The 57,671-nt window shown below is 37.4% G+C and carries 60 protein-coding genes, 1 pseudogene and 1 other annotated feature (1 of these 62 running past the window's edge); of the genes and pseudogenes, 15 read left to right on the top strand and 46 right to left on the bottom strand.

Annotated features, from left to right (window positions below):
* Positions 1 to 65: 65 nt before the first annotated feature.
* Entirely contained in the window at positions 66 to 485 is a 420-nt protein-coding gene (locus tag PQ479_RS14375; protein ID WP_273717058.1) for a hypothetical protein, read from the top strand.
* A 781-nt stretch (positions 486 to 1,266) separates the two neighbouring features.
* Here PQ479_RS14375 and PQ479_RS14380 read toward each other — a convergent pair.
* On the bottom strand, positions 1,267 to 3,999 hold the full coding sequence (locus PQ479_RS14380) for a dynamin family protein (RefSeq protein ID WP_053070375.1): 2,733 nt from the start codon (positions 3,997 to 3,999) through the stop codon (positions 1,267 to 1,269).
* Positions 4,000 to 4,278: 279 nt separating this feature from the next.
* Here PQ479_RS14380 and PQ479_RS14385 point away from each other — a divergent pair, with 279 nt between their 5' ends.
* From PQ479_RS14385 to PQ479_RS14395, 3 genes are read left to right on the top strand one after another with little or no spacing between them, the layout of a single operon-like run.
* The gene (locus PQ479_RS14385) at positions 4,279 to 4,479 is read left to right on the top strand and encodes a helix-turn-helix transcriptional regulator (protein ID WP_047989511.1); all 201 of its coding nucleotides are present in this window, start codon (positions 4,279 to 4,281) and stop codon (positions 4,477 to 4,479) included.
* Between the two features lie 31 nt (positions 4,480 to 4,510).
* Positions 4,511 to 4,888, top strand: coding sequence for a hypothetical protein (locus PQ479_RS14390; RefSeq protein WP_047988453.1), 378 nt, complete (start codon positions 4,511 to 4,513; stop codon positions 4,886 to 4,888).
* A 25-nt stretch (positions 4,889 to 4,913) separates the two neighbouring features.
* On the top strand, positions 4,914 to 5,093 hold the full coding sequence (locus tag PQ479_RS14395) for a DUF3976 domain-containing protein (protein WP_047988452.1): 180 nt from the start codon (positions 4,914 to 4,916) through the stop codon (positions 5,091 to 5,093).
* 137 nt (positions 5,094 to 5,230) lie between these two features.
* Here PQ479_RS14395 and glpK read toward each other — a convergent pair whose 3' ends face one another.
* Complete coding sequence (gene glpK / locus PQ479_RS14400; RefSeq protein ID WP_047988451.1) at positions 5,231 to 6,739, bottom strand: glycerol kinase GlpK; 1,509 nt, start codon at positions 6,737 to 6,739, stop codon at positions 5,231 to 5,233.
* 168 nt (positions 6,740 to 6,907) lie between these two features.
* Between glpK and PQ479_RS14405 the strand changes: the two genes are divergently transcribed.
* Positions 6,908 to 7,429: an RNA polymerase sigma factor gene (locus PQ479_RS14405; RefSeq protein WP_053070374.1), complete on the top strand. Its 522-nt coding sequence runs from the start codon at positions 6,908 to 6,910 to the stop codon at positions 7,427 to 7,429.
* Complete coding sequence (locus tag PQ479_RS14410; protein ID WP_047988449.1) at positions 7,426 to 9,018, top strand: DUF4179 domain-containing protein; 1,593 nt, start codon at positions 7,426 to 7,428, stop codon at positions 9,016 to 9,018. The genes PQ479_RS14405 and PQ479_RS14410 overlap by 4 nt, the downstream gene beginning before the upstream one ends.
* A 34-nt stretch (positions 9,019 to 9,052) precedes the next feature.
* Here PQ479_RS14410 and PQ479_RS14415 read toward each other — a convergent pair whose 3' ends face one another.
* From PQ479_RS14415 to PQ479_RS14425, 3 genes are all read right to left on the bottom strand, one after another.
* The gene (locus PQ479_RS14415; RefSeq protein ID WP_047988448.1) at positions 9,053 to 9,673 is read right to left on the bottom strand and encodes a transglutaminase-like domain-containing protein; all 621 of its coding nucleotides are present in this window, start codon (positions 9,671 to 9,673) and stop codon (positions 9,053 to 9,055) included.
* 20 nt (positions 9,674 to 9,693) lie between these two features.
* A complete protein-coding gene (locus tag PQ479_RS14420) occupies positions 9,694 to 10,515 on the bottom strand; it encodes a GNAT family N-acetyltransferase (RefSeq protein WP_047988447.1) in 822 nt (273 codons plus the stop codon).
* A 160-nt stretch (positions 10,516 to 10,675) separates the two neighbouring features.
* Positions 10,676 to 12,730: a catalase gene (locus PQ479_RS14425; RefSeq protein WP_047988446.1), complete on the bottom strand. Its 2,055-nt coding sequence runs from the start codon at positions 12,728 to 12,730 to the stop codon at positions 10,676 to 10,678.
* Between the two features lie 150 nt (positions 12,731 to 12,880).
* Here PQ479_RS14425 and PQ479_RS14430 point away from each other — a divergent pair, with 150 nt between their 5' ends.
* Positions 12,881 to 13,387 (top strand): hypothetical protein, encoded by a 507-nt coding sequence (locus PQ479_RS14430; RefSeq protein WP_273717059.1) that lies wholly within the window; start codon positions 12,881 to 12,883, stop codon positions 13,385 to 13,387.
* Between the two features lie 128 nt (positions 13,388 to 13,515).
* Entirely contained in the window at positions 13,516 to 15,309 is a 1,794-nt protein-coding gene (locus PQ479_RS14435; protein ID WP_083991220.1) for an ABC transporter ATP-binding protein, read from the top strand.
* 230 nt (positions 15,310 to 15,539) lie between these two features.
* Here the strand turns inward: PQ479_RS14435 and PQ479_RS14440 are convergent, their stop codons facing one another.
* The 21 genes and pseudogenes from PQ479_RS14440 to PQ479_RS14540 form a co-directional block, all read right to left on the bottom strand.
* Entirely contained in the window at positions 15,540 to 16,259 is a 720-nt protein-coding gene (locus PQ479_RS14440; protein WP_047988444.1) for a YebC/PmpR family DNA-binding transcriptional regulator, read from the bottom strand.
* 108 nt (positions 16,260 to 16,367) lie between these two features.
* On the bottom strand, positions 16,368 to 17,120 hold the full coding sequence (locus tag PQ479_RS14445) for a YwaF family protein (protein ID WP_053070373.1): 753 nt from the start codon (positions 17,118 to 17,120) through the stop codon (positions 16,368 to 16,370).
* A 30-nt stretch (positions 17,121 to 17,150) separates the two neighbouring features.
* Positions 17,151 to 17,876, bottom strand: coding sequence for a hypothetical protein (locus PQ479_RS14450; protein WP_047988443.1), 726 nt, complete (start codon positions 17,874 to 17,876; stop codon positions 17,151 to 17,153).
* A gap of 165 nt (positions 17,877 to 18,041) precedes the next feature.
* A complete protein-coding gene (locus PQ479_RS14455; RefSeq protein ID WP_273717060.1) occupies positions 18,042 to 18,167 on the bottom strand; it encodes a hypothetical protein in 126 nt (41 codons plus the stop codon).
* Between the two features lie 224 nt (positions 18,168 to 18,391).
* Entirely contained in the window at positions 18,392 to 19,408 is a 1,017-nt protein-coding gene (locus PQ479_RS14460; RefSeq protein ID WP_047988442.1) for an endo-1,4-beta-xylanase, read from the bottom strand.
* 12 nt (positions 19,409 to 19,420) lie between these two features.
* On the bottom strand, positions 19,421 to 20,347 hold the full coding sequence (locus tag PQ479_RS14465) for a carbohydrate ABC transporter permease (RefSeq protein ID WP_047988441.1): 927 nt from the start codon (positions 20,345 to 20,347) through the stop codon (positions 19,421 to 19,423).
* Positions 20,348 to 20,362: 15 nt separating this feature from the next.
* A complete protein-coding gene (locus PQ479_RS14470; protein WP_047989508.1) occupies positions 20,363 to 21,304 on the bottom strand; it encodes an ABC transporter permease in 942 nt (313 codons plus the stop codon).
* A gap of 150 nt (positions 21,305 to 21,454) precedes the next feature.
* Positions 21,455 to 23,140 (bottom strand): ABC transporter substrate-binding protein, encoded by a 1,686-nt coding sequence (locus PQ479_RS14475; RefSeq protein ID WP_047988440.1) that lies wholly within the window; start codon positions 23,138 to 23,140, stop codon positions 21,455 to 21,457.
* A 151-nt stretch (positions 23,141 to 23,291) separates the two neighbouring features.
* The gene (locus PQ479_RS14480; protein WP_047988439.1) at positions 23,292 to 25,037 is read right to left on the bottom strand and encodes a sensor histidine kinase; all 1,746 of its coding nucleotides are present in this window, start codon (positions 25,035 to 25,037) and stop codon (positions 23,292 to 23,294) included.
* Entirely contained in the window at positions 25,027 to 26,610 is a 1,584-nt protein-coding gene (locus PQ479_RS14485) for a response regulator transcription factor (RefSeq protein ID WP_047988438.1), read from the bottom strand. Before PQ479_RS14485 ends, PQ479_RS14480 begins: the two co-directional genes overlap by 11 nt.
* 42 nt (positions 26,611 to 26,652) lie before the next feature.
* Positions 26,653 to 27,303, bottom strand: a complete 651-nt coding sequence (locus tag PQ479_RS14490) for a YesL family protein (protein WP_047988437.1) — start codon at positions 27,301 to 27,303, stop codon at positions 26,653 to 26,655.
* A 285-nt stretch (positions 27,304 to 27,588) separates the two neighbouring features.
* Positions 27,589 to 27,744 carry a hypothetical protein gene (locus tag PQ479_RS14495; RefSeq protein ID WP_273717061.1) on the bottom strand — a complete coding sequence of 52 codons (156 nt, stop codon included), beginning with the start codon at positions 27,742 to 27,744 and terminating at the stop codon, positions 27,589 to 27,591.
* A gap of 257 nt (positions 27,745 to 28,001) precedes the next feature.
* Entirely contained in the window at positions 28,002 to 28,568 is a 567-nt protein-coding gene (locus PQ479_RS14500) for a class I SAM-dependent methyltransferase (RefSeq protein ID WP_047988436.1), read from the bottom strand.
* Positions 28,569 to 28,669: 101 nt separating this feature from the next.
* Positions 28,670 to 29,101, bottom strand: a complete 432-nt coding sequence (locus PQ479_RS14505) for an NUDIX hydrolase (protein WP_047988435.1) — start codon at positions 29,099 to 29,101, stop codon at positions 28,670 to 28,672.
* Between the two features lie 22 nt (positions 29,102 to 29,123).
* Positions 29,124 to 29,495 (bottom strand): YybH family protein, encoded by a 372-nt coding sequence (locus PQ479_RS14510; protein WP_047988434.1) that lies wholly within the window; start codon positions 29,493 to 29,495, stop codon positions 29,124 to 29,126.
* A gap of 15 nt (positions 29,496 to 29,510) precedes the next feature.
* Positions 29,511 to 30,050: a DUF4269 domain-containing protein gene (locus PQ479_RS14515; protein WP_047989507.1), complete on the bottom strand. Its 540-nt coding sequence runs from the start codon at positions 30,048 to 30,050 to the stop codon at positions 29,511 to 29,513.
* A gap of 129 nt (positions 30,051 to 30,179) precedes the next feature.
* The gene (locus tag PQ479_RS14520) at positions 30,180 to 30,932 is read right to left on the bottom strand and encodes an NUDIX domain-containing protein (protein WP_069187716.1); all 753 of its coding nucleotides are present in this window, start codon (positions 30,930 to 30,932) and stop codon (positions 30,180 to 30,182) included.
* Positions 30,933 to 31,002: 70 nt separating this feature from the next.
* A complete protein-coding gene (locus tag PQ479_RS14525; RefSeq protein WP_273717062.1) occupies positions 31,003 to 31,479 on the bottom strand; it encodes an NUDIX hydrolase in 477 nt (158 codons plus the stop codon).
* A 44-nt stretch (positions 31,480 to 31,523) separates the two neighbouring features.
* Complete coding sequence (locus PQ479_RS14530) at positions 31,524 to 32,099, bottom strand: histidine phosphatase family protein (protein WP_047988432.1); 576 nt, start codon at positions 32,097 to 32,099, stop codon at positions 31,524 to 31,526.
* Between the two features lie 71 nt (positions 32,100 to 32,170).
* Positions 32,171 to 32,530, bottom strand: a pseudogene (locus tag PQ479_RS14535) (isochorismatase family protein).
* A gap of 90 nt (positions 32,531 to 32,620) precedes the next feature.
* Positions 32,621 to 33,157, bottom strand: coding sequence for a GNAT family N-acetyltransferase (locus PQ479_RS14540; protein WP_047988431.1), 537 nt, complete (start codon positions 33,155 to 33,157; stop codon positions 32,621 to 32,623).
* Between the two features lie 129 nt (positions 33,158 to 33,286).
* On the opposite strand from PQ479_RS14540, the gene PQ479_RS14545 reads away from it, so the two are divergent.
* Both PQ479_RS14545 and PQ479_RS14550 read left to right on the top strand, forming a co-directional pair.
* The gene (locus PQ479_RS14545) at positions 33,287 to 33,916 is read left to right on the top strand and encodes an alpha/beta fold hydrolase (protein WP_047988430.1); all 630 of its coding nucleotides are present in this window, start codon (positions 33,287 to 33,289) and stop codon (positions 33,914 to 33,916) included.
* A gap of 57 nt (positions 33,917 to 33,973) precedes the next feature.
* Complete coding sequence (locus PQ479_RS14550) at positions 33,974 to 34,480, top strand: hypothetical protein (protein WP_273717063.1); 507 nt, start codon at positions 33,974 to 33,976, stop codon at positions 34,478 to 34,480.
* On the opposite strand, the gene PQ479_RS14555 is transcribed toward PQ479_RS14550, so the two are convergent.
* The 12 genes from PQ479_RS14555 to PQ479_RS14610 all read right to left on the bottom strand — a co-directional run bounded on the left by PQ479_RS14555 (position 34,432) and on the right by PQ479_RS14610 (position 43,297).
* A complete protein-coding gene (locus PQ479_RS14555; RefSeq protein ID WP_047988427.1) occupies positions 34,432 to 35,001 on the bottom strand; it encodes a GNAT family N-acetyltransferase in 570 nt (189 codons plus the stop codon). The two genes, PQ479_RS14550 and PQ479_RS14555, sit on opposite strands and share 49 nt — an antisense overlap.
* Before the next feature lie 60 nt (positions 35,002 to 35,061).
* Positions 35,062 to 35,286 (bottom strand) — a binding site (T-box leader).
* Between the two features lie 140 nt (positions 35,287 to 35,426).
* The gene (locus tag PQ479_RS14560; RefSeq protein WP_047988426.1) at positions 35,427 to 35,984 is read right to left on the bottom strand and encodes a GrpB family protein; all 558 of its coding nucleotides are present in this window, start codon (positions 35,982 to 35,984) and stop codon (positions 35,427 to 35,429) included.
* An 11-nt stretch (positions 35,985 to 35,995) separates the two neighbouring features.
* The gene (locus tag PQ479_RS14565; protein ID WP_337957109.1) at positions 35,996 to 36,340 is read right to left on the bottom strand and encodes a hypothetical protein; all 345 of its coding nucleotides are present in this window, start codon (positions 36,338 to 36,340) and stop codon (positions 35,996 to 35,998) included.
* A 28-nt stretch (positions 36,341 to 36,368) separates the two neighbouring features.
* Complete coding sequence (locus PQ479_RS14570) at positions 36,369 to 37,169, bottom strand: pentapeptide repeat-containing protein (RefSeq protein WP_047988425.1); 801 nt, start codon at positions 37,167 to 37,169, stop codon at positions 36,369 to 36,371.
* Between the two features lie 301 nt (positions 37,170 to 37,470).
* Complete coding sequence (locus PQ479_RS14575) at positions 37,471 to 37,710, bottom strand: hypothetical protein (RefSeq protein WP_047988424.1); 240 nt, start codon at positions 37,708 to 37,710, stop codon at positions 37,471 to 37,473.
* A 75-nt stretch (positions 37,711 to 37,785) separates the two neighbouring features.
* Positions 37,786 to 38,175 carry a hypothetical protein gene (locus PQ479_RS14580; protein ID WP_047988423.1) on the bottom strand — a complete coding sequence of 130 codons (390 nt, stop codon included), beginning with the start codon at positions 38,173 to 38,175 and terminating at the stop codon, positions 37,786 to 37,788.
* A 21-nt stretch (positions 38,176 to 38,196) separates the two neighbouring features.
* Entirely contained in the window at positions 38,197 to 38,400 is a 204-nt protein-coding gene (locus tag PQ479_RS14585) for a helix-turn-helix transcriptional regulator (RefSeq protein WP_047988422.1), read from the bottom strand.
* Positions 38,401 to 38,639: 239 nt separating this feature from the next.
* Positions 38,640 to 39,035, bottom strand: coding sequence for a hypothetical protein (locus PQ479_RS14590; protein ID WP_047988421.1), 396 nt, complete (start codon positions 39,033 to 39,035; stop codon positions 38,640 to 38,642).
* On the bottom strand, positions 39,032 to 39,250 hold the full coding sequence (locus PQ479_RS14595) for a helix-turn-helix transcriptional regulator (RefSeq protein ID WP_047988420.1): 219 nt from the start codon (positions 39,248 to 39,250) through the stop codon (positions 39,032 to 39,034). Before PQ479_RS14595 ends, PQ479_RS14590 begins: the two co-directional genes overlap by 4 nt.
* A 924-nt stretch (positions 39,251 to 40,174) precedes the next feature.
* Positions 40,175 to 40,735, bottom strand: a complete 561-nt coding sequence (locus PQ479_RS14600; RefSeq protein WP_047988419.1) for a hypothetical protein — start codon at positions 40,733 to 40,735, stop codon at positions 40,175 to 40,177.
* A gap of 257 nt (positions 40,736 to 40,992) precedes the next feature.
* Positions 40,993 to 41,781 (bottom strand): Cof-type HAD-IIB family hydrolase, encoded by a 789-nt coding sequence (locus PQ479_RS14605; RefSeq protein ID WP_047988418.1) that lies wholly within the window; start codon positions 41,779 to 41,781, stop codon positions 40,993 to 40,995.
* 286 nt (positions 41,782 to 42,067) lie between these two features.
* A complete protein-coding gene (locus PQ479_RS14610; RefSeq protein ID WP_047988417.1) occupies positions 42,068 to 43,297 on the bottom strand; it encodes an MFS transporter in 1,230 nt (409 codons plus the stop codon).
* Positions 43,298 to 43,415: 118 nt separating this feature from the next.
* On the opposite strand from PQ479_RS14610, the gene PQ479_RS14615 reads away from it, so the two are divergent.
* The 3 genes from PQ479_RS14615 (at position 43,416) to PQ479_RS14625 (ending at position 48,829) form a co-directional block, all read left to right on the top strand.
* Positions 43,416 to 45,161 carry an ABC transporter substrate-binding protein gene (locus PQ479_RS14615; protein WP_047988416.1) on the top strand — a complete coding sequence of 582 codons (1,746 nt, stop codon included), beginning with the start codon at positions 43,416 to 43,418 and terminating at the stop codon, positions 45,159 to 45,161.
* A gap of 122 nt (positions 45,162 to 45,283) precedes the next feature.
* On the top strand, positions 45,284 to 47,008 hold the full coding sequence (locus tag PQ479_RS14620; RefSeq protein WP_047988415.1) for a methyl-accepting chemotaxis protein: 1,725 nt from the start codon (positions 45,284 to 45,286) through the stop codon (positions 47,006 to 47,008).
* Between the two features lie 1,164 nt (positions 47,009 to 48,172).
* Entirely contained in the window at positions 48,173 to 48,829 is a 657-nt protein-coding gene (locus PQ479_RS14625; protein WP_047988414.1) for a hypothetical protein, read from the top strand.
* A gap of 58 nt (positions 48,830 to 48,887) precedes the next feature.
* On the opposite strand, the gene PQ479_RS14630 is transcribed toward PQ479_RS14625, so the two are convergent.
* From PQ479_RS14630 to PQ479_RS14660, 7 genes are read right to left on the bottom strand one after another with little or no spacing between them, the layout of a single operon-like run.
* Positions 48,888 to 49,322 carry a VOC family protein gene (locus PQ479_RS14630; RefSeq protein ID WP_053070371.1) on the bottom strand — a complete coding sequence of 145 codons (435 nt, stop codon included), beginning with the start codon at positions 49,320 to 49,322 and terminating at the stop codon, positions 48,888 to 48,890.
* A gap of 46 nt (positions 49,323 to 49,368) precedes the next feature.
* Entirely contained in the window at positions 49,369 to 50,067 is a 699-nt protein-coding gene (locus PQ479_RS14635) for a hypothetical protein (protein WP_047988413.1), read from the bottom strand.
* The gene (locus tag PQ479_RS14640) at positions 50,064 to 50,795 is read right to left on the bottom strand and encodes a hypothetical protein (protein WP_047988412.1); all 732 of its coding nucleotides are present in this window, start codon (positions 50,793 to 50,795) and stop codon (positions 50,064 to 50,066) included. The genes PQ479_RS14635 and PQ479_RS14640 overlap by 4 nt, the downstream gene beginning before the upstream one ends.
* A 12-nt stretch (positions 50,796 to 50,807) precedes the next feature.
* A complete protein-coding gene (locus PQ479_RS14645; protein WP_047988411.1) occupies positions 50,808 to 51,533 on the bottom strand; it encodes a hypothetical protein in 726 nt (241 codons plus the stop codon).
* Between the two features lie 3 nt (positions 51,534 to 51,536).
* Positions 51,537 to 52,274: a hypothetical protein gene (locus tag PQ479_RS14650; RefSeq protein WP_047988410.1), complete on the bottom strand. Its 738-nt coding sequence runs from the start codon at positions 52,272 to 52,274 to the stop codon at positions 51,537 to 51,539.
* Positions 52,252 to 53,154 (bottom strand): ATP-binding cassette domain-containing protein, encoded by a 903-nt coding sequence (locus PQ479_RS14655; RefSeq protein ID WP_047988409.1) that lies wholly within the window; start codon positions 53,152 to 53,154, stop codon positions 52,252 to 52,254. The genes PQ479_RS14650 and PQ479_RS14655 overlap by 23 nt, the downstream gene beginning before the upstream one ends.
* A complete protein-coding gene (locus tag PQ479_RS14660; protein ID WP_047988408.1) occupies positions 53,154 to 53,537 on the bottom strand; it encodes a GntR family transcriptional regulator in 384 nt (127 codons plus the stop codon). The genes PQ479_RS14655 and PQ479_RS14660 overlap by 1 nt, the downstream gene beginning before the upstream one ends.
* A 574-nt stretch (positions 53,538 to 54,111) precedes the next feature.
* Here PQ479_RS14660 and PQ479_RS14665 point away from each other — a divergent pair.
* Both PQ479_RS14665 and PQ479_RS14670 read left to right on the top strand, forming a co-directional pair.
* Positions 54,112 to 55,563 carry a carbon starvation CstA family protein gene (locus PQ479_RS14665; protein ID WP_047988407.1) on the top strand — a complete coding sequence of 484 codons (1,452 nt, stop codon included), beginning with the start codon at positions 54,112 to 54,114 and terminating at the stop codon, positions 55,561 to 55,563.
* A 263-nt stretch (positions 55,564 to 55,826) separates the two neighbouring features.
* The gene (locus PQ479_RS14670; protein WP_047988406.1) at positions 55,827 to 57,278 is read left to right on the top strand and encodes a carbon starvation CstA family protein; all 1,452 of its coding nucleotides are present in this window, start codon (positions 55,827 to 55,829) and stop codon (positions 57,276 to 57,278) included.
* Positions 57,279 to 57,576: 298 nt separating this feature from the next.
* Here PQ479_RS14670 and PQ479_RS14675 read toward each other — a convergent pair whose 3' ends face one another.
* On the bottom strand, positions 57,577 to 57,671 hold the 3' portion of the coding sequence (locus PQ479_RS14675) for an ABC transporter permease (protein WP_047988405.1). 1,147 nt of this gene lie beyond the right edge of the window; the window shows 95 of its 1,242 coding nt (coding positions 1,148-1,242); its start codon lies off the right edge, out of view; its stop codon occupies positions 57,577 to 57,579.

Here is a 57,671-nt window from a genome sequence, read left to right on the forward strand (position 1 = left end):
AGTTTTTCGTCGTTGAAACTATTGTAACAGGAGTTTAATGATGTCTTTTCTTTTTACACAATTATATGGACTTAATCTCTTTTTCTGCTCGCAACCCCGAGATTCCGCGTTTGCTCGGGCTTTCTTTCTCTTTTTCTGCATGCAACCCCGAGATTCCGCGTTTGCTCGGGCTTTCTTTCTCTTTTTCTGCTCGCAACCCCGAGATTCCTCGTTTGCTCGGGCTTTCTTCCTCTTTTTCTTCTCGCAACCCCGAGATTCCGCGTTTGCTCGGGCTTTCTTTCTCTTTTCCTCCTCGCAACCCCGAGATTCCGCGTTTGCTCGGGCTTTCTTTCTCTTTTTCTGCATGCAACCCCGAGATTCCTCGTTTGCTCGGGCTTTCTTCCTCTTTTCCTCCTCGCAACCCCGAGATTCCTCGTTTGCTCGGGCTTTCTTCCTCTTTTCCTCCTCGCAACCCCGAGATTCACCCTCTCCTCTTGAGTAACTGACATTTTTTTACTTTTTCGTGCTGTTACTGACCAGCTACCTTCGAGTAACTGACATGTTTGGACACTTTTGTGCAGACTCTTTGTTTCGTGTGCTTCCCATTCATAAACTAAATTGAATGAAGCCCCACCAGTTAAAGAGCCAAACTATACTTTCATGTTTGTTGGTGTTGGAGCGGTTTTTGGGCTCCGACATAGGCGTTTTGTATGAAAGTTCAATGGGTCATGCTCATTTTCAAGATAATTTTACCTTTCAGTCTTTGTTTTTGGATGCTTATCCTGATGGGTTACTACTCTCTCTTTTTTGTTTGTGGTTGCTGTTTGTGAGGCGTGCTGGAGCTTTTTGGAATGGCCCATGCGGGCAATATCCAAAAAGTAGTGGGCTACGGCTAAATGTAAGAATTCTCAAAACCATCTATGAATGAAATGTCAATAGTGATTTAACCGACCTTTCACTCCTTTTCATTATCCTCATCCTGCTTTGGCGACAACATAAACGACTCTTCACTCCTTTTCGTTGTCCTCATCTTTTCTCTCCGTCCTATTATTACTTTCCGTCCCCTCCTTCATACAACATAGCACCTCTTTTTTCCAGCTCCAAAGTGTACATTGTTATTTAATCTTTTTCGGATATTCGTAGATAAGCATTTATACAGTTAAAGAGTACAATCACGCTTTCACGTGTGTTGGTGCTCAGTGAGTCGGGCTATGGTTTGTGGCCTTTAGGTTTCTAAAACGCAAACAATCCGAGCTCATCTTGTAGATGAGCTCGGATTATAACAAATTATACTTTCAATTCAAACTCTTGCTCTTCTTTTGTCAGCCACTCATACTGACGGACGCGCACGTTAAAGAGAGTAAGTGGGTCACGATAAATTTCTGGCTGTGATTGTAAAGTATCGATGGCAGAATTATTATCTTCAATTGATCGTTCAGTATCTTGCTTCGCCTCTGCCATGACGTTAAATGAATGTTTGAAAAAGATCTGAACATCCCGTTCTAACCCACGCTCAAATAATTCAAATTGCATGAGGAATTGGTTGGCTATTCTTTGGGCTACTTGAGTAAAGTCTTCAGTTTGGAAAAACTTCACATACATTTTGTAGACCATCGCTTTGTTTGGTAAGGAAGCAAATAATCTTCCTGAGCCTTTTAACATTAATTGCGAAGGACTCATGCGATTGAATAAGTTCACAGGTTCGATGGCAACACCAGCACTCATACGTTCAACGTCACGATGCCAGTCATCTAGAATTCGGAAATCGCCATCCATATTAAAGCGTTCTTGCATGTAAAGCTTATTGAAACCTTGTGCCATCTCTTTTAAATAAGATTGACTTCGGATAAAAGCTACATTTGAAGTCTCAAGCCATCTTTGAAAGTCTGCTGTTACTTTAGGCATAACCTTTGTATTTAAATACTCTCTAATTCTCTCATTTACTTGCTCATTTAATACGACTGGTAATGTTCTAAAATCACTGTCTTCTTTCACCAATTCCTTACACTCTCGAATTAATTCAGGAATCTTCGTTTCTATTTCTTTTTTAATATTTGTACGGATTTGTTGATAGGAACCTATAATATTTTGCCCTTCTTCTTTTTGAAGGTCCTCAAGTTGGTGGACAGCTGCGTTAAGCTTTTCCTTCATCTGCTCATTCCAATGAACCGATTGGAAATGCTCTTTTTCCATCGATACTCGTTGTTCAAATAAATAAGAAATTGTTTCACGAATGAAATACAATACCTTCTCACTTCGTTGTTGCTCAATATGAACATTTGGATTTGAATTTCGAATAAATTCCGAAACGAGAGCAAGTGAGTCCTTTGGATTATAGGAGTGTATTTGCGCTTTAGGGAAATAATAATTGATCCTCGATCTTGTCTCCGTTAAAATTCTTTCTTCTTCATATTCACTATAGATCCCATCCATTTTGTTAAAAATAAAATGGAGAGGAATATCCGAATACTTATTTTTTACTTTAAGTAAAAACTCTCTTTCTTGATCCGTGAATGGATGATTGCCATTTAGAACAAAAATAATACTATCTGAAATCGGTAAATACTTAAACCAACTTTCTTGATTACTCTCATCTCGAGTAATAAGCGGCGTATCAACAAATGTTAGTTGATTTTGACCGAGAAATGGAGATGGAGAATGTACTTCAAGCACCGAAAAATCTTGATGATCAGTTACAGTCTCAGCCTCATTCGCAGGTAAGTCTTCATTCCCATCTAACTCGGTTTGCATGTGGTCAATCTCTGTTATTTGCTCTTCTCCATCTTTAAGAAAGATAAAGGATTGATGGTCATCAGTAAAGTTGACAGGACCAACGACACTTTCTAAGAAGTTATGTTTAGCAGCCTTTGAAGCTCCGATTACCGTCACTTGCTGCCTATCAAAATCTAATAACTGCTCAATAAACCATCGTAACCGACCACTAACGTCTAAACCATTCTTTTTCGCCCAGTTCGCAATCTCTTGGAAAAGCATTAAGCTATTTTCAAGCCAATCCTTATTTGATTGCCATTTGCGCATACTTTCTTTCGCTTCAAATACATCAGATTCATCAAGCTGATTAGCAAATATCTCATTCCATGCAACAATCGCGGTCACACTGAATACATCTTCACTTTTCTTCGTAAGACGCTGCCAGTTCTTTAAATGCAAAGGCATAATGGCCTCAATTTCTTTCAAGTAATACTGACCACTCACTAGTTCTAAATATGTTGTCTCATATCTTTTAGATAGCAATGGCCAGGCCATACCCTCTTGCCCGTGTGTATGACTGAAAATTTGATTAAACTCCAATAACCATTCAAAATAAAGCTCTTCGCCTTGATAACTTTCCCACATAATATCGACGATTTGTTCATATTTACGTCCATCTAATTCCGCTAGTTTATTAAGAAATTCGGTAAAATATGATGGATTGGTGGTTGTCGTTAATCCTTGTTTGATATAGTCTGCTACCTTATCAAACCAAGAAAGTTGCTCTGTACGAATCGCTTCACGAATGGCCAATTCAAGGGCAGAGCTATAATCACGATATTCCTCAAAGAAAGCCCGTGCAATTTCCGTAATGTTAGGGTAATCCGGATTTAATTCCACGGCATCTTTAATTGTTTTTGCCGCGTCATCAAGCTTACCTTCTTCCATTAAAATAGAAAAGAGTTGCAAAAATACCTCTGTTTTTAATGTAACATCGGAAGATTTTATTGATTGATACATTCTTCTAGCATCTTTTGTTAGACCTTGTGCATCATAAGCATCAGCGATATTCTTTTTTGCCCACGGTGCTTTTTCACCATTGACTTGCTCCCATTTAAAAATAGCCGTCTCAAAATCTTTTATTTGAAAGTAAAGCTCACCTTGTGCGTAACGAATATCATCCTCGCTATGGTTCTGCTCTTCTTTTGGTTGATTGAATAAGATCGCTAATTGCTCAAGCTCTGTTTGATTTGGCAATGTTTGCACTAGTTGTTTATATGAATGTTTGTTAATTAATAATGTATCCATGATTAATCATCCTTTCTCATTAAAGTCATATTTCGACACAATTTCCGTTTATCTATACAGACAAAAAAAGACAAATCGCTATTTTGTCTGCACCTTGATTGTCAACCTCGCGTTATGTAATTATGACTATGGTGCGATTGTAACAGATAATAATGTTTCGTTCTTTGCAGAAATATTTCATTTTATCTACAAATCACGACTTTTTTTAACATTGTAAAGGAAACTTGACGTAAAGGAAACTTTACTTTATGATAATTATTAACAAATGAGGTGATGATGTTGAAAAACCATATCGTTCAGTATCGGAAAAAATTCGGCTTCTCACAGGATGCCTTAGCGAAAAAGTTAGGTGTTTCAAGACAAACAATCATTTCAATTGAAAAAGGGAAGTATTCACCTTCTTTGCCCTTGGCCTTTGAATTAGCAATAACATTTGAAACGACTATTGAAAATTTGTTTATTTATGAAAAAGAGAGCTAACATCCACTTTCAAATTTAGGAGGTACCATACATGAATTATATGCCGAGACTATTTATTGTAGTCGGATCGATTAACTTATTCATCTTTAGTTTTGTTCTGTTTGCAGCTTGGATGGCTAGCAGTTTACCACCAGCAGGTACACTTATTTTCGTAGCCATGGCTGTCATGGGGTTTTGTTTAAGTTATTTACAGCCGCACTTTAAAGAAAATGATGAACGTATGAGGCTGATCCGCTACAAAGGGCTATTCGCATCATTTTTTGCAACGATCGCTTATTTCGGAATATTTAATATTCTATTAGTAACTGAGCGGATTTCTATCACTGCCCTTGATTTAGTACAAATAATAACGACTTTATATATTTGTACCGTATTTATTTCTTTTGTTATTTATGCCAAAAAGATTTGAGAATATCATACTTGGAGGTAAAAAGATGACTACACAACTACTCACTACATTAATTGTTATACTTTGTGGAAGTGTCATAAGTTATTTCATCATTCGCAAACATACAAACGAAGAAAAGAGTTTGAGCAAGAGAGGTTTTTATCAACTTTTACTTTTATTTGCTGCTATATTTGTTGTTATGATCTTGTTAGTCCTCTTAGTCTGAGCTGCCTGTTGAAGGATTTGAAGCTCCCCCATAGCCAAAGGTACGTAAAAGACACCTACAATAAAAATATCTCGAAGGTGTCTTTTATTCCTCTTGATAATAAGTATTCTTGGGAACTATATTTTCTCGCCCCGTACTTATTTCTTTTTCCTCACCTTAAAGGACATTGTCGCTTCAACCGCTTCTTTCCAACCATCATAAAGCAATTCCCTTTCGTCATCACTCATTTCCGGATGATAACGGTGATCCATTTTCCAATTGTTAGCGATGTCTTCTTTACTTTCCCAAAATCCAGTCGCTAAACCGGCCAAATAAGCGGCACCTAAAGCGGTTGTTTCATTAACAACTGGACGTTCAACCGTTGCCTGTAACATATCACTTTGAAATTGCATCAGGAAGTTATTCTTAACAACTCCACCATCTGCTCTCAATTTCTTCAATTCGATGCCTGAATCTGCTTCCATGGCCATTAAGACATCCTTCGTTTGATAAGCAAGTGCTTCCAATGTTGCTCGAATGAAATGCTCCTTAGACGTAGCACGTGTTAGACCAAAAATAGCTCCTCTTGCTTCACTATCCCAATAAGGCGTCCCTAAACCAACAAATGCTGGTACTACATAAACACCTTCTGTAGACACAACCTTGGTCGCATACGCTTCAGTTTCTGCCGCAGATTGAATCAAACGCAAACCGTCCCGTAACCATTGAACAGCAGAACCCGCAACAAAAATGCTGCCTTCAAGAGCATATTCAACCTTACCATCTATTCCCCAGGCAATGGTTGTTAACAAACCATTCTCTGAACGAACAGGCTCTTCTCCTGTATTCATCAGCATGAAACAACCGGTTCCATACGTATTTTTCACCATTCCTTTTTCAAAACAAGCTTGTCCGAATAGTGCCGCCTGTTGGTCACCAGCAATTCCAGCAATCGGAGCTTCAACTCCAAAGAAATGGTCCGTTACCGTTTGTGCATAAACTTCTGATGAAGACCGAACTTCAGGTAACACGGATTTCGGTACATTTAATATCTCCAATAACTGTTCATCCCATTGCAAATCGTAAATATTGTACATCAGTGTTCTAGACGCATTGGAGTAATCGGTAACATGAGCAGCTCCATTACTAAGTTTCCAGATAAGCCAAGTATCAATCGTTCCAAATAATAATTCCCCTGCTTCCGCTCTTTCTCTCGCCCCATCAACATGGTCTAAAATCCATTTCACTTTCGTTCCAGAGAAGTAAGGGTCGATTAACAAACCTGTTTTCGAGCGAAACATCTCTTCATGTCCCGCTTTTTTTAATTCATCACAAATATCCGCAGTTTGACGTGATTGCCATACTAAGGCATGATATATCGGTTTTCCCGTTTGCTTATCCCAAACGACCGTTGTTTCACGTTGGTTTGTAATCCCAATACTTTCTATTTCCCGAGGTTGCACGGAGGCTTCCGATAATACTCCAGCCATTACAGCTAAAATAGAGCCCCAAATTTCATTCGCATCATGCTCGACCCAACCTGATTGTGGAAAGTATTGCTTAAATTCACGCTGTGACTGGTGGACAACCTCCCCGTTCCGATTAAAAAGAATTGCCCGAGAGCTAGTCGTCCCTTGATCAAGGGACAAAATATATTTCTTTTCCACAAATATCCTCTCCTTTGCACCTTTTATTCCCCGATTTCTTATAAATAACTCCTTTTTTTCTAACTAAGGTTACAATTTAAGTATGACATTCGAAAAATTCAGGGAACTTTTTTGTCCTTATCTTACTCTAATTAATACAGACAAACAATAAGAAAGGGGTGAGGTATTTTGAAAAGTGATGCCAGACTACTCATTCATCAGATCAAAAGGAATAATATGAACATTCTTGTTACATGGTTTAAGGAAAGACAAACGAAATATTACCGTATTGGATGGTCCTATTTAAAAAATCAGCATGATATTGAGGATGTGACACACTCCACCATTTTAAAGGTCTATGAAAATATTAGGCAACTTAAACAACCAGATTACTTTGAAACGTGGGTTACTTCTATTTTTATTAATGAATGTAAAAATATTTATCGAAAACGTCAAAAAGAGCATACCCAGCATTTACAAGAAAAAGAGAAAATAACCCATACTGAAGTTGATTTAAAACTCGATTTATCTAGGCAGGTTGAGCAGTTGGACGAGCCTTATAAGGAAGTTATCCTCCTAAAATTTTATAGTGATTATTCATTAGAGGAGATTTCAATGATAATAGATATTCCCATCGGGACCGTAAAATCAAGAATATACCGTGGTTTAAAAAAGTTACGTCATAATTGGAAAGGAAGTGCTTACATATGAAAAGCAAAGAGGAATGCCACCTTTGTGAACAGCAAGCCATAGACTATCTTGAAAATCAATTAACAGAAACTGAAAGCCGATCTTTCGAAAAACATTTACTCTCCTCAGCGTCTTGTTTTCAAGAGTTACAAGAAGTAAAGCAGACTTTGTTTGAATTAAGGAATGAGAAGGACACAGTCACTCCACCTAGTTCCTTCTTTGATAATGTAGAAGCTAAGATTAATTCTTCATCAAAAGTAAAACAACCTACATTTCATTCAAAATGGATGTGGATAGCTGTTTTCTTTCTAAGCTTCATCGGACTAAGTACAGCCGCTTATGCCACGAATGGCTTTCAAGATTTCACTGATTGGATGAAAACATATACGGCTGATGAAGAAGAGATGATCGATGAATTATTAGCTGTAGGTGTTGCAGAGACGGTCAATCTCTATGATAGCGATCAAAATATAGGGATAACCTTAACGACCATTATTGCCGATAACGAAAAAATGGACATTTATTATGAAGTGGAGGATCTTTCTCAAGAAGAACTTTATATGATTCATTACGATGGCATTGAACCAACATTGATAAGCCAATCTGGACAAAAGGTATCTGCTGGAAGTGATTTCTTTTTTGTCCAATCCCATAAGCGATTGCATACGGATAAGCCTTATACGGTTGCTGGTATGATCGGTATTCGTTCAACAAGCTTAGCAAATAAAATGGAACTCAACATCTCAGAATTAACGAAGGTAAGCAACCTTACACCATTTGACGATCCTATAACTAAGTTTCACACTAAATACGAACATGTAACAGCTGATATTACCGGAGATTGGGACTTTAATATCGTCGTAGATCGTTCACCGATTTATAGAGTTCAAGCTTACAACGAGCTTGAAATGCCAATAAAAGATACCTTCTATAGATTAACCGGATTAGAACTAACACCCACACATACAAAACTGACTGGGACATATGCAAATGAGCATGGTTTTAATCCTGATGAAGAATATATTGATCTGTCTGATGTTTTTATAGAGAGTCTTAAGATTAATGGTATGGAGCTTGAAAAAAAAGACTTCTACATGTATGAACCCATTTATACACTTTATGAACAAGAAGAACTTAAGTCAATAGAACTGTTTATATCTAAAGCTAAATATTGGCATTATCTCAACGAGCCAATAAAAGAAATAACTCTCTCAGAAGAGCCCTTTTCATTTGAATTTCAAGAACAAGCTGCTCAAATTGAAATTGTAGATCAAGATGAAGACTATGTCTATATTCATATTCATACACCCTATTATGAAGGTCGTACCATCCAATACTATAGTTTAAATCTAGAATCTGAATTAGGACTGACTTATCATCAAGTTACAACAAATGACGTTATTGTGCGAGATGGTGAAATAGTCGTTCGCGATGAACATTATTTCACAATTAATGAAGAGGATCTTTTTATCAACAGTTATACGACTGATTATTATATCGCAGTCCCACGAGAAACGTATGAAAAACATCCCATTAAATACATTCAATTTGAAGGGTTTTCAGAGTGGATAGAAATAAACGAAACGATTGAGTTAGACCTCCATCATTAAAAAATGAAAAACAGGAGCATTAAGCTTGATTAGCTTAAGCTCCTGCTTCTATTTGTTGAGGCAATCCATTCAGATACATCTCAATTGCATCTTCAAATTTCTCCAAAACGTCCATCGTTTTCTCGTTAGGACGAGTATAAATGATCGGATAATCGATTTCTCCAAGTGATGGCCTAACCTGAAAAGCTAATTGCTCAAAATCTACTGAAAATCGGGCATTCACTCCCGGTTTATTACCTCTGGCATCTAACCGAATCCAACGCTTTAAAGAGCCGAGATAGACGGCGTTTAAAGCATGAATACAATACCCATCCTCAGGCTCATCAAATAATGTTAATTTTTGATAACAGAAACCCGTCGGTATTCCTTCTCTTCTTAATATTGCCGCCAACAAATTCGACTTGGCATAACAAATACCTTCTCGATGAAGTAAAACCTCAGGTGCGTGCTTCGTTACTCGGCTACTTTGTATATCCCAGCTGTGAGAAATACTATCTCGGACATATTCAAAAGCCCGTTTCACTTTCTCCATATCGGTTAGATGTTTATGGAATAAGGAAGCATTTAATTCACGAATGCTCACATGATGATAATCAAGTTCTGCTAAATCCCTTAGGTATTCTTCTACCTTTCCTGATTCTTGATTGAGGCGCACGTCACACCTCCTCTCTAACCTTATTTAATTTTGAAATAATCTTGAACTTCATACGTTTCAAAGCCTACTTTTTCGTAAAGGCCTTTCGCTTCAACATTTAGTCCATCCACTTCTAGAAATACATCTAATCCTTTCGTTAACGAATGTTGAATCACCTTTAATAAAACCTCTTTACCATAACCTTTTCCTTGAAATTGCGGGAAAATAGCAAAACCATAAATCCAACATTCTGAGTCAAGCTCTTGAATACGAATCTTCCCAATGGTCTCACCCTCAGCCATTAGTTTCCACAAGCTATTTTCCTTACTTTTCAGTAAATGTTCGTTGTAGGAAATAGCCTCTTGCTGTTCAAACTCAAAACAGACCCGATCAAGCTCAGCCAAGGTTGGTATATCTGCTTCTTTGGCTTCTTCTAACTGAACGAAATCACTCTGTATACGAATGACTGTTGTACGATTAAATTTCATCTGTCTCTCTGAAAAAGATAACGGTAGTTTTTCTACCTTAATCCATGCTTTTGCCGTATCTGAAAGTGCAGGTGTATTCATATAAATCTGATGATCCTCAGTTAACCCAGCCTTGGCTACGTTATACAATTTTGTAAAAATCCCTTGACGGCGGTAGCTTGGATCAACCATGCCACATAATTCAGCTTTATTACCAAAACGATATATACCGATGAAACCGACTAGCTGCCCATTCTCATAATGAAAAAAATCTTCCTTTAATTCATTTTTTCTATTTTCGAGCATTTCCCAGTTCAATTTCAATTTGATATTCTCATATTGTTCGCAACGTTTTTGCAACGCTTTAATATCTTGTAATTGTTGTCCTGTTAACATCACGGTGCCCCCTGACCTTTATCTGCACTTTAACCTAATTATACCATTTACTGCCACAATTTGATGTGGATTTTTTTGCATTTATTAGCTCTATTCGTTTCTGACTCGAAAAAACCGTTCAACGCTGAACGGTTTTTTCCATGAATACAAAGTCCTCTTTTTATCGTTCCCAAAACCTCTGCTTGGCCATTGCATTAATGAACTTCTCGGCAAAATCTCCCTGACCGTCTGCCACTACCACACCAGGCCTGCCATCAATACCTAGTTGCCCGATCACCGATTGACCATATTGACTTGCCCCAATCGGTTTATAATGATTATATTGCTCAATCACAAATTGGCGTGTTTTATATTGGAACGTTTCACTCATATTCGGACCACCCACAACATACACACCATCATACACAACAGGTGCATCCGTTAAAAACTTATGCTTAATATTCACTTGTACACCATTTGTCCCTTCTAGCTTGCCTTGTTTCTCACTAATAAAAGTTGGCTGTAGACCTGCCGACTTCATCGCATTAATAACGGTACTTAATTCACGACCGTTAAAACCATGATCAACAATAACCGCAACCTTTAATGTATCAGGACGATAGACTGTGTTCATCAAACTCAATGCGGGCGAAGAAGACGTAACCTTTGATTCGTTCACATTTGGCACTTCAACTCCAACATCATCTGCAACGGTTAAGGCTAGTTCACGACTCACTCTAGCAATCATATTGACAACCCTTTGCCTAACCTCTAACGTCTCTACTTTACCTAATTCAAAACTAAATGCAGTAGCAATATGCCCCTTCTCAACATCCGTCATGCTATTCCAAAAAAGTCGTGCCTGAGAAAAATGATCGTCAAAGCTTTTAGCTGTTTTTCTAATTTTTACACCTTCAACCATTGAAGGATAAGTGACAAAACCACCTTTGGAACCAGGCACCGTACTCGGTGTATTACCAGCAAGGTAGTTATTTTTGTAAGCAACCTTTCCTTTATCTATCACATATCTCGCCGCCCCATCACGTTGATTATTATGGAATGGACAGACCGGGCGATTAATCGGTATCTGTTTAAAGTTAGTACCTACTCGATAAATTTGTGTATCTGTATAAGAAAACAATCGACCTTGTAACAATGGGTCATTACTAAAATCGATGCCTGGAACAATATTGCCCGGATGAAGGGCCACCTGCTCTGTTTCGGCAAATACATTTGTCACATTACGATTCAAAGTCATCTTACCAATGATTTGTACCGGCACCACTTCCTCTGGCCAGAGCTTGGTCGCATCTAAAATGTCAAAATCGAACATAAACTCATCTTTCTCAGCTAAAACTTGTACGCCTAGTTCGTACTCAGGGAAATTACCCATCTCAATATTTGTCCACAAATCCCGACGATGAAAATCAGCATCCGCTCCTCCGATTTTTTGAGCTTCATCCCAAATCAACGAATGTTTACCGAGAAGTGGCTTCCAGTGGAATTTAACAAAATGCGAGTCACCTTCTTTATTGACAAGACGAAACGTATGAACACCAAAGCCTTCCATGGTTCGGAAGCTTCTTGGAATCGTTCGATCAGACATAATCCACATCATCATCGCTGCAGACTCTTCATTACTTCCGATAAAATCCCAAAATGTATCATGTGCGGTTTGCCCTTGTGGAATTTCATTATGCGGCTCTGGTTTTAGGGCATGGATCAAATCTGGAAACTTAATACCATCCTGAATAAAAAAGATCGGAATATTGTTACCAACTAAATCAAAATTCCCCTCTTCTGTGTAAAATTTCGTTGCAAATCCACGCACATCTCGATTTGTTTCATTCACCCCACGCGAACCAGCCACTTGAGAAAACCGAACAAAAACAGGCGTTTCACAAGTCGGGTCTTGTAAAAAATGAGCCTTCGTTAAATACGCCTGTGATTGATACACCTTAAAAAACCCGTGTGCACCATACCCCCGGGCATGAACATTCCGTTCCGGTATACGCTCTCTGTCAAAATGAGCTAATTTTTCCCTGAATAAAAAATCCTCAAGTAACTGTGGGCCTCGCTCACCAGCACTTAATGTGTTTTCATCATCTGAAATTTTCACTCCTTCACTAGCTGTTAGTTCCTTCCCTTCATTGACACGAACAAATTCTTGTAACTGCTCAATTTTTTTACTTTCTTTTCGGTCTTGATCCCCTCGACCATCTTGCCTTTTTGCCAACGTCCTCTCCTCCTTCGTTCAAATCGGACAAAATCATTTGTAAACACCATTACAAACGTATTCATGTCTGTCTTTTATTATTCATAATAACGATTAGTAGCACTCGGGCTTTCTACCACTTTTTCTGCTCGCAACCCCGCATATTTCCATTTGCTCGGGGTTACTCTCCCTTTTTCTGCTCGCAACCCCGCGTATTTCCTTTTGCTCGGGGTTACTACCGCTTTTTCTGCTCGCAACCCCGCGTATTTCCGTTTGCTCGGGGTTACTACCGCTTTTTCTGCTCGCAACCCCGCGTATTTCCATTTGCTCGGGGTTACTCTCCCTTTTTCTGCTCCCAACCCTGCGTATTTCCATTTGCTCGGGGTTACTCTCTCTTTTTCTGCTCCCAACCCCGCGTATTTCCATTTGCTCGGGGTTACTACCGCCTTTTCTGCTCCCAACCCCGAGATTCCACATTTGCTCGGGCTTTCTCCTACTTTTTTCACTCGCAACCCCGCGTATTTCCGTTTGCTCGGGCTTTCTCTCTCTTTTTTTGCTCGCAACCCCGCGATTCAGCGTTTACTCGGGCTTTCTACCACTTTTTCTGCTCGCAACTACGAGATTCTGTGTTTCTTCGGGTTTCCTCTCAGCAAATATGTTAATTGGTTTTGCCCTTGAAATAGTGGTATTTCGTTCATTCGATATTACTTCCATTTAACGAAAACAAAAAAGCTTGCGCCTCCCGTTACGTTAGGCATTATGATAAAGTTAATAAAGTTACTCCACATGAAAGAGGTGCACATTAATTGAAAGAACAGAAAGAAGTAGTTCAAACCCCATCCATTAAGCCAAAAGAGTTCATTCAACTCTTAAATAAGTACCGTCCGGCTTTATGGATTATAGTCGTTGCCCTTATCTTTGGCTTAGGCGAGACCGCTATGGCATTACTTGTGCCTTTATTAACGATGAATCTCGTCGATATATTAGCTGAAGCGAGCTTTACATGGCGGTCCATTTCCACGTTGGTTGTCGTTTTTATTTTTCAAGCGATTATGTCTGGCTTCTCGATTTATTTAATGTTTTATGTGGGACAAAAAATGGTTGCTGGCTTACGTAATGATCTTTGGAATCATATTCTCCAACTTAAGATACCTTTCTTTGATAAAAATACATCCGGAGAAACGATGAGTCGTATTACTAACGATACGAATATCATTAAAGACTTTATCACGATGCAAGTCATACCTTTTATCTCAGGAATTGTCTCGATTATCGGCTCCTTAATTTTATTGTTTATCATCGATTGGCAAATGACATTATTAATGTTTATTGCTGTTCCTTTTGCCGCTTTAATCATCATGCCTTTAGGGTCAAAGATGCTCAAGATATCTCGTTCCATTCAAAACGAAACGGCTTCTTTCCAAGGGGAATTAGGAAGAGTTCTTGCAGATATTCGATTAGTGAAAGCTTCCAATAGTGAAAATGTCGAAGAGGATATGGGTAAAGGGAAAATAAGGCATTTATATCGATATGGAATGAAAGAAGCAAAAATCCAAGCCTTCGTTTCACCTGCGATGATGTCCGTTATGATGCTTGTCCTTGTATTAGTCATTGGGTATGGTGGTGTTCGAGTAGCCGCAGGTGCGTTATCATCTGGTGAGCTTGTTGCTATCATTTTATATTTATTCCAAATTGTCGTTCCATTTACAACATTAGCCGTCTTTTTTACTCAATTCCAAAAAGCACTTGGAGCAACTGAGCGTATTCAAGAGATTTTTAGCGAAACGAAAGAAAAATATGATCTTTTACCATCCAAAACAAATGAGCAATTGGTGTTTAAATCTGCTCAAAACATTACACCAATTCCTTTAAAGGGCGGAGAATTGAACTTTAATCAAATTCGCTTTGGCTATCATAATGACAAAACGATTTTGAATCAGTTGACCTTTACGGCTCCTGCTGGTAAAATAACCGCCTTTGTTGGCCCAAGTGGTACGGGGAAAACAACGATATTCTCCTTAATTGAACGTTTTTATGAACCTGATGAAGGGGCGATCCAATATGGACAGCAACCGATACGAGATTTAGATTTACAAGGTTGGCGGCAAAAAATAGCCTATGTCTCACAAGAGAGCCCGATGATGAATGGTTCGATTTATGATAATTTAAGATATGGATTATCTGACATCGAAGATCCCCTTATTGCAAAAGCACTAGAGCAAGCCAATTTAACGGCCTTTATCGCCACATTGCCACAAGGATTGCAAACACCAGTTGGTGAACGTGGGGTTAAGTTATCGGGTGGACAAAAGCAACGCCTCGCTATTGCAAGAGCTATTTTGCGCGATCCTGAGATTTTATTATTGGATGAAGCAACCGCCCACCTTGACAGTGCTTCTGAAAAACTAGTGCAAGATGCTTTAAATGAATTGATGGAAGGAAGAACGACATTAATCATTGCTCACCGCCTTTCAACAGTAAGACATGCCGATCAAATTATCGTGGTCCAGCAAGGGCAAGTAAGTGGAACTGGCACACATGAACAATTAATAAAAACACATGAATTTTACCAAGAGCTCGTTCTGCAGCAGTTTGAGTAATGAGAATGAATGATTGCCTTAATGACTAAATGCTCCATAAAAAGCTCCCGCTCAGCTTCAGTACTAGAAGTGAACGGGGCTTTTTTTGACATCCTCGCTCCCCTTTTCACCTCACGAATTTTCCTTTTTAGGAACTTGGCTCCATCACTACACACGTAATCAAAAAAACGCAACCAGCTTCCCAGTTACGTTTCCCATATCTATTCATATACTCATCGAAACACTATCAACTATTCACCTGCATCAACATTATGATACACTTGCTGAACATCCTCTAAATCTTCTAATACGTCGATGAGTTTATCAAATTGTTCTATAGCATCTGCGGGTATTTCGACTTCATTTTGTGGAAGCATTGTTAACTCAGCAACTGTAAATTCAGTGATACCATCAGCCTTTAGTGCCTCTTGCACAGCGTGGAACATGTCTGGCTCAGCATAAATGATCACGACCTCATCTTCTTCTAATATATCACGAACTTCCACATCTGCTTCCATTAAAAGCTCCAACACATCATCAGCAGATTTCCCCTCTATTCCAATCACGGCTGTAGCATCAAACATGTAAGCAACCGAACCGCTCACACCCATGTTACCTCCGTTTTTTGTAAAGGCTGAACGCACTTCAGCAGCTGTTCGATTCACATTATTCGTTAACGCATCCACAATGACCATAGAGCCGTTTGGTCCAAAGCCCTCATATCTAAGTTCATCGTATGTTTCTTCAGAACCACCTTTTGCCTTTTCAATGGCACGGTCGACAATATGTTTCGGTACACTATATGTTTTTGCTCGTTCTAAAACGACTTTTAACGCACGGTTTGATTCCGGATCAGGCTCACCTTGTTTGGCCGCTACATAAATTTCACGCCCAAACTTTGCATAAATACGACTCGTACTTGCATCTTTAGAAGCCTTTTTCTCCTTAATATTATTCCATTTACGTCCCATTCATAACACTCGCTTTCTTGTAAAATATATCTGATTACATTCAGACTATCCTTCACAACACCATCTATTATACTCCTAAAAACAAAACATTTCACTATCCTATCTGAACTAATCTTCTAATTCACGAACACAGCTCGACCTCTTCCTGTATGGGTCATAAATTCGATAGAGTCCATACATAAAGAAAAATAATCCAAGAGCAACCACTTGCAAAACAATAATATAATACGGCCACGGTCCGAACCAATCAAATGGAGAAGGACTAGGAGGCTTTTGCATTAAATACATATAATTACCACCAACAAGCCAATTCACGCTAAATACAAAAAACGCGTATCCATTTAAAATTAGCCAATTCGACCAAACCGTCCGAAGCGAAAGAGTGAATTTTCTAATAAACAGCAAATAAATAACCGCAATAATCACGAGACCGTGAGCCATAAAAAAGTGAAAAAAGCGAAAATGAGGAAATCCGAACCCTCCAATATCTGGTGTAATGATCGTTAGAAAAGCACTACCAACTCCCGCAAAAAAAGTAAATTCAAATAACCTCTTATTAAGCGTAAATAACATAAAAATGGCCGTAACTAACGTAATACTACTTAAATGAAGCGGCAACGCGTACGTAATCTCCCAACGCCCATTGACGAGTAGCCAAATATGATAGGTTACTTCTAGTAAAAGAAGAATAATGGCTAAACTGAAGCGAATCGATCTTTCAAGTTTCCTATTTTTCTCTAAACGATTACGTATTGAAAAAATAAAGGCGACTATCAAAAAGAGGGTAAGAATAACCAAGAGATGTGATACTCCAAATAATTGAAAGCCAAACCCATCTACTTCATAAGAAAACCAAGTCATCCATTTCCCTCTTTTCTATATATATATCTATTATTCCAATTCCATATATGAATAGATTTCGTTACTTGCAGGCTGTGGAATCATATATAAAGTAAAAGGATCCGATCCCTTAACGAAATATTCTAAATTCTCCCAAAGTAAATAGGACTCTTTTTGTAATGTAAAAATATATGTAGGTTGTGCTTTCATAACGGTCGTATTTTCATCTTTTTTTGCCTCTGTAATTGCTTTCTCAAAAATAACTTCACCATTATTCTTATTTACATCGATCACTTCAAGTTCACTCACAATATCCGGATTTACATGCTGATTGACAAATTGTTTGTACTCCGTGACGGATTCACTTGCCAGTATTTTATTATTGGAATAAACGTTAACTTTTACTTCCTTGTCATCTTCAATATGTTTTCTTAATGTATCTACATTAATAGTTGATAAATCCTCGGGTGCTACTGAAGTTCCTGTAACTAATAAGGTTCCTTCGTTAGATGTATAAGTATCGGGTATCTCAAATTGTTCGACACCTGTTAACTGTTGAATATACGGGCTGTCTTCAATCAAAAATTGAACTTGATAACTAGTATTTTTTTTCATTTTATATTCATTTATCTGCACAATGAAATGGAGTTCTCGGTTTTCCCGGTCATTGGCTGAACCAAATTCTATATAGGCAGCTTCAATGATGTCTTGCTTTCCTTGACAGGCGGATAAAATGAGTAGCACAATGACTAGCAGTGTTATATGAACTCTATACAAAAGCCTCCCTCATTCCCTTGTAAATTACATTAATTATACACTGGAAATTCAGATTTATGTTCGGTTTTGTTTGACTGAAAATCATACTCCACTCAGTGTCTTTTCACTTTCTCCGCATTGTCTGCTCTTTTTCCGGCTTCATTGCCGCGTATTTACATTTATAGTTCATAATAAGATGCCACCTATTAGCATACAAATCAGCCCGAACACTGCTTTATAAAATCCATGATTAAACTCTTTATTTAATTTCTGTAAATCTTCCTCTGTCCCTTTTATACCCCCAACCTGCATGACCATAATCCGAGGTATTTGTCAACGAGGGTGCCATTTAGAAAATAGTATAATGTATAACTCCTACTATTAAAGAAAAAATTACTAACAGACGTCAAAATACCCACTCCTCACACTAATTACTTCCCCATCTCTGAATCTCCTTCAGCACAAGAATCCCAGCAACATCAAAAAAAAGAATAACGAGCCAAGCATGACTCATTATCCCACAATTGATTTACTTATTAACCCTTCACACTACTAATCTGGTCAAGCACTCGCCAATAGGCAGGCTTTACTTGATGATTAGTATCAAACAGTAAAGGCCAATTTTTCCTGCCTCTTACAGGAAAGTCACTTAGCCATGTATAGGCATCACTGACACCCCAAAAGGTAACGGAAGATATATGCTGCTTATATTCAACAAAAAGCTTAAACATTTGTTCATAACGCTCTGCCTGCTTTTCAAGCATTTCTTCTGTTGGCTTGAGGAGGTCTGTACGATGATCATCGAATCGAAACATCGAAACATCCATTTCAGTAATTTGTAACTGTAAATCAAGCGACGCATATTTCTCGATCGCTTGTTTAATATGGTCAAGAGATGGTTCATACAAATTCCAATGAGCTTGTAAACCGACTCCATGAATAGGGACATCTCTCTTCAACATTGATTGAACTAACTGGTAGATTTTATCCCTTTTCTCAGGGTCGGATTCATTATAATCGTTGTAAAACAAGAGAGCATCTGGATCTGCCTCATGGGCATAATGAAAGGCATGATCGATGAAATCTTCACCGATCACCTCCAGCCATGGCGATGGGCGTAGAAATTCTCCTTTTTGGTCAGAAATCGCTTCATTGACTACATCCCAGCTAAAAAATTTCCCTTGATATCTTGTCAACAATGTTGATATATGCCTACGCATACGTTCAAGCAATAATTCGCGATTCAACTCTTTTCCATCTGGCGCTTCAAAAACCCAATCCGATGTTTGATTATGCCAGACCAATGTATGACCACGAAGCTTATGACCAAATTGCTCCGAAACATGAATGAGCTCATCAGCATAGTCAAAATTGAACTGTCCTTCTCTCGGTTGAATCTGTTCGAATTTCATTTCATTTTCTGCTGTTAAACTATTAAAATGTTTTTGAATCAGTTGCTTTTCTGAATGAAGTGTATAACGATTAACTGCAGCCCCAATTAAAAATAAATCTTCATACGCCTTACATAATGAAACTGTCTCTCGTTCTCCCATTTTAAAACCTCCTTATCCTTTAACGCCACCTAAGGTTAAACCCTTCACAAAATACTTCTGCAAAAATGGATATACACAAATAATCGGTACACTCACAATGATCGTCATCGCCGCTCGAACAGAGGTCGGAGTCACTACCTGCACCTGTACTCCACTTTGCGACTGAGTAAATGCTCCCTCTGCACTCCCTGAAGAAATCGATGAATTAGAGTTTTGTAAAATCTTCATTAACTCATATTGCAATGTGCTCAAATGTGGATGATTCGGATTATATAGGAACACATCAAACCACGAATTCCACTGAAAAACTGCGACAAACAAAGATATCGTAGCAATTACAGGCAAGCAAAGCGGCAAAGCTATTTTTAAAAACATCGTAAATTCACCAGCACCATCAATACGTGCTGATTCAAATAATGAATCAGGTAAACCTTCAATAAATGAACGAACGACAATTAAATTAAAGACACCAATAAGCCCTGGGATAATGTATACCCAAAATGAACCTAGTAATGAAAGCTCTCTCATCAACATGTACGTAGGAATTAACCCCCCACTAAAATACATCGTCAAAACAAAAGCTATCGTTGTAAATTTTCTCAAAACGAAATATTGTCGGCTAATCGTGTAAGCAACCATCGCTGTACAAAAAACAGACAATGCTGTACCAATAACCGTTCTTAATACGGAAATGACTCCCGCTTGAAGAAGCTGTGCTTGCCCAAAAACATGCTCATAATTATATAATGTAAAGTCACGTGGCCAAAGGTAAATACCTCCTCGAACGGAATCTGTCGCATCATTAAAAGAGACGGCTAAAGTATTTAACATTGGATATAACATGACCACACATAACAACAGCATAAAGATCGTATTTAATGAATCAAACACTATATCATCTAACGAACGACGACGACTGATCAATTTATTTAAAAGCATCTTGTGTACCTCCCCCTAAAATAACCTTGCCTGTCCTAAGCGTTTGGCAATATGATTGGCTGAAAATAAAAAGATAATGCTGACAACCGTTTTGAAAATCCCTGCGGCAGTCGCTAATGAGAAATTCCCCATTGAAATCCCATACCTGAGCACAAAAATATCCAAATTCTCAGCGAAATCCATATTCATTGAATTCATAAGGAGGTATTGAGCTTCAAATCCCGATTCTAAGATATAACCCATGTTCATGATTAATAGAATGACAATAACCGGTCTCATTCCTGGTAATGTAATATACCAAATTCTTTGAAGCCTAGATGCCCCGTCAATTTCTGCTGCTTCATATTGCTCTGTATCGATCATCGCTATAGCTGCTAAATAAATAATCGAATTCCATCCTACATTTTTCCATACATCTGATGTACCAATAATCCCCCAGAAATATTCTCCCACACCTAACCACATAATCGGCTCATCGATGAACCCGAACTGTTCTAAAAGAATATTGACGATACCATTTTCAGTTGATAAGGCATAGGTGACAATTCCTGCTGCTACAACCCACGATAAGAAATGGGGCATATAACTAATTGTTTGAACGACTCTTTTAAAGGTAAGATTTCTTAATTCATTCAATAAAATGGCTAGTCCAATCGCTGTAACAAAACCTAATACTAAGTTAATCATACTCATCGCTAACGTATTACGCATAACTTCAAAAAATCTGGGGTCAGTGAATAAAAAAGTAAAATGCTCAAACCCTACCCATTCTTGTTCAGCAAAACTTCTAGCCGGTTTAAAATCCTGAAACGCCATACCCCATCCATATAAAGGGATATACCGAAATATAAATAACCAAATTAAAAAGGGAAGACTCATAAGTAGGAGCATTTTTTGTTCAGAGCATTTTTTCAAAAAACCTTTGAATCCCAATTTCTTTTTTGGTGTTTTTTTCATTTTTGTATCTATCGTTGGTATTGGTTGTGGTAAAGACAATCACATCACTCCTCCCTTTACAGATCTCTCTCTGTCTACATAAAGAAAAAGGATTATGACAACTGCATTTATAAAGTTGCCATAATCCAACACTCAAAGAATTCTATCTAGTTACCATTCTCCATTGACGCGAGATTGAACCGTATCTGTAAAGAATTGTTCGTAACTATCAACATCATGTTTTCTATACTCGGTTACGTAATCTTCCCATTCTGCTTCAAAATCATTCGGATCAGCTAAGACAATTCGGGCAAAATGTCTTCTCTTAATCTCATCCGTTCTTTCTTCAAATATTTGTACAGGAGAGCCCTGCTCCACATTTGCACTCCAAGCCGGATACCACGGTCTCTCTTGTGGTTCGGAGAATAATTGAGCAAAAGTTTCAATACCGTATGCTTCTAAATATTCTTTGTCAGCATCTGTATAGGCGGCTTGTGCTACAATAGGCTGCCTTCTTGGCTCTACGGCATTTCCATCTGAGAAGGTACCATTAATTCGTGGCCAGCTCCATTCAAATACCGTCATTCCTACTTCTTCTCTTACTTCCTCCTTGTTTGTCAAATCAATTTGCTCTGGCGTGCGATAGAACTCGCCGTTTTCATCAACGGAATAATGCTCATCTTCATAACCCCACATCACTTTTCGTTGCATCTCTTCAGAAATGAGTTCATTCCAGAATTGAACAATTCGCTCAGGGTTTTCAGCATTTACCGTAATTCCAATACCACGATTTTGAGTGAAAGCCGGTGGATCAATATATTGATCAGAAATACTTTCATCAAATACAATAGGTAAAGCCATAAATTCTCGGTCAGGATTGCCAGCATCCCTTAATGCATTTCTAGCATCACCAAACTGCCAACCATAATCGAAAAATCCTAACACTCGTCCCGAAGAAAGCTTTGAAATATATTCATCATAATTCGCGACAAACATCTCACGATCAAGTAAACCTTTTGTATTTAACTCATTTAACTTTTGTAAATACCTTTTTGTATACTCTGAATCAGCATACACGGTTGCTTCATGGGTATCCATGTCGATCATGACTTCCCCGTCATTTGGATAACCAGCTAAATGATTAGGGACATTCGACAAAGCGAAAAATCTCCAATCATACGTTAATCCTGTAAACGGTATCGTATTCATGCCATCGATTTGCGGATTTTTCGTTGCATACTCTTCAATGAGTTCAAAATATTCATCTAATGTTTTAATGTCTGGAAAGCCAGCTTCTTTTAAGATTCCTCGTTGAATCCAAAAAGCACCTTGATCAATATTTGGGTTTGGTACGAATTCATTAATAGTAGGACCAAATGGAATATAATAAATATTTCCATCATCATGTGTGAACATATCAATATAGTCTGCATACATGTCTAGTATATTTTGACCATGTTCTTCTAAGAGATCGTTTAACGGAATAAAAGCTCCCGCATCAAGTAACGTATCAACAGCAGCATCAGGGACAATAACATCCGGATATTCTCCACCCGCTACCATCGTTCCAACACGCGTATTCATATCTCCAACTAAATGTTCCAGCCTGAAGTTAACACCAGTTTTCTCCTCTAATTCTTTACCAATTCTCGTTGTATTCGTTTCAATGTCTTTACCAGAAGAACCCGCATTAAAATACGTGTATGTCACTGGTGTCGTATCGATTTCTGTTTGTCCATTGTCATCGTCTGTGTCATTTGAGTCAGATGCAGTTGGCTCATCATTATTACAAGCCGTCATAATGAAAGCAAATAAAAGGATAAAAAATACAGAATAAAAAGATTTTTTGTTTAACATCTTACCCCTCCCCCAATTTTATTGCTCACCCAACTTCCTTGTAAGCCCTTTCATTATATCTAGCTTAAGCCTAAATTTGACCCATAAAAACTAAAGAACAAACTTTGAAAATTATATATACTTCACCTACAGCTCGTCCAAATTCATGATTTTATTCTTGTTTCTTCTGAAAAATCTTAATAACAACGGTCGTGCCAATTTGAGGAGAACTATAAATCGAGAAGTCGAAATCGTTCTGATAATAAAATTTCAAGCGATAATAGACGTTCTTTATACCAACATGCTCACCCATACTATCATCTTCCTTTAAACCACGAAGTAATTGCTCTAATTGTTCCTTTTTCATACCTGCCCCGTTATCAGTAAGCGTAAAAATCAACGTACCTTCCACGATATCAATATTTAGATGAATCCTTCCTTTTTCTTTAATCGCCTCTACTCCATGGATACTTGCATTTTCTACAAAAGGTAAAAACGTCATATTGGGTATCTTATAATCTAGTGCCGCGTCTACACAATCAATCTGAAATTCAATCTTATCGTTAAAGCGATATTTCTGGATTTCCAAAAAGCAATGAATAATTTTTAACTCATCACGAATGGATACCCATTCCTTTTCCCAAGTCAATGAATTACGGAAGATCTTCGCCATATTTTGTATGATCTTGGCTGTCTCTGTTTCATCCTTTATAATGCTTCTCATTCGAATTGTTTCTAGAGCATTAAAAAGGAAGTGTGGGTTAATTTGACTTCTAAGAGCACTGAGTTGAGCTTGCTTTTCTCTAAGCTCCAAGTCCTTCTTTTGGATATTAGCGACATAGACTTCATTAATTAAATGGTTAATTCTTGAAGACATACGATTAAATTCGGTTGTTAATTGTCCGATCTCATCTTTATCCTCAGCGTCTTTAATCATTTCAAACGTTTGCCCTTTCGCTTTTTTCATCGACCTCAACACTCTCGATATTCTCACATTTAATGACCGAGCAATGAGAATAATTAATAGAGAAGGAAATAAAAAGTTAATAAAAGCCAACGTAAATATGACACGGCTTGAATTATACACATCTGCCAATGCCTCTTTCTCATCAATAACTCCAACAACTTTCCAGCCTTTTAAGTAATTAGAATAAAAGCTACGTTCTTCAATTAATACGTCTTCAGGTAATTGTAACCGATAGAAATTTTGTTCGTCACTCTCACTTGTTGTACGACCATTCGTACGATATTCAATTCCGCCTTTTTCATTTAATAAATAAATATCTCCCTGTAAAGTGACATTAGCAAAGAGCTGTTCAATCGTAAGCGGATTAATATCCACTTTTATTATTTTTTCATGTGTAGATTTATTTTTATAAAAATCAAGTTCTCTAATCACACTAAATAAGCGACTATTTGTTTCTGGATTAGGTCTTAGAAGAATTGGACCATTGGTGTCCATAACCTCATCATACCAGTTGATTTCATCGACATATTGATGAATCGGTCTCACCCCACCAGCAAACAATACCGTATCATTATCGGTGTAAAAAGTGACCGCTTGAATCGAATAATATAAAGGCGTAATTCGATTTAAATAACGCAAATAATAGTCATAAGCTTCAATGTAGTCAATAGGTCGCTCATAGTCCTGTTCAAAAAAATCATACATCTCAGCATCTGTATAAAATCGTGTCGAGACGCCAACAGCTTGATCGATGGTTACGATAAAGTCGTTCGCAATTTGATTCATTATCAATTGAACATCATTCATTTTTTGCTTCCGTATTGAATTAATCGTCATTTGGTAAAAAAACACATTTGTAAAAATAATAGGAATGAGAACAAAAAATAAATAAAGAATCAGTAGTTTATTGCGAATTTTAATATCATTGAACTTTGGAATTCTATTTAACATGCCTATTACCCGTTCCATGATTCAATAATTGTTGACGATATTCAGTGGGTGTTACTTTCATTACTTTTTCAAACTGAGTAACAAAATAATCCGTACTGGCAAAGCCTACCTCTTTCGCAATTTCATAGACACGTAAATCTGTTTGTCGTAATAACTTCTTCGCTTCCGAAACCCTTAATTGTAATAGATAATCTTTAAAGTAAACACCAAACGTTTTTTTAAATAATTGCCCCATATAAACCGGATTCATATAAAAAGTTTGGGCAATCGATTTTAAGCTAATATTTTCGCGATAGTTCTCACCAATATAAGTCTTAATACGATAAATATCACCTTTCATGTTACTTTGACGTAATGTTTGAATATAGTCGGTGCTTTCAAAAACGAATTGTGAAAAGACTTGTTTTAGCTTTTTGACCGTTAAATTATGTTCCTCCCATCTCATCATAGCTGTAAAGGAACTAATTTCCTTTTCATCACCATTCATCCTTTTGATAATTTGGATAATTCCATAAATCAAACGATTAATCATCATTTTTATAGCCTTAGGTGAAAATTCTAACGTTTTAAAACTTAAAAACATATCATCAATCCCATCTGATAACTGATGAACATGATTTTCCTCCATACGTTCAATGAAAATACGGAACAATTGTAAATCAAAATCATCAAATTTAAAACGCTTTCTTTTTAATTCATCATAAAGAAGTGGTTGATGATCAAAGGTATATTTATAGGCCCTTGCCTCATCAGCCGTCTGAAATGAATGAGGTAATTCAAGAATATTGGCAATTTTCTCGCCAACAACTATTGTAAAATCCCATTCAAATTGGCTACTAATTTCCTTCTGAAGCTTGTGAATAAAAGCATTCATATTTCCCTTCTCCAAGTCTGCTGAACTAATGAGCATACCTAACATATTATTTTTTTGTTCATGAAAAGGCATGGTCCGCTCAACATTTAACACTTCTAAAAGTGTATCTTTGATTGCTTTTTTCAAACATTCCATCTTCATTTGATTATAGTGACAATCATTATTAATTTCGATTAACACATAGTACAAAAAGTTATTGGGGGACAACTTGGCTAAGGAAAGCCATTCCTCTATTTTTAAGTGATCCATCTTGCCATGAATTAATTCATAAAAGCCGTCTTGCAGCTCTATTTCAACCTGCTTTAAACGTTCTTTTTTTTGGCTATTAATAACTTTATTTAAATCAAATAAGATCGCCTCAAACTCCTCTTGATCGATAGGTTTCAAAACAAAATCAAACACTTGATAACGGACAGCCGTTTGAGCATATTTAAAATCGTTATACCCACTTACAATGATAAACGGGCATACGGGTTGCTCTAATTCTCGCGCCCTTTTTATTAACTCCAATCCATCTATCTCTGGCATTCTTATATCGGTTACAACCAAATCAGGCTTATGTTCTTGAATAATCTCCAGTGCTTGTTCACCATTATCTGCTTCCCAACAAACCTCATAACCAAATTGCTTCCAACTAATTAAGCTCCTTAACCCTTTTCTTACAAATATCTCATCATCTACAATTAGAACCCTATTCATCACTCATTCCACCTTTGCTAGATTTCATCCGAATAGTCAGTGCTAATTTCCTATACTCTCTTCCTCTTGCCATTTACGTTGTTTTTTTTCAACGTGGTTAAAAGCATTTAGTGCAAACCACATCACACACATCGCCAGTACACTGGAACTAAAAAAAGGAATTAGACCTGGTAGTAGATAAAATCCGTAACCAACGAATGCGATAATAAGTAATGTTAAGAAAACAAAATGAGGATTCATTAATCCAATGACTAACGCGGTCCTAAAAAGCTTAAGAAAGGATAATTGATAATGGACATACACAGGAAAAATAAACAAAGATACGACCACAAAAAAAATCGCAATAAGCGAATTCCCTACAAACAACAAATCCGCTCCTAAACCTGGCATCGTTCGAATCATAAAATAATTAAAGATAATGACAGCAGCCACTATGAGCATGATCAATCCAATTCCATTACTTTTTACAAATTCTTTTTTATACGTGTGAAAAAACGTAGTAAAAACAGAAGCATCAGCATCTTTCATTCGCCATTTCCTCACCACAGCAAATACGGCCACTGTAGCAGGTGTGAGACCGAAAATAATGAGTCCAGCTAATGTAAATAACAACCAAAGTAAATGAAGATAACCAAAGCGCCAAATCCACTCACAAGTTAAATAAAACCTACTCGACATCCAACTCACTTGCATCATTAGTCCCCCCTCATGTAAACGCTTTAAAAAATAGACAATTAATATTAATATTTAATTATACAAAACAACCAGCTTAACAAAAAGAGGAAAAACTATAGATTTTACTTTATTTTATTTAGATACTTATTGTTTTCACGTGTTAATAAGAGTAATAACCTGAAAGTTTATAGATTACTAGGGTAGGTTCAGTGATAACGGTAGGCCGTGAACGAAAATAAATGGTGCAAACCCAACAAAATGAATCACGAGCATCCATTTGAGAAATGGCTCATGCACGGTATTTTAGTTTTTCTTATATAAATAGAATAAGTAAATGACAACATAACCAACAGCCAAGCCAAGATGAATGAAGATACTGGACACAATGATATCTCGATAGTTGATGCCAACAAACAATGTTAATAGATTTGAACAAATAATAGCAAGCCCAACACCCATGTATTAACTACCGTCACTTTGTCGATGAGATGCCCTTCGAGCTCGTTCAGCTCTTTTCGTGTAGTTACTTCTCTTTTTTACTTGAGTAACTGGCTCAGTCGGCCCTTTTCGTGTAGTTACTCCTTCACTTTTCTCGAGTAACTGATACATTTGCTTTTTGATTTCCTCAAAACTCTTTATAACCCTTCATATTCGCTACGTACTTTGTAGAATCATCTATAAAAGGTTGCGAACTTATCATCGCAACCTTCCTCACCTTATTTATTCCCTAATTTCTTCGCAACAATCACATAGACTGGCTGCTTGGCCACTTGTGTGGTTGGAAATTGCTTCTCGGTAATTGTAAAACCAACTCTTTTCATCACCTCAACCATTTCATCAGAAGGAACACGCGGTGCTTGAGCAGAAGCTACCTTCTCCAATTCTATGCACAAGAAAGTACCACCATCATGTAACACTCGATATACTTCCTCTAATGCTTGTTCCAAAGGCTGTACCTCATGCAAGGAAATCGAAGCAATGGCCACGTCAAATTGCTCACTTGGCAAAGGCATATCTTTGAAATCACCTTGAACCGTTTTGATATTAACAATCTTTTTTTCCTTTGCTTTTGCTTCTAAGTACTGTAATATATCTTCGTCAAAGTCAAACGCGGTAACTCCCTTAACCAAATTGGCAAACGGAAGGGAAATATAACCAGTACCAGCTCCCAGATCTAATACCTGATCACTTTTTTTTAGCGAAAAATACGAAAACAATTCCTTCGCAGGAAAACGTTCGATTGATTCTAAGTTGTTGATTTTTCTTAACACTCTTTCATTCATTGATACACACCCTTTTAATTATAGATAAAACGAGTCTATAATAACTATAATCATTTTTAGTGAGTCTGTAAATGAATATGTCTCTGTTTTTTTATGGATCGCTATTTTACGAGCCCTCTTTTAATATAAGGGACTGTTACACTTTTCTGTTCAAATCGGTTTGACCCTATTGTAAAATTAATAAAAGCCTCAGCCTCTTGAACAGTCATCCAAACAATTTCCTCAATTTCTTCCGGCACCGTTACCTGTACATCGCCACCTATAACCTTTCCTGAAAAAGTGAAGAAGACCGCATGTTCTTGTTTTTTCTGAAAAAATGCTTCCGCTATGGAAAAAACCTCACCAACTTCAATATCTAAGTTCGTTTCCTCCTTGACCTCGCGGATTACCGCTTCTTCTAATGTCTCACCTTGCTCAACCGCTCCACCCGGGAGTGTATAATAGGATCCTGTCTCTCCTATATTTTTTACTAATAAAATTTGTTCACCCGTATCATCAAAAATGACTGCGTAAGTAACATCAACTCGTTTCACCACTTGGCTCCTCTCTAAACCCTTAAGTGGGTAAGCTACTTAAATGCTCATGGACTAATTTCCAGTCATTGTCCTTATCTTTAACAAATACATTGGTCGCTCTGCCATTTCCTTTTACGAACTTACCATCCCTATAACCTTCATAACGGTACTCATAAATACACGTCGCGTGCTCTTGTGCTTTTACGAGCCATTGAATATTTTCTGCCGAGTACTTCTCCTCTTTAATCAAGCACCAAGCCTTTTCAAAATACTGACCAATTTCATAATGGGATGTACAAACTCGGTCAGTAAACCAATAAACAGCATCTGGGTGAAGTAACTTTTTCACATTTCCAAAATCATGAGTATTTGTAGCGTTTATATACGCTTCAAGTATCTCTTCTGGTTTCATCTACATTCCTACTTTCTATTCACATATGAACCCTTGCTTTTTCCCATATTGAATCAAGCTTTCGTAAGGATCAACGTCATGTATACCTAGGACTTGGCAAAAAGCTTGTTCCGTTTTTATTCCTTGTCTCTTTAGTGCGATAATTTCTTCTTTTATATGTGGCCACTTATTTAATAATTTACTTTCGATAATCATATGTAAGTAGGCATACTGCTCAAATACAGGTTGTGCTTGTCCAAATAATTCAAATTCATAACCCCCCATTAAAAAATTCACTTTCACGACGGCTCTTTCTCTAATCTGTTTATGTTTGATTTGAAAACCGCTAAACTCACCATAAAGTAACTTCACTCGTTTTTCGAAACTCTTAACATCATATACTTCAAAAATTATATCTAAATCCGAGCCTTGCACATCGATTTCTATAGGGAATGTTCCACAAAGAACCGGGTTATAATAAGCTAAATCTTTCATAATACCTAGCTTATTTAAAACATCAAAAATGGCTCGTTGCCTATCATTTCCTGTTTCCAAATAATCAATGGTTGTATACATGACATCTCCCCCAGCAGGATTTACATTTAACTTCATATGGAGCACACCCGTAAATGGAATAAAAGAATTTTGTCACCGTCTTCAATCCTGTTTTCCAATTTTTCGAGTACGATGTACAAGCAAATCCGTTTACACTTCTTGCTTCACTTCATATCTACTCAATAATTCATAAGGTCTAACTCGAAAAGCCTCATACGGTAAATAGTTCGAGTTCATGGCATCTAAGGCTCTACTTCTAAATTGCTCCCTTGTAATCCATTGAGCAATATTGGCTTTTGTTAAGGCAGTAAAAGCAATTTCTGCCGTTTCATCCTCTGCTGGCGTTAAGTCGCCAGATTGATAATCACCTCTAAAAACTACACACGTAACCCCTCTTGTGACATTTTGATAGATACCTGTTATCCCATTTAAGCGAATGGTCACTCCTGTTTCTTCCAAAACCTCTCGATGAATGGCTTCTTCTAATGTTTCTCCTTCTTCAACGACTCCACCTGGCATTTCCATCGTATCAGAGCGGTGAACGTTTCTTACGAGTAAAACTTCTCCTTTTTCATTCGTTATGTATCCACTAACAGCCATACCATGCTTTGCTGAGTGATAAGCAGAAGGAAATGGTTCTGTTGAGGTTAGCCTCTCTCTTTCGCACTTCAAATAAAAGTCGTCAAGTGTCTCTTCCTCTAGCATAGCCTTGATTCTTTGCTCATGCTCGTTATCTTTATATTTCCAAATCACCGTCACTTTATTTCCCTCTTCACTCACCCATCGACCAATAAGCTGTGCCCCATCTTGAATATGAATCGAATAGATTTCCCGGTGAAAAAATCGTGTTAATTCCTCTAATTGTTCTCGTTTGATCGTGTACACTTCTTTTATGTAGGTCATCTTAGTCCTCCTTGTATGTTTAAGCACCTCTACCTTTTTTTATTATAATTCTGTTTCACATACGTGGCTCTCATTCCCAATCCTCAAGCAGCGCCCAAGTAATGGCTGGTTTCCTTTTAATTGATCTCATCGTTCCAACCCAAACATGATCATCTTGGTGTGTGGAAGCATGCCTGATAATTTCAAGCGTAGTTGCTGAGACAGATTTACTCTCAATTTGCTTAATCGGAATCCAGGATAATGAGCCTTCTTCGCTTTCTACTAATGGCTGGTCATGCATTAACACACCAAAGAACACATATTGTGTCCTAATTTCACGATTACTTTTATTCCTAAACACCATATATTTCAGTGAAAGCCCCTGTATATGCTCATCAGTTAAGCCTGTTTCCTCCTCTAACTCTCGTAAACAAGCTCGATAAGGATCACTTATTTCACCTTCTTCAAGGTGTCCACCAATTGGAACAAGCATGCCAGGTAGAAAAGGGCTGGTTGTTTTTTTCTGTAGAAACAGCAGCTCATTTTTCTTATTGAATATAAAAGCCACCGCTAATTGCCTCAATTGCATCGGTTATCAGACCTTTCATCTTATTAATCTCCCTGCCATAGCCTTTCTACTTGAAGCAATTGTTCGTCTTTAAATTGCAGCTTATAAATATCTGGCTTTGTTGTGCTTTGCCAAAAAGCAAAACCAAATTGCTCATCAAAACCGTTTAATATACTAGTCATAATACTTCCATGTGTTCCAATCACAATCGCTTCGCCCTTATATTTCTTCAAAAGCTCTTTCACAATAGGAAGCGAACGCTCTTGTGCTTCTTTAATGGTCTCGCCACCACGTAAACAATAATCCTTATCTTCCAGTGATTGTTGAATAGCTACTAATAATTCAGCTTTGGGTAATTGATAGTCCCATGCTTTAATGGATCTCTCCTTCAATCCCTCATACGTTTGAATCTCGAGCCCCCTCTGCTTAGCAATGCTCTCTACCGACTGAATCGCTCTCGTATATGGACTTGAAACAACAGCCGCTATCTCTTTATCTATTAACAAATTCGTTACTGTCTCTACATCATCAAACCCTTTTTGTGACAAGCCTCTCGTCCGTTCCTCCCCTTTTTTAAAAGGAGATTCGGCATGACGCACCATAAAAACTGTTGTAATCATTTGTACCCTCCTTACCTTCTATATATGTATTTAATTGTTTACAAGCCAGATGAACTCACCTATTCCATGACTTAAATAATAAGCACCAATCCAGATACTAGACTTAAACCAATGAAATAATAGAAATTACCTTTATCGTTTAATTGTTCTTGCAGTGTTGTTTGAAAAAATGCATCATGTGATTTTTTTGAAATAACGATGTCTTTTTGGCGGGGACATACATGTGGATGAATTTCCCACCCTTCTGTTTGATAAGCCAAAGCCTTCCCAGGTACCGCTTGATGTTGAATCTAATAGATCGGCACTTGAACATCCCTAGCCTTTGAGATTAAAAGGTTTATATTTTTCAGAAATATATTTCCCTCGTATACTTCTTTCCTTTCTGCAAACATCGCATTTTGAACATCAATAATAAGCAATGCTGTTTTCAATTCACCCCTCCTAACTACGTATTAATTGTAGCATAATTCAGACATATCCAATCAGCATTTTCATTTCTCCTATGCTCAAATCATCATCATTTAAAGGTCTTTTGGATTAATAATGGCTAATAAATGATGGTCTTCCCACTTGCCATTTATTTTTACATTTTTGCGAGATAATCCTTCTATCTCAAAACCAGCTTTTTGTAACACTTTTAAAGACCCCATATTATGTGGCATGACACCTGCTTCGATTCTATGTAGTGAAAGTTGAGTAAATGCATAGTCCACGACCGCTTTAACTGACTCCGTGCCATATCCTTTCCCGTTAAGATTTCGATCAATAAAGTAACCGATATAAGCACTTTGAAGCGGTCCACGAACAACTTGAAAAAGCTGGATGAGTCCTATTAATTGTTCTTGTAAAAAGATACCGAATTGATAGACTGTATCTTCCTGCCAATTGTTCTGCCATCTTTCAAGTAATTCCTTCTGATAGTCAATCGTATAAAATCGCTCTGGTCTAGTAATCGCAAATTTCTCAAAAAAGTCCCTATTCTTCACCTGAAAATGAAATAGCACTTCCACTTCTACTAAGTCAAATGGTCTAATTAATAGATTATCCGTTTTTAACATTAGCGCTTGACTCCTTCTTTTTTATTTTGAAATAAAACTGTTCATCCGCAACAAAACTCTTAATTCCCGATACCATTTCTATTATAATGATAGAATGTATCAAAAACTTATCGTTATGGAGTGTGTCATATGAGTTATATTCTTATTCATGGACTTGGTCAGAATCCTTCAAGCTGGCAAACCGTCATCGAAGCATCACAGTTACCAACCCATACATATTGTCCTGATCTTTTTCAACTACTTGGAGAAACAGATCCATCTTATGAGAATCTATACGAGAAATTTAAAGAAGATTTAGATAAAAAAGAAGGGCGTATCCATCTATGCGGTCTTTCACTCGGTGCGATATTATCCCTTCATTATACAATTGAACGACCTGAGAAGGTACAATCACTCATTTTAATAGGGGCTCAATATAAAATGCCTAAGCTGATTTTATCCATGCAAAATTTTGTCTTTCAATTTATGCCAAACCAAACATTTAGCAAGCTTGGTATCAATAAAAAATCGTTTATCTCATTAACTAACTCATTAAAGGAGCTAGATTTCACGCAACAACTAGAAAAAATTACTTGCCCCACTTTAATTGTTTGCGGAGAAAAAGATTTGGCTAATAAACCTGCGTTTAAACACTTAAGCCAAACTATTCAACAAGCTCAAGCTATAATGGTTAAAGACGCAGGTCACGAAATCAACCAAGATCATCCACACGAATTAGCTAAGGTAATAGATGGCTTTTGGCATACCACTGACTATTGACCGTAAATTCTTAATCGCTTTTTTTGAATCGTTAAGAAGATACAAAGAAAAATAGAAATGAGTATTGTAGCGAACCGCAGCGTTAATCGCCGTTTGCTCAGGCTTTCTCCTACTTTTTTCGCTCGTAACCCCGAGATTCCTCGTTTGCTCGGGCTTTCTCCTGCTTTTTCCGCTCGTAACCCCGCGATTCCGCTTTTGCTCGGGCTTTCTTCTACTTTTTTCGCTCGCAACCCCGAGATTCCACGTTTACTCGGGCTTTCTACTACTTTTTTCGCTCGCAACCCCGAGATTCCACGTTTGCTCGGGCTTTCTCCTACTTTTTTCGCCCGCAACCCCGAGATTCCACGTTTGCTCGGGCTTTCTCCTACTTTTTTCGCTCGCAACCCCGAGATTCCACGTTTGCTCGGGCTTTCTACTACTTTTTTCGCCCGCAACCCCGAGATTCCGCTTTTGCTCGGGGTTTCTCCTACTTTTTTCGCTCGCAACCCCGAGATTCAGCTTTTGCTCGGGCTTGCTCACGCTTTTTCAGCCCGCAACCTTTTTTTGGAATACACGATTCCATAATGAACAAGATCTTCATAACGACCTTCTTTTATGACATGCTCTTTCAGTATGCCTTCTTGAGTCATTCCAACCTTTTCCATAATTCTTCCTGAAGCAGGGTTGGACGAAAAAAAGCGGGCAAAAATCTTATGCAGCTTCTTTACTCTAAACCCAAAGTCAATCATTGCTTGTGCCGCCTCAGTACCGTAACCCTTTCCCCAGTATTCTTCGCCAATCCAATAAGCTAACTCACCATGTTTAAATGTGGAGTGATTCGATAAGGAGATAGCTCCATACAATGTCCCATCACCTTTATCGGTTATAGCTAATTCATAGGAACGCTCTTCCTCAAAATTACGTTTATGATTTTCCATCCATACTAATGCGTCTTCTAATACATACGGGTAAGGCAAATACAAAGTACTTTTATAGATTTGATAATTATTACACAATACTTGAACGTCTTTCGCATCACTTACCTCAAATAAACGCAAACATAGGCGCTCCGTTGTAATGATTCTTTTGTCTTGATCATAGTTCATAATTATTCTCCTTCCACATATCTGGTGTGAAACATAAAGGTACAAAAAAGCCCATCGTCTCATAGAGACGACAGGCATAACCTAACGTGGTACCACTCTGATTGATTTTTCATACATAAAAAAATCCACTTAATCGTTGTTAACGAATTCGATCCGTTTAGCCCTACTTCGGTTCAGGCTAACCACTTCTAAGCGACTTCAGGCGAGGTGTTGGCCATCTTCCAGCAACCGACAGCTCTCTCATGCAACAGCCTCTACCCTACTACTCTTATTCACAGTGTTTTCTATATTTTTAAATATTTTAACGTAAAGCTAAAATAAGTCAAGCCAATTCTCAAAATACAAATTCTCTAAGAACAAATACTTAGCCAAAATAACAACCTCTTTATGGTTCTAGTGATTGCTCATAAGCCTCTAATAAAGTATCACGTCAGCTTCCTCACGTAATAGCTGTTCAAACCCTCTTCGGTCCTACACCCCCAAGCCTTTGCCCGTTCATTTAATTCATGAACAAATGACTGTTTCCCATCTTGATATTTTTGATGCTCATGAGGGAATTGCTGCTTTAATTGGAGCTTTAGCTCTCCATAGGCTTTGGCTTCTTCATGATGATGTAATAAATATTTTTTAAAAACCAATTGATGCTCGATTTGCACACTACCTAACTGATAGATATGAAGATGATGAGTCCGATGAATCCCTCCTTTCGGAAAATACCTTCTGCCTTTTATTCCATTTTCCCCTTTAGGTATATAGCCTATCCTCATCAACTCATCATCGTATGTATCAACCCTATCTATTTCTTTGACGACGACTAATATATCAATGACAGGCTTTGCATAACCAATTGTAGGGATCGATGTACTACCAATATGGTGGATGGCCATTAAATCTTCCTTTAAAATTCCTTTAAGTAACGTCTCTTCCTTCTCATAACGTTGACTCCATTCACTTGTCCAAGCTTCAATCGTTGTTTTTCTCATCGTGTCATCACTCACCATTTATTGGCATACATTCGAGCTGAGGATGATGGAGAAAAGATAACGTGAAAATCAGCCTGTAATTCACTCTTTATCTTCTCTGTTAGTTTGAAGCCAGCTTGATTATGCTGTTCCTCTAACCGAATTCCGTTTGGTAAAAGCACATCTTTTTGCCAGTCAATCCATTCTCCGTATTCCATCCCCCAATGAGCTAGCTGCTGTTTTAATGCAGATGAAACCGGAAAATCATCTAACTCTAAGTTACAACCGCAATGTTGACACCAAATCGGATCTGCTCCAACATCCCCTTCCACTTTGATCGTCGTTGTAACATTGTTTTCGCATAAACATTCCATCATCTTCCACTCCCCTTTTCGCTCTATGTAATCATGTCAACCAATGATTTGGCCTTTCAATAAAATCTGGTAATACCGTCATGTGATTACCTTTAGCTGAATTAATTTGTGACTGAGTTAAAAAGAGTGCCCCCGTTAAATTCGCAGCACTTAAGTTTGCATCTCGCAAATCAGCCCCAATAAAATCAGCAAAGCTTAAATTCGTATGCTTCAAATTAGCCGCAATCAATAATTTCCCACGCAAATTAGCTCCTTGAAGGTTTTGTCCATTTAAATGAGCCCCAATATAATCATGACGAACCAGCTTTTGACCACTGCTTTTATTTTTACGATACGATTCACTCGTTTGAAGCAACAATTCATTGACGTTCATTCTTTGTTGCTGAATATCTAAGTCCATTAAATACTGCGGTGATTCGTTTGTGTTTCCTTCCAAATCGATTATCATCTCTCTGATTTCTTCATGAATGATAGATGTTTCCTTTAAGCGTATCGCTTGTTGTAAATACCACAACATCTCATGAAGCTGTTGAACAATTGGGAAAACGACGAACATCTCTTTACTTTTATTAGCATGACTACGCCAATCTTCGCCCTTGTATAAGGTTTGTGATACATGCTGCCCTGCTCCAAAACATTCATAGGAAACACAGCCGTTAAAACCCTTTTCTTTTAAACTTTTATGTACCAAACATTGATGACTAGATGATAGGTTTTGGCACGGCTCTCCACTGTTTTTATCCAGAGGAAAATCAGCAGACCTGGCAAAAGGCAAAGCCACACAGCATAAGCCAAAACAGTTTGCACAATCTGATTTTAAGTGCCTAATCATTGAAATCACTTCCCCATACGAATAATATCATTTTCCAACTATTATCATAACATAGGGAAACGTGTGAGGCTTTTTTACTTTATCTACCTTTACTTTTTATTGATATATGTCCAAATACTAGGCAGCTCATACGATACTAGATGCTGATAATCAACCGTCCGTATTGGAGAAGGTAACGACGGTGCAATTTAAAATGTAATTTAGTCATTGCCTACTGCAATAGGAGGACCAACAACTGGATCCACCCAACAAAAAAGAGCCTTCCTAATAGAAAAGCTCTGATAAGATATGTATGTTTATTTTATAAATTCATATTCTCAACACCGAGCAGCAACGGTAATAATGCCACAACGATACCCGCTATCATAATAACTGCCCCAAAAAATTTTAAGGAGATTTCATCCTGATAGGACACTCCTTGTTTTAGAAAATAATCAAGAAGCACAGGAGCTTTCCCTCTAAAAACAAAGTAACCAAACAGGACTATGACCAAACCAATTCCAATGACTAAAAATTTGTATTGGCATAACTTCCACCGCAAACTATTTTTCTACCTATTTTTATTTACGAAAAATTTTGTTAATAGGTTTTGAAAAACAGCAAATTAGCATTCTACTTATAGGTATTTTCGTGAAACAATAAATTCAACAAGCGGAAGTAGTACCATCGCAATGCCTAATGCACCAAGTAGAAAAAGATTATATTCCGCATTGACTGTATAATCTATAAAGACAAAAATGAGAAGTACTACGACTAAAACGAAATAACTAATCTTTGAGCTTTGCTCCGTAATCCTCTTCCCGAGCTCTTCGTTTTCTAAAATTCCATCCTTTTCCTTTTCATTACCCCATGTTATCGCCGAGAAAAATGACATTAATAATACCGAAGAAACTAGAATTTCATCAAAACCTAATGTCTGTCCTGACATCACTTTATAAATAATAAACGCAACAACCGCAAATGCAGATACCGCAAAGATGAGTGCTATGATCTTCTTCGTACTCATTACTTCCTCACTCCCCTTTCTTTAATCGTTTTCCCTAATTGGTTTAAAAACCTCTTCCATCGTCACATTTAAATGAAAGGCGATATCAAAGGCTAATTGTAAGCTCGGATCATACTTGTTATTCTCAATCGCATTAATCGTTTGCCTACTAACCTGACACAAATCGGCTAATCCCCCTTGCGATAATCCCTTTTGCTCTCGATAAAGCTTAATTTTATTATCCACTTCATAATCCTCACTTCTATAGGTGTAAAAGATTTTTTACAACCTAATTATATGTAAAAACCAATGTACCTGTCAAATACTTTTTACACCCTATTCATTTCACTTTCGATAATGAATTGCTTAGCAAGCGTTCCTAAGCGTATGCGTATTATTGCTATGGAGTATTAACAAAATAATACAATAAAAGAGCCTTCCTAACTTTAAAGGAAAGCACTTTTGTGTATGATTCATATTCTTACCTATAAATTCTTCGCTACAAAAGCTCCTAATCCAATGACGATGTATATAACCATAAAACTCACGATCAACCAAACTGTTTCTATCGCATGAATGCCTGAAGCGTATAAAGCAATTAAAACCGCCCCACCCCCGATTAATAAAACATAAAGAACAATCAGCAAGTACCGTTGCATGTTCTTAAGTGTGCGCTCGTCAACATCAGGAACATTCCCATTTCTTTTCCGTTTCCACTTATCTATGAAAAATGTAGTAGCTAAACCTATAATAGCTCCCGCAATTATTGGGAGAATTAATTCAAGCCTAAATGCTCTTTCAAATAAATAGGAACCTAAAATTCCGCCAATTGTCATAAATAAAATAATTGCGATGGTCATTATCCATTGTAATTTGTTCATTTTGTGTCCTCCTCTTTATCATCTAGATAAAATAACTGTTCGATAGGAACGTCGAAATATCGTACTAACTTTAAAGCCAACTCAAGACTTGGATTATATTTATTTTTCTCAATCGCATTAATCGTCTGCCTGGTTATTTGCAAATCCTCTGCCATCTTAACCTGAGTAATCCCTTTCTGCTGCCTTATTTCACGAATATGATTAATGACCCTCATTGGTCCCTCCTTAGAAAGGTAAAGATATCTTTACAGTCAATATATATCAAACGGTTCCAAGTGTCAAGATATCTTTACACTACAAACAAAAAAAGTAACCTTTCTCTCAAAGATTACTTGGTACATTTTTATGTACAGGTATGGTGAGCAAAATAATGTATGGTTGCTATATAGAACGGATAGCTAAATAGCATTGCAATAACAATTAACCCGGTCCCTGGATTCGGAACATCCCCTGGAAATAGGGTAATAAAGCTATAAATAAAAGGGTACTAATTATATTTAATTTCAATAGATACTTCATAGCACCATGCCTCCTTGTATGAAGTTATTTTATTATAAAAGTTCACTAAAGGCATGATTCCATAATTTTAAAAATAACTTACCCTATACTGTTTTCGCGATACCACATAAACCCTCATCTCTACTCTTTTGTTGTCGTCACCTGGCTATTAGGACACTTTAACCCGCTTACCTGCCCTTTCATTGTCGTCATGCTCTCATCGACATGTTCTTGCCTTTTTTGCCTATGATCATGTCGTCCATACTCCTTCATCGACATGTTCTTCGACTTTTTTGCCCATGTTCATGTCGTCCATACTCACTCATCGACATGTTCTTCGACTTTTTTGCCCATGATCATGTCGTCCATACCCCCTTATCGACATGTTCTTTGACTTTTTTACCTATGATCATGTCGTCCATACTCACTCATAGACATGTTCTTCGACTTTTTTACCTATGATCATGTCGTCCATACTCACTCATAGACATGTTCTTCGACTTTTTTGCCCATGATCATGTCGTCCATACTCACTCATCGACATGTTCTCTCCCTTTTTTGCCCATGATCATGTCGACCAGTTTCACAACAAACAAACTCCACTAAACACATTTCACTAGAGTCTTCACTATGGGCATCCTTTAATCCGTCCTTATCTCATAATGCTGAGCCTTATTATCCTCAATTGAAATGACCAACCACTCACTATCAATACTTATAAAACTCCGCTCGGGGCCAAGATAATAAACCATTGTCATATCATCTGCAAAATATCCGTTTTCATCAGGGTCCCCTAGTAAAGAGACGATTTCATCTAGGCTCTTACCGATTAATTCCGTGTTATGTAGAAAATTATCAATAATCATCACCCGTTCACTCGGTTCACTTACCCATTTTTCACTCGAAAACGTTGCCCTCTCTACGAAAATACCTAAGCAAATAAGACAGAAGAGCGGTGCAATTACACTGAGACTTATCAGCTTTTTGTTACTTCGCTTGTTCACACCACTCTTTACCAACAATCGGCTCAAAAACATAGCAAAGAGAATAAAGATAACAAAAGGTAAAACAATGAGAATAATAGCGGCTATCGTCAGCGTTTTATAATCGAAAACGATAACACTAAAAACGAGTAAATAATATAAGATATAGTGAGCAATGGAACCTATCATTAATGTATAATAAGCCTTTTTTCTATCCATGTATTCACCAATTTTCCTCTTTACTCTTTAGACGAGCACCTTTCGATAACGGTTTTATAAAACGTCAAGAAAGTGCTTCGTCCATCGTATTGGTTAGGGTAAATCATACTCTTCCTTTACAATGAGCAAAAAAGCCTCACCAAAGATGTGAGACTTTTTTAGATTTGGAGCTTATAACAACCTTATCGACGTTTTCCTATAATCCCCATATTAATTTGTACATAGGAAAAGTCAGAACATTCAGGCCAGCCTATCCATTACTTCAACAATCCAACCATCTGCAACCCGTGCACTAGCCCATCATCATCGACATGCTTGGTTACATACTTAGCTTTTTCCTTCACTTCTGGTTCTGCATTGCCCATCGCTACACTATTGTGAATTTCCGATAACATCTCAACGTCATTGAACCCATCACCAAAGGCATATTGCCTTTCTTTAGGATAATTGAGTTTTTCCATGACCTTTGCAATCCCAACAGCTTTTGAACCACCACTCGGTACAATATCAAGGGAAACAGGATGCCAGCGAACAAAGTGAAGGCCATCATATTGATTTTCGTAGACCGTTTCTTCACCTTCTGCACAGAAAAGTAAAGCTTGATAAATGTCACGCCCTTTATAAAACTCAGGATCGTGGGACGGCATTTGATAAATTTTCAAACTTGAAATACTCTCTTGGATATACGCATGCTCTTCTGTTACATTAGCTTTCATTTCTTCATGGTTCATATATACAACAGGATGACCATGCTTAACAGCGTCTTCTGTAAACTTTTCAATTTCTATTTCATTCAGTGGATTCGTATAAATGACCTCACCTTTGACAACGACATACTGACCGTTATAGCTAACATACGTATCAATACCTAACTCCTCACGTAATTCTTTATACATAAATGGAGCTCTTCCGGTTGCAATTGCGACCTCATGCCCGTCACTTTTAAGTTGTTGAATCGCCTTTTTGGCTGATTCGGGTAATGATTTATCTTCCGTTAATAAAGTTCCATCAATATCAAAAAATATCACGCTTTTCTCCACTAGTATCCCTCTTTCTATCTGAATTGAAATGATCGTGCTTTTAAACTTTTAAAGTCATGATCCATGATGACACGACTCTACCTTGATAATTTCCTCTATCTGTTTCAATCAAACTCTTCCATTTCCATTAAATCAAATGATACGAGGAGGATGCAAATCATACACCGTATTGATTTTATCGACGACTTCCAAAAAACGCCTTGATGCACGACTATCCTCTATTCATTCTTTTCCCTTTTTCACCTTCCAAATCTTTATGAAATAATCCCCTACCAAAAATAGCTAATACCTCTTATCCTTTTTCTATTTCAGCAACCGGTTTTACCACTTCTAAATATCGCCACTTGATCCAAGCACCTGCTAATAAAAGCATCAAGATGGCGGCGATGATATAAATGCTTGAAAGTGGGTAATACATGAGCAGTAAAAATGAAACAAGTGGCCCGAGTGCTGAGCCAACATCTACGACAACGGTATGGGCTGTCATCATTTTGACTTTATCTGAACGAACCGCCGCTCTTGTTGCAAGTGTATCGGTCGTTGTTGTAAAAACAGTGGACAATAATTGAAAACAAATGATGAATACAAGCAATAAAAGAACCTGCTCAGTTAAAGCCAACAAGACTAAAAGTCCCGCACCGCCGATTAACGGAATGAGTAAAACGGGTAACATGGTTGCTAGCTGATCAACCTTTCTCCCAATGAATGGTGCCACAAACGGATCCCAAGCCCAACGTAACGCCTGCATCAATCCCGCTAAAGTTGCCACACCAATAACTAGTGATCCGAGTTGCCACAAGCCACCATAGACAGAACCAATTAAAGGACTTAGTGTGGAGGCGAATAATCCCATGATAATAAACCCTTGCATCAGTCCCGTGCACAAGACAAGTATCACAAATGGGGAAACCCAACTGAAGGCACCTGATTGTATGGGCAGCTCCTTTTTCTTTTGTTCAGTCTTAGACTTTGGTACGACGAAAAATACAACTGGAATCGTCACAACCGCAATCAAGGCAAAACTAGTCGTCACAAAAAAGATCGAGGTTTGATCAACAAGAAAGCCACCTGCCAGCATCCCCACTAAACCGCCTAAGCCCCATAGACCATTATATAAACCAACATGCCAGCCTCTATTTTGATCCGTCGTTACATCTATAATCGTTAAAAAACCACCAAGTCTAATAAAGGACCAAGCCACTCCCCATAGTGCCCGCATGATAAGCAGTGCCCAAAATTCATGAAAGACTCCATAAGAAAAGGTCGTAATCACCGCTAATACTAAGGCAATTAACACACCTGTCCTCAATTGAAAATGCTGATAAAAGTAGCCGATTAAAGGATTTAAAGGCAAACGAATAAACCGATTAATCGATAAAAGCAAACCTATTTGCCAAAGTGCATGTAAACCGAATTCTTGCCAATACAAAGGCAATACAATAAATAGCATTGCATCGCCCATTACTGCAACCCCAGTCATTAAGGCTAAAGCAATGACTTTTCCTCTTGATGTAATATTCATAGCGTCACAACCATTTCTGTATCATTCTGACTTTTCTCCATTTTACATTCAACAAAGAGGAAAAAAAGGGTAAACTTAGATCACGTACATTTCCCCTTTTATAGAAAGGTTGATCATGATGAAGCTATCTGAACAATATGAGCAATTACTACTCTCTTTTCACGAACGACAAAGCAAAACGACTTTAAAAGAATTATCAGGAATCCTTTTCTGTTCTGAGCGCCATACGAAAAATATCATTCATGATTTAAAAGAAATAGGTTGGATTGATTGGAGCCCTGGGAGAGGTCGCGGGAATGTATCCACGATTACTTTTAAAGTCGAATTAGAAACATTCATTATGCAAAGAGCTGAACAACTAGTAAGTGAGGCATCAATTGATGAAGCCGTGTCTTTTATCAAGTCAAGAACGTTAAACGCCTTGCAGAAAGAACAGTTTTTAGATTGGTTATTAACAAAAGTCATTCACTCAAAAGAAATGGAATCACCTGGTGAACTCGATCATTTACGTTTCGCTTCATACAGGCCACTACCATCACTCGACCCTTACTATGTTCATCGACGTTCTGAAAACCATATGATGCGACACATTTACAATCGACTTATTCGTTATAGTGAAACACAACAAGACTTTGTCCCTGAACTTGCTCACTCCTTTAAATCGAGCGAGGATGAGCTTACTTGGATATTCTATCTAAGAAAACATGTGCTTTTTCATGATGGTCAACAGGTAAGTGCAGCCGATATTTGTGAAAGCTTTCAAAGACATAGCGACAAGCGTTCCGCATACCATTGGATGACAGCCACTATCTCGTCGGTGAAACCTTTGAACATGTACACCGTCGAATTTACCTTAACCTATCGTAACCCTTTTTTCCTTCATTTGATTGCCTCATTGGGTGGTAGCATCGTCAAGGCCAATAAACCAAATGTGCCGATTGGTACAGGACCCTTTCAAGTCGTAACGAACAATGAAGATAAGCTCACCTTACAAGCATTTGAGCATTATTTTGGCTATCGTCCGTTGCTTGATAAAGTCACGATGTACTTCTTTCCACAAGTTTATGAAACCTCAACAATGGAACATGCTGGTCTTGACAAAAAACTCAACTTTTATCAATATCCTAATTCGATAAAAGCGAATAGCACCTATGAAATGAACACGATCGTTGACAAAGGAAGTAAGCTCTTAACAATTAATCAAAACCGCACCATTGGTGTCGACATTCACTTAAAAAAAGCGATTAATACCATGCTTTCACGAAAGAAAATGGTCAAAGAGCTTCAAGGGAATCGCCATGTACCAGCCTATGGGATGTTTTCGGAGTATGAAGTAGAAATAGAACATTCCTTAGAAAGAGCTCAAGAGTACCTTGACCTTAGCGATTACGATCATGATGTTTTACATTTGTATAGCTATATCGGTGCAGGCAATGAAAAAGATAGTGAGTGGATCCAAACAGAGCTATCACTCATTGGCATCATCGTCCAAGTTCATATTCTGCCATTGTCTGCCTTACACAAGCTTGACTTAACACAAATAGCCGATTTTTTACTTGGTGAGCAATTATCAGATGAAGACCAAACTTACACTTACTTATCAGCGTTTTTTGGTACTCATAGTTTTATCCAGTATCATTTAACAAAAGCTTGGAATGAAAACATAATGAAGCAATTATTAACTCCACGAGTTGAAGATCGACTTGCTGTTTTACGTCTAGCAGAACAAACCTTATGTGAGGAACATTCGCTTTTGTACTTATACCGCTTGCAACAATCAGCCATTTATCCCAATGATTTAGAGAATATTCACTTAAATGCACTTGGCTGGGTTGATTATACAAAACTATGGTACCGTCATTAATCATACTTTCAACACCATACTTTTTTACTCGTTTTACCAAAAAGTATGTTCTTTGAATGGCCCTTTATAGTATAATAGTATGAGGAAAACGTTTTCACAAAATTCTCATAAGGGGGAGTTCAATGAGTAGAAAAAGAAAGAATACAACCTTACTACTGAAACACAAATTACTATTTGTCATTTTGTCGATTGTTTTACTTAACTCGATTTTTATGTCGGCGATTTTTATCAATAATCAAAGTGTAAAAACAGAAGTTGAACGACTAAACTTAGCTTTAGAAGCACGCGACGCATATCATTTATTTTTAGAAACAACACAGGAGATCGGGCTCATTCAATATGACCTTCTAACTGGTAATTATACAAATAGTCGGTTAAATGATTTAGAAGAGGCCCATGTCCATACGGAAGAACTGTTAGTATCAATTGAGGATTTTTTAGAAAGTGATCCAAGTCTTACGAACTATTTTAGCCTTTTACAATCTGTCGACATCGAGTTCCAACGTATCTCAAGCGAATATTTATCACAACCCCCACTTGGTGAGCGTGCTCAAATCATTACAACGCAAGCATCAAACGCCATTACGGGTAATCTGATTGATTTAGAAAGAGCACGGACACCGATTGATGAATTTTTTCAAGAAATTCGCGAGACACATATCCAGCAAGTTGATGAACGTATGACAGCGTCGAGTACGTTTTTAGTTATATCAACGGTCGTCTTAACAATTGTTTCTTTCTTTATTATTTACTTATTCGGTAAGCATTTAACAAACGGTGTTCAAAAAGTCTTTAAACGCATTGATGCTTATAGGAACCATGATTTCACGTATCAACAAAACGTCTCTCGAAAAGATGAAATTGGTCAAATTGATCAAGCTCTCATTGCTATGGCCGGTCATATGACAGACGCTTTACAAGTCAACAAAGTGAGTAGTGATCAAGTGTCGCAAATAGTTAATGATGTCGTCACTCAAGCGAAACAGAATCAGCATGTCTCTTTACATGTTGAGGAACATACAAAGGAACTTCAAAATCAAATTCATCAACAACTTGACCATGCCACCTCTATTTCCGCTATTACGGAGGAGTCTGCGACAAGTTCCCAAACCATCCAACAGTCTGTTTCCTATATTAAAGAACAGACCGAGGGCTTAAATTCGTTCGCCGTTCAAGGTCAATCAACTTTAGAAGAAATGAAACAATCAGTTCAAACAACGGCTACAGAAACGAACCAATTAAGTGATTCTATTAAACAAGTCGTATCTGATATGCAAAACGTGGTTCGATTCACAGAACATATCGATAAAATATCAGAGCAAACGAATTTACTTGCTTTAAATGCATCCATAGAAGCGGCTCGAGCAGGAGATGCCGGGAAAGGTTTTGCTGTCGTTGCTAATGAAATTCGCTTACTTTCAGAGCAAACTCAAAACTTTTCTAAACAAATTAAAGAGACCCTACATTCTTCTGAAACCAAAACAACGTTATTTATGGAACAATTCCTATCTTTTAACGATATCGTGCAAACGATTGTCCATAAATCAAATGAGGTCGCTACCTTATTTACTTCGATTCATAACCAAGGTGTAGAGATTGAGAGAAATCAACAGGACATCAATGAGTCCGTGACAGAGATTTCATTAGGATTAGAAGAAGTCGCTAGCTCAACTCAAGAGCTTGTTGAGGCAGCCTCTTCCATCTTAAGCAAATCCAATACAATTCAGACATCGACGAAGGAACAAACCATTAGCTCTGATCATCTCCTTGAGACGATGATTCGTTTAGAAGATACTTCTCAACAACTCAAAGAAAGTGCCGCTGCTTTTAAGTTAGATGAGAAATAAAAATACGTAATATCAGAAGCAACCTACGCATCGTGCTGTGGGTTGTTTTTGTATGGAAGTGTAGTTATGGGCGAGAGTTTGTGCCTTGAAGTTAGCTACTCCTAGGTTCCCTTGAGTAACTGACACATTCGGTTCTTCTTCAGCTTTTTTACCCATGATCATGTCAACTAGCTTCCTTCATCGGCAAGTTCTCGACCTTTTTGGCTCTTGATCATGTCGACCAGCCTCCTTCATCGACAGGTTCTTAACCTTTTTGGCTCTTGATCATGTCGACCAACCTCCTTCATCGACAGGTTTTTAACCTTTTTTGCTCATGATCATGTCGACCAACCTCCTTCATCGACAGGTTCTCGATCTTTTTTGCTCATGATCATGTCGACCACCCTCCTTCATCGGCAGGTAGCGGCGTTACCCAAACTCATACTCATCACTATTCATGCAGGCCCTTTGGTTCGTATACTTTCCATACAAAGCCAAATTAATTGAAAAGCCACCAGTTAAAGAGTCAACTGATAGGTTCGATATCATTTCGCACTGTTACTCACCTTCTTCCTTCGAGTAACTGACACGTTCGGCTTTTTCGTGCAGTTACTCACCTTTTTCCCTCGAGTAACTGACACGTTTAGCCCTTTTCGTGTAGATACTCCAAGGTTTGCCGTCTGTATCTGCACAAACCTTTATGAATGGTTAAGATGTTGAAAGATGACTTTCATTCTTGTTGGTGGTGGAGCAGTTTTGGCTCCTCCATAGGTATTTTATATAAAAGTTAATGCGAACATGGCGCTATTTCGGTCGCTTTTGAAATTATTGCCATACGTATTGTGTATGTTGTCACTTCCTGCCTTTTCCTACAACACTCCGGCACACTTCCCCGAGCAACTGTCCTGTTTACATCATTTCTCACACTTACTCCACCACTGCCCTTAGCTCACTGTCTTTATTGGAACTTTCCACAATGTTACTCTTTTACGCTTTTACTCCCTTACTCCTTGCTTATAGTACCTTTGACTCAGCAATAATGACTCTTGTTGGTAGCGGTAATGGATCGTAGGCTAAAAGAGATAAAAATGGTTGAATTTGGATTATCTTTTTAAAATTAAGGGTATGTATCGACACATACACATAGTCAATTATTGGCAACCAAAGTAAAGGAGTCACTAATTTATGATCGAAGCTCTTATTAATTATGGTATCTTGTTTATCTTTATCATTCTATTTGCTGGACTTGTTGTTTTAGCCAAAAAATACCCAATCATTGCTACATTAGGAAAAGGACTTAGAAATGGTTTTATCATAGCGTTCGCCTTTGCGATGTTAATTGTCTTTTTAATTGTCTATAGTTTCTTAGCCTTCCTTGTTATGACTGTCTTTTCATTTGCGGCAGAGCCAGCTTACTTTATTAATGGTGAGGCATTTAATCCACTGCTCGTTGATAACGAAGTTGCGAAAATAATTATTCCCTATGCTATCTTCTATCTGATCGTTTATTTTGGCAGTAGTCTTGGTTACGTACAATTAAATCTGAATGTCTGGGTTCATAAAGCACTCGTCTTTTTTACAACTGTATTAGCGACAACTTTCCTGTTCCCAATCATTGTCAATTCTTTGTTTGCAAACATTCATGTCACATTTCTAGGTGGATTTTATTTCATCTTATTCCCACTCGTAATTCAGATTAAGCAACTCATTCGTCGTGAGCACCGTGCCTATCACCGTTATAGGCGCAGAAAGTGGAGATACTTTACAAATCGCCTCTACCCATGGCTCAAAACGGGTAAGGATCCAGGCAAAAACGACGGTTACAAACACCCGACGTTATAATAAAAAGGCCGCCAAGGTTCTCTCCAAACCTTGGCGGTTGCATTATTGAAAAAACACTCTATGCATCTATACGGACATGCTCATGTGAAATATTACAAACCGCGAATTTCAATCCATTTAAATCATAAAAACCAAACCCGCCATAAACTTGATCAGGTCGTAAATTCAATTCTTCCACCTGCACGCCTTTTTGTTGCAGCTCTTGATGAAATCTTTGTAAATCTTCCACATAAAAATCAATAACCGAATGCTCGATACCAGTATGAGTGTTCAGAAATGATAGATTTCCCTCAACTTCTGTTTTCACAAGATAAAAGCTAGGCACATCGCGTTGGTTTTCATTTTGAAAATGAAGCATCGCTGCACCTTGCTCTTGGAATGATGGCTTCATACCCAGTACCTGACCATACCATTCAACAGCAGCCGCGACATCTCTCACTGGAATTTCAATAGACGCTACACGTGGGACAATCAATGAGTTATGTTCCACCATGGAATCACCTCTTTTTTTTATAATAATTAATTCGCTGAAAAAAAGTTTATTCCTGCCCACTGCCTTTGATTTCCAGGTCACCATAAATCACATCTTCATCCCCACGAACTTCTAGACTTTTCGGTATTTTCATTTGAAGATACATAAATTGGCTAGAGCCCCAACTTGAGCTACCAAAAGAACTACTAGAATGTCCACCATTAAACTGTTCAACCGTCCATTCATTCTTTAGAAAAACGAGTGTTTCATGTATTGTAATAGGGGGATGCATATTTAATACACCATTTTTAAGCTCAAAGCTAGGACGAGCAGGTTGTCCTTTATACAACATATTTTCATAATATATATCAAATGTCCCTATACCAACAATTTCGATTAGCCCATCATCAGCCTCTTTACGGACAACCTCGATACTTAAATAATTCATTTCTGGGTCTCTATTTTCCACATCAATATAGGGTCCCTCATAATGAAACTCCCACTCTGTCTTCTCAACAACACCCTCGGGGAGCTGTTCCCACTCCCCGTTATAGATTAAATCATACATTTCATCCGTTAATTCCGTCGCTTGCGAATGTGGAGGAGTTTCGACAATGGGTAGGAAAGAATAAACGACCGCACCGATAATTAATAGGGCAACATAGGCACCTACTACAAAATAACTTAGCTTAATCTTTACATTTATTCTCTTAATAAATATACCTACGATAAAAACAGCTAAAGCCAGTAGGAGAATTAGGATCATACTCTCACCTCCAACTTATCCGTACTCCAAATAATTATGACAAGAAGCACACCACAAGTGCCAATCACCTTTAGTGCAAACAATAAAATGGATGGCTCTTGTAAAAATTGTTCGACTAGTAATAGTAGTACACCAAACTCACTTAAAAAGATAATAGCCCCAAACACGAGAGCCGGAATAATGATTTTTAACGGTTCGTACATTTGAACAAGCATGCCACACACATAACCTAACGTCATAAACAGCACCATGTATAAAATTGTAGCCACGAGTCCAGAAAACATTACTGCGGCACTAGTATCTGACAATTTTAATATTTCACCTTCATAAACAAAAAAAGTGAAAAGTTTGATCGTAAAGCCTGACAAAAAAGCCGTTAAGCCACCTAAAGAACTGACAATAACCATATAACCGATATTCGCCAAATGTGCACTCAACCTAGAAGTGACAAAGGAAAAATCATCATACCGATACGCTTTCGATGTAATTAAGGCACCAACAATAAATGCCCAAATCATTGTAAAACCAATCACTATATCTCCCGAAACATGTTGAATGTCGATTTCATAATAATTGGAACCCATAGATCCCCCAGAGCTGGCCAAGACCGAAATAACAAGAAATACCGTCTGTACAATTATCAAAACAAGCACAGCACTAGACAACGCTTTTAATTTAAATAATGTTTGCTTCCGTACTAATTCTTCTAATCGAATTTTCTTTAACATCTCTATCCCCCCTTAATTAACCTCTATATAATCTTCAAAGCTAGTAATCTCGACATTTTCAGGAACTCTTATATAAAAAATGCCTTCTCGATATGGATTCATTAAATGTCTATCTTGACTAAATGCACCTTGGAATTGCTTCATTGGAAATGGATGATCCAGTAAATTCACCACATCATCTGTACTACCATATTCAGGGTGAATATATAACTCAGAGTCGGTATGAAAGAAATCAACAATTTGCACTTGTTCCTGAGTCTCAAAGTGATAACCACGCATTAGATGGTAAATTTTTTGACCGAATTGATAAATGTCTAAGTCGGTTTGAGCATCAACCTTCTCTACGTATATCAAATTATTGTTTGGAACGAGGTGAAGTTCGTCATCATTGATTTCAAAACCCCATTGCTCCACTATCCATTCTGGAGGAACTGCATCAAAGCTTCCTTCCATAATTAAACCCTTAAGTTGCCTTACTCTTTCCTGCTCTTCTTCTATGGAAGCTTCTACCTCTAGGTAATTTTTATCAAAACGGACTGGATTCATCTCTCCTTTAGGTAACAACCCATATACGATCGGAGCCATGATTAGTAAAGTCCCGTAAACAATCGCAAGAATCACTTGAATACTAAACTTTCTTTTGTTCAAATTCCTTTGAGATGGCCTCATACTCATGTAAACAATGAATATAAGAAAGAATGGAAAAATAATAGAAAGAATAACAAACAAAGTTTCCATTTTTTAACGCACCTCCAATCGACGAGCAACAAGGATGGTAACCCCAAACAAGACGGCTACGAGCAAACTGACATGAACAACAAACGATAAAAAGGAAGGTTGTTGAAAATATAATGTCTTCACACTTTCAAATAATAGGTAATCACCTCGAACTTTTTCCATTAAAACATCAAATCCTACGACTAGCATGACTACTATTAAAATAGTGACCTTATACCATTGCATTAAATTACTAATAAAATAGCCAATCATCCCAAATACGAAAGCATATAATGTCATGCCTGATAATCCAATCACGACGGCGGATATGGACGTATTGGTTACATAATAGTAGGTATCAATTTGACCAAAAATGATGTGAAATACTCTTAGAATATAACCGGACATAAAGGAAGTCAGTCCACAAATGATACTTGCCAATATTAAGATCATAACGTTACTAATTACTTGAGTCGTTCCATTAATGACAAAGTGAACATCATTACTTCTTGAATCCTTATTAATCAACTGAACGCCTAATATAAACATCCAAAGAAATGATATACCTAAGACAAAATCCGCCGATATCGTTTCCACTCGGATAAAGCTATTGCCAGATGTATAAGTAGCCATTGCGGAAAAAGCCAACCCGACAAGCTGAACAATAACCAACGTCAACAAATAACCGAGATTTGACTTCATTTTATAGACAACTGATTTCTTTATGACCTCTCGATAACTAATCGTTGTCGGAAAAGACATCGTCAATTCCTCCCTTACGACTTTCCGTTAAATAGACACAAATATCACTTGCTGATACTCGTTTAAACTCTAACCCTAACGTTAAACCTTCTTGTTTCTTTGCCTCATTTGGCTGGTAAGCAACAACATATTTTGTCTGCCCTGTAAGTGTTTGTTCATACAAAGTTTCCGCACCGTCTAACCACTTATTAATAGAGGCTGTATCACCTCTTACACCAATTGCCATCTCCTTTAACTCATCAATTGAACGATGCTCACAAACTGTACCATCTTTTATTAACAGGACATCCTCTAATAAATCCTCCATCTCATCAAGATGATGGCTTGATAGCAAAATCGTACGTGGGTAATGAAGATAATCCTTCATTAAGGCACGGTAAAAATCCTTACGTACCGACTCATCCATTCCCGTTGTTGGTTCATCAAAAATCGTTAATTCACAATGGGCCGCCAAGCCAAAAATCATATTAAAGGTACTTTTCATTCCTTTTGACAAGTTTTGATGGCCTTGTCTTGGGTTCAAGGAAAAATAGTTAAATAGATTACGAGCAAGCTTCTCATCCCAATTTGGATAAAAACGTTTTCCTTCCTCAAGAATTTCTTCAAGCATCAGGCTAGATGGAAAATACATTAAATCATCGACAAATACCGTATTTAAAGACGCATTGATATTATTAAAAGGCTTCTCTCCAAATACATGAAGTTTACCTTTATTCGGACGATAGTATCCTGCAACTAATTTTAAAAAGGTCGTTTTACCCGCCCCATTTCGACCGATAATTCCTGTTATCTTCTTATCTGCAATTGAAACGGACAATCCATTCACAGCTTTCTTTTGGCGGTAATGCTTATGCAAGTCCTGTGCCTCGATAATGGTCATCATGACTCCCCCTTTATTTGCTCGTTCATCTCTTTGATCATGTCAACCATCTCTTTTTCACTGACGGATAATCGGTATGCTTCTAATACAAATTCATGAGCTAATTTTTTTAATGTCTGCTCTTTGCGCTCAGCCATAATGAATGATTTTGCCCCTTCTGATACAAACATACCTAAACCCCTTTTCTTATATAAAATTTGTTTATCAGCTAATAAATTGAGCCCTTTTGCGGCTGTTGCTGGATTGATCGTTAGCTTTTCTGCTAATTGATACTGCGAAAACATCTTCTCATTCTCTTTAAAATGTCCATTCATAATTTCCGTTTCTAGCCATTCGGCGATTTGCACATAAATTGGTTTTATCCCATCATGATCAATGATCACATTAACTCACCCCCAAACAAAAACTATAGTACATTACTGATGTAATGTACTATATAATAAATAACATAAAATAGCAATTATTTTTTATAAAATCAACCAGATGGAGCAAACCAAACTTACAATTATGGTAAATAAAACCACAAGAAATATAACTGAAAATACCGATATTATCCATCTTGAGAGAAAAATTTCAAACATAAACGCCCCTTATGAATGAGTAGATTTTTCATTAAATGGGATTTTGTTGGAATTAACTTTTCGTTCTTATAAATTTCCATTAATTTTTTTCTTCATATTTAATAGAACCTGCTCCCTTATCATTAAAAAAATATTTATTTTTAAGCTATTGCTTTTTATTTTTTTTACCCGTATATTATCTACTTGTAGTTGAGGAAATCAACACGTAAGAAATGATATCTCATTAATAGATAGTATTTCTGCCCACAAGCTTGTATGTAAAAGTTATATGTCGACACATTTCTATCCATTTACCAAATGGACGTTTAGATGCATCTAAACTAATGTTAATTTTTTTATTCAACTTAGAAAACGATTACAAAAGAGGAGGATATACGTGTTTACATTTTTTATTGCGATTGCACTATTAATTATCGGTTATTTCACATACGGTAAATTTGTTGAAAGACAATTTATGCCTTCTGATAAAAGAAACACTCCTGCTATTTCTAATAATGATGGTGTCGACTATGTACCTATGGGTAAGCAGAAAAATGCCCTTATCCAGTTACTAAACATTGCTGGGACTGGCCCTATCTTTGGTCCAATTATGGGTGCTTTATTCGGACCGGTTGCCTTTATTTGGATCGTTGTGGGTTCCATCTTTGCTGGAGCGGTCCATGACTATTTAACCGGGATGATTTCGATTCGTAATAAAGGTGCTCATATTCCAGCACTTGCAGGAAAGTTTTTAGGACAGTTTTCACGTCACGTCGTCAATGTATTCGCCTTATTACTTCTTGTCTTAGTAGGTACCGTTTTTATTACAACACCTGCTTCATTACTTAGTATCGTAACAAATGGCGCTTTGACTACTGGTGTTTTTGCTGCCATTATTATCGTTTATTATTTCTTATCAACTATTTTGCCAATTGACAAAATAATCGGAAGGGTCTACCCTTTCTTCGGTGCCATTTTATTATTTGGTTCACTAGGAGTTGGGATTGCGTTACTATTTTCAGATTACACAATTCCAGAATTAACACTTAAGAATTTACATCCAGAAAACTTACCGATTTTCCCTATTCTTTTCTTTACGATTACTTGTGGTGCTTTGTCTGGTTTCCATGCTACTCAGTCACCAATTATTTCTAGAACAGTTAAAAAAGAATCAGAAGGTCGTTATATTTTTTACGGAATGATGATTGCAGAAGGTATCATTGCAATGATTTGGGCTGCTGCAGCGATGTCACTATTCCATGGAGAAAACCTAAATGAGTTAATTAATGCAGGAACACCTTCTGCTGTTGTTAATGAGATTTCTATTACATTACTTGGTGCAATTGCTGGTACGATTGCTGTTCTTGGTGTCATTGTACTTCCAATTACTTCTGGAGATACTGCATTCCGTGCTGCACGTTCAATTGTTGCTGATTACTTGAATATCTCACAGACAAAAGCTATTAAACGTTTAATGATCGCGATTCCATTATTTGCGATTGCTTATGTACTTATGCAAATTGACTTTAACATCCTATGGCGCTATTTCTCTTGGGCAAACCAAGCAACTGCTGTTATCGCATTGTGGATAGCAACCATGTACTTATTTGTCAAAGGTAAGAAATATATTATATCTCTTATCCCGGCATTATTTATGACTTATATGGTGCTTGTTTATATCCTGAATGCACAAATTGGCTTCAAACTTGACTTAAATATCTCATTTATTGTTGGTCTCGTATTAACCATTGCCTTTGCTATTTGGTTCTTCTGGAAGGCTAAGCAAAATAAAGCGAATAACTTACAAGTTGATGAAGATATCGAAGACTTTTCTATAAAATCTGAATAATAACAGGAGCTAACCTCATAGGTTAGCTCCTGATTGTTTACTTGAATCGCATAGCAATTTCAAAATATTACTATATAACAGCGAAAAAACTCTTCTACATCGGTAACTATGCTGTTATAATAAAGAAGTAGTTTTTATATTCCAATTAAACAAAGGAGGAGTTTTATCAACATTTCGTATATGGTGTTGTAGAGTTTCTATTTCTTAGTTATTTTTCATTCATTATTAAGAAAACGCTTTCAATTAAAAAGGGGTGTGAAACGATGTTTACATTTTTTGGTGCCATTATCTTGTTAATTATTGCTTATTTCACGTATGGAAAGTTTGTTGAAAAACAATTTATGCCTAAGAACGAACGACCTACGCCAGCATATGCAAATAACGACGGTGTAGATTATGTCCCAATGAATAAACAAAAGAATGCCTTAATCCAGCTTTTAAACATCGCTGGAACAGGGCCTATCTTTGGGCCAATTATGGGTGCACTTTTTGGACCAGTTGCATTCATTTGGATCGTTGTTGGTGCCATTTTTGCAGGGGCGGTTCATGATTACTTAACAGGTATGATTTCTATTCGAAATCGCGGTGCCCATATACCTGAACTTGCTGGAAGGTTTTTAGGGAAATTTTCACGTCATATCGTGAATTTCTTCGCCCTTTTACTTTTAGTCTTAGTCGGAACTGTTTTTATTACGACTCCTGCTTCCTTACTTAGCATTGTCACAAATGGTGCAGTGGCAACAGGAATTTTCGCAGCTCTTATTATTCTTTATTATTTCTTATCAACGATATTACCAATCGATAAAATTATTGGTCGTGTTTATCCATTTTTCGGTGCGATCTTATTATTTGGAACCATTGGTGTTGGTATTGCCCTTCTATTTTCCGGTACACCAATTCCAGAACTAACATTAGAAAATTTACACCCTGATAATTTGCCGATATTCCCTATTCTTTTCTTTACGATTACTTGTGGCGCCTTGTCTGGTTTCCACGCTACGCAATCGCCAATTATTTCTAGAACAGTTAAAAAAGAATCTGAAGGTCGTTATATTTTCTACGGAATGATGATTGCTGAAGCGATTATTGCCATGATTTGGGCTGCAGCTGCAATGAGTTTATTCCACGGTGATGCATTAAATGCTTTAATAAGTGAAGGAACACCTTCTGCTGTTGTCAGTGAGGTCTCCATTACGTTATTAGGAGCTGTCGCTGGTACAATTGCTGTTCTTGGAGTTATTGTCTTACCAATTACATCCGGTGATACGGCTTTCCGTGCAGCGCGTTCGATTATTGCCGATTATCTTAATATATCTCAAAAGAAGGCTTCAAGACGTCTTATGATTGCTATTCCTTTATTTGTAATCGCCTATATCCTTATGCAAATCGACTTTAATATTCTATGGAGATACTTCTCATGGGCGAACCAAGCAACCGCTGTGATTGCATTATGGATTGGTACGATGTACTTGTTTGTAAAAGGACGGAAATACATTATTTCATTAATACCTGCTTTATTTATGACTTATATGGTGCTCGTCTATATCCTTAATGCTCAAATCGGATTACGCCTTGATTTAAATGTTTCGTTTATAGTTGGAGCGATTTTAACTGTCGCCTTTACAGTTTGGTTCTTCTGGACTGCACATAAAAATAAAAAAGCTGGCTTAGAAGTTGATATTAACGTAGAATCAATAGATACCAAAGTTAGCTAACCCATTCATCTCATTGGATGGATTATACTGGGCCGTTGACATATATATCTCGTATAATGTCAACGGTTTTTTGTATGAGAGTGTACTTAGGGTGATAATTTGTGCCTAAAAATTTGCTTTGATGGCTTATTTTACTTTATCTTAACTTGATACTATGGAGTGAAGCAGCAAAAGGGCTTGATTGACAGCAAAAAGTCCAAATAACAGTAAAGCACCCCCAATTGTTAGTTTTCATGCTAACAATTGGGGGTGCTTGATTAACATACTTTTATAGTTGATACAACAATAGTCCAATTAATTATTCATAACGTAGTGCTTCAACTGGTTGCAGTTTCGATGCTTTAAGGGATGGTAATAACCCAAATATAATTCCAACCACCATTGAAAACCCTA

It is taken from the genome of Alkalihalobacillus pseudalcaliphilus (assembly GCF_028610675.1).
GTDB classification, from domain to species: Bacteria; Bacillota; Bacilli; order Bacillales; family Bacillaceae_D; genus Alkalihalobacillus; species Alkalihalobacillus pseudalcaliphilus.

Excerpts from the sequence above, each read along its gene's own strand:
- PQ479_RS14375 (WP_273717058.1), top strand. The coding sequence starts at position 66 with ATGGACTTAATCTCTTTTTCTGCTCGCAACCCCGAGATTCCGCGTTTG.
- PQ479_RS14380 (WP_053070375.1), bottom strand. The coding sequence starts at position 3,999 with ATGGATACATTATTAATTAACAAACATTCATATAAACAACTAGTGCAA.
- PQ479_RS14390 (WP_047988453.1), top strand. The coding sequence starts at position 4,511 with ATGAATTATATGCCGAGACTATTTATTGTAGTCGGATCGATTAACTTA.
- PQ479_RS14395 (WP_047988452.1), top strand. The coding sequence starts at position 4,914 with ATGACTACACAACTACTCACTACATTAATTGTTATACTTTGTGGAAGT.
- PQ479_RS14410 (WP_047988449.1), top strand. The coding sequence starts at position 7,426 with ATGAAAAGCAAAGAGGAATGCCACCTTTGTGAACAGCAAGCCATAGAC.
- PQ479_RS14420 (WP_047988447.1), bottom strand. The coding sequence starts at position 10,515 with ATGTTAACAGGACAACAATTACAAGATATTAAAGCGTTGCAAAAACGT.
- PQ479_RS14440 (WP_047988444.1), bottom strand. The coding sequence starts at position 16,259 with ATGGGACGTAAATGGAATAATATTAAGGAGAAAAAGGCTTCTAAAGAT.
- PQ479_RS14445 (WP_053070373.1), bottom strand. The coding sequence starts at position 17,120 with ATGACTTGGTTTTCTTATGAAGTAGATGGGTTTGGCTTTCAATTATTT.
- PQ479_RS14455 (WP_273717060.1), bottom strand. The coding sequence starts at position 18,167 with ATGCAGGTTGGGGGTATAAAAGGGACAGAGGAAGATTTACAGAAATTA.
- PQ479_RS14460 (WP_047988442.1), bottom strand. The coding sequence starts at position 19,408 with ATGGGAGAACGAGAGACAGTTTCATTATGTAAGGCGTATGAAGATTTA.
- PQ479_RS14465 (WP_047988441.1), bottom strand. The coding sequence starts at position 20,347 with ATGCTTTTAAATAAATTGATCAGTCGTCGTCGTTCGTTAGATGATATA.
- PQ479_RS14470 (WP_047989508.1), bottom strand. The coding sequence starts at position 21,304 with ATGAAAAAAACACCAAAAAAGAAATTGGGATTCAAAGGTTTTTTGAAA.
- PQ479_RS14475 (WP_047988440.1), bottom strand. The coding sequence starts at position 23,140 with ATGTTAAACAAAAAATCTTTTTATTCTGTATTTTTTATCCTTTTATTT.
- PQ479_RS14480 (WP_047988439.1), bottom strand. The coding sequence starts at position 25,037 with ATGTTAAATAGAATTCCAAAGTTCAATGATATTAAAATTCGCAATAAA.
- PQ479_RS14485 (WP_047988438.1), bottom strand. The coding sequence starts at position 26,610 with ATGAATAGGGTTCTAATTGTAGATGATGAGATATTTGTAAGAAAAGGG.
- PQ479_RS14490 (WP_047988437.1), bottom strand. The coding sequence starts at position 27,303 with ATGCAAGTGAGTTGGATGTCGAGTAGGTTTTATTTAACTTGTGAGTGG.
- PQ479_RS14495 (WP_273717061.1), bottom strand. The coding sequence starts at position 27,744 with ATGGGTGTTGGGCTTGCTATTATTTGTTCAAATCTATTAACATTGTTT.
- PQ479_RS14500 (WP_047988436.1), bottom strand. The coding sequence starts at position 28,568 with ATGAATGAAAGAGTGTTAAGAAAAATCAACAACTTAGAATCAATCGAA.
- PQ479_RS14510 (WP_047988434.1), bottom strand. The coding sequence starts at position 29,495 with ATGAAACCAGAAGAGATACTTGAAGCGTATATAAACGCTACAAATACT.
- PQ479_RS14515 (WP_047989507.1), bottom strand. The coding sequence starts at position 30,050 with ATGTATACAACCATTGATTATTTGGAAACAGGAAATGATAGGCAACGA.
- PQ479_RS14520 (WP_069187716.1), bottom strand. The coding sequence starts at position 30,932 with ATGACCTACATAAAAGAAGTGTACACGATCAAACGAGAACAATTAGAG.
- PQ479_RS14530 (WP_047988432.1), bottom strand. The coding sequence starts at position 32,099 with ATGATTACAACAGTTTTTATGGTGCGTCATGCCGAATCTCCTTTTAAA.
- PQ479_RS14540 (WP_047988431.1), bottom strand. The coding sequence starts at position 33,157 with ATGTTAAAAACGGATAATCTATTAATTAGACCATTTGACTTAGTAGAA.
- PQ479_RS14545 (WP_047988430.1), top strand. The coding sequence starts at position 33,287 with ATGAGTTATATTCTTATTCATGGACTTGGTCAGAATCCTTCAAGCTGG.
- PQ479_RS14550 (WP_273717063.1), top strand. The coding sequence starts at position 33,974 with ATGAGTATTGTAGCGAACCGCAGCGTTAATCGCCGTTTGCTCAGGCTT.
- PQ479_RS14555 (WP_047988427.1), bottom strand. The coding sequence starts at position 35,001 with ATGAACTATGATCAAGACAAAAGAATCATTACAACGGAGCGCCTATGT.
- PQ479_RS14560 (WP_047988426.1), bottom strand. The coding sequence starts at position 35,984 with ATGAGAAAAACAACGATTGAAGCTTGGACAAGTGAATGGAGTCAACGT.
- PQ479_RS14565 (WP_337957109.1), bottom strand. The coding sequence starts at position 36,340 with ATGATGGAATGTTTATGCGAAAACAATGTTACAACGACGATCAAAGTG.
- PQ479_RS14570 (WP_047988425.1), bottom strand. The coding sequence starts at position 37,169 with ATGATTAGGCACTTAAAATCAGATTGTGCAAACTGTTTTGGCTTATGC.
- PQ479_RS14580 (WP_047988423.1), bottom strand. The coding sequence starts at position 38,175 with ATGAGTACGAAGAAGATCATAGCACTCATCTTTGCGGTATCTGCATTT.
- PQ479_RS14590 (WP_047988421.1), bottom strand. The coding sequence starts at position 39,035 with ATGAACAAATTACAATGGATAATGACCATCGCAATTATTTTATTTATG.
- PQ479_RS14595 (WP_047988420.1), bottom strand. The coding sequence starts at position 39,250 with ATGAGGGTCATTAATCATATTCGTGAAATAAGGCAGCAGAAAGGGATT.
- PQ479_RS14600 (WP_047988419.1), bottom strand. The coding sequence starts at position 40,735 with ATGGATAGAAAAAAGGCTTATTATACATTAATGATAGGTTCCATTGCT.
- PQ479_RS14610 (WP_047988417.1), bottom strand. The coding sequence starts at position 43,297 with ATGAATATTACATCAAGAGGAAAAGTCATTGCTTTAGCCTTAATGACT.
- PQ479_RS14615 (WP_047988416.1), top strand. The coding sequence starts at position 43,416 with ATGAAGCTATCTGAACAATATGAGCAATTACTACTCTCTTTTCACGAA.
- PQ479_RS14620 (WP_047988415.1), top strand. The coding sequence starts at position 45,284 with ATGAGTAGAAAAAGAAAGAATACAACCTTACTACTGAAACACAAATTA.
- PQ479_RS14625 (WP_047988414.1), top strand. The coding sequence starts at position 48,173 with ATGATCGAAGCTCTTATTAATTATGGTATCTTGTTTATCTTTATCATT.
- PQ479_RS14630 (WP_053070371.1), bottom strand. The coding sequence starts at position 49,322 with ATGGTGGAACATAACTCATTGATTGTCCCACGTGTAGCGTCTATTGAA.
- PQ479_RS14635 (WP_047988413.1), bottom strand. The coding sequence starts at position 50,067 with ATGATCCTAATTCTCCTACTGGCTTTAGCTGTTTTTATCGTAGGTATA.
- PQ479_RS14640 (WP_047988412.1), bottom strand. The coding sequence starts at position 50,795 with ATGTTAAAGAAAATTCGATTAGAAGAATTAGTACGGAAGCAAACATTA.
- PQ479_RS14645 (WP_047988411.1), bottom strand. The coding sequence starts at position 51,533 with ATGGAAACTTTGTTTGTTATTCTTTCTATTATTTTTCCATTCTTTCTT.
- PQ479_RS14650 (WP_047988410.1), bottom strand. The coding sequence starts at position 52,274 with ATGTCTTTTCCGACAACGATTAGTTATCGAGAGGTCATAAAGAAATCA.
- PQ479_RS14655 (WP_047988409.1), bottom strand. The coding sequence starts at position 53,154 with ATGACCATTATCGAGGCACAGGACTTGCATAAGCATTACCGCCAAAAG.
- PQ479_RS14670 (WP_047988406.1), top strand. The coding sequence starts at position 55,827 with ATGTTTACATTTTTTGGTGCCATTATCTTGTTAATTATTGCTTATTTC.